Genomic DNA, 55,908 nt, shown 5'->3' on the forward strand with positions numbered 1-55,908 from the left:
CACGGCGTCGTGGACGGCGAGGTGCACCATGGCCATCGCCCGCGCGGTCCGGATCGGACCCGGCTGTTGGTTGTTGACGTACCCCCTGCTGAAGTCCCGCCTGGAGGCTTCCAGCAGCACAGAATTCCAGTACAACACGCTGTTCATGAGTGTCCTCCCCGTTGAGTCACGCGACGCAGACAGCGCCACAACTCGGAGGTTAGGGAGGTTCAGAAACGCCGCAGCGCGTAGTGCGCTACCTCTTTCGAGGCGCGCACCACGCGCTGCGACGGTACTACCGGGAGACCGCTCAGCCCTTCTGGGCCGACAGCTTGCGGTACTCCAGGACCGTGTCGATGATCCCGTATTCCTTGGCCGCCGCGGCGGTCAGGATCTTGTCGCGATCGGTGTCCTTGCGGATGACGCCCGGATCCTTACCGGTGTGCCGCGCGAGGGTCTCCTCCATCAGCGTGCGCATCCGCTCGATCTCGGCGGCCTGGATCTCCAGGTCGGAGAACTGACCCTGGATGACGCCGCCGAGCGCGGGCTGATGGATCAGCACACGCGCGTTGGGCAGGGCCATCCGCTTGCCGGGGGTCCCGGCGGCCAGCAGCACCGCAGCGGCCGAGGCGGCCTGACCGAGGCACACGGTCTGGATGTCGGCACGCACGTACTGCATGGTGTCGTAGATCGCCATCAGGCTGGTGAACGAACCACCGGGCGAGTTGATGTACATCGTGATGTCGCGGTCGGGATCCAGCGACTCCAGGACCAGCAGCTGGGCCATGATGTCGTTGGCCGACGCGTCGTCGACCTGCACGCCGAGGAAGATGATGCGTTCCTCGAAGAGCTTGTTGTACGGGTTGGACTCCTTGACGCCGAAGCTCGAGTGCTCGATGAACGACGGCAGGATGTAGCGGGCCTGCGGCTGCACGCGGGGGTCCAGGGACGGGTGGATGTTGTCGGTCATTTGTCGATTCCTGCTCCCGGTCCGTCGCCGTTGATGGTCACGCTGGTGATGATGTGATCGACGAATCCGTACTCCAGGGCTTCCTGCGCGGTGAACCAGCGGTCGCGGTCGGAGTCGGCTTCGATCCGTTCGATGCTCTGCCCGGTGAACTCGGCGTTCAGCCGGAACATCTCCTTCTTGATCGACGCGAACTGCTCGGCCTGGATGGCGATGTCCGCGGCGCCGCCGGTGATGCCACCCAGGGGCTGGTGCATCAGGATCCGCGCGTGCGGCAGCGCGTAGCGCTTGCCCTTGGTGCCCGCGGCGAGCAGGAACTCGCCCATCGAGGCGGCCATGCCCATTGCGTAGGTGGCCACGTCGCACGGCGCGAGCACCATGGTGTCGTAGATCGCCATGCCGGCGCTGATCGAGCCGCCGGGCGAGTTGATGTAGAGGTGGATGTCCTTGGTCGGATCCTCGGCCGACAGCAGAAGGATCTGAGCGCAGAGCCGATTCGCGATGTCGTCGTCGACCTGGGAGCCCAGGAAGATGATGCGCTCGGCCAGCAACCGCTCATACACCGAGTCGACAAGGTTGAGGCCCGATGAGGCGCCACGCATGTCAGTCACGACTGGATACCTGCTTTCTTTGTGTACTTCCGACGCGGTGACCGGTCTTACGAATGACACTAACGAACCCGCGCCGCCGGGGAGTCCCCAGACGGCGCGCGTTCGCTTACAGCATCACTTGGTGTCGTCGGCCTGCTCGTCGGAATCGGCCTGCTCCTCGGAAGCGTCGGCCGCGTCGGCCTCGGCGTCCGCGCTGTCCGCTTCGCCCGCCCCGGCCTGCTCACCGGAGGGCCCGAAGAACTCGGTGGTGTCGATCTCGGTGCCCTCGGTGTCGGTGACGGTCGCGCCGTGCACGACCGCGGCGACGGTCAGGCCGCGGCGGACGTCGGCGAACATCGCGGGCAGCTGGTTGTTCTGCTGCAGCATCTGCAGCAGCTGCTGAGGCTCCAAGCCGTACTGGCGCGACATCAGCACCAGGCGCTCGGTCAGGTCGTTCTGACCGACCTGGACGTCGAGCTTGTCGGCGATGGCGTCCATCAGCAGCTGGGTCTTGATCGCCTTCTCCGCGTTGGCGCGGTTGTCGGCGTCGAACTCCTCGCGGCTGCTGCCCTGCTCTTTGAGGGTCTCGGCGAACTTGTCCTCGTCGTGGTCGAGGCCGTGGATCGCGTTGTGCAGCGTGTCGTCGATCTGGGCCTGCACGACGGCCTCGGGCAGCGGGATCTCGGTCTGCTCGAGCAGCACCTCGATGGCCTTGTCGCGGATCTCCTCGGCCTGCTGGACCCGCTTGATCCGGCTGACCTTCTCCTTCAGATCGGCGCGCAGCTCGTCGACGGTGTCGAATTCGCTTGCCAGCTGGGCGAAGTCGTCGTCGACCTCGGGCAGCTCGCGCACCTTCACCGACTTGACGGTGACGGTGACCTCGGCCTCCTGGCCGGCGTGCTCACCGGCGACCAGCGTGGTGGTGAAGGTCTTGGACTCGTCGACGTTGAGCCCGATGATCGCCTCGTCGAGGCCCTCGATCAGCTGTCCGGAGCCGACCTCGTGGGACAGCCCCTCGGTCTGGGCCTCGGGCACGTCGGTGCCGTCGACGGTGGCCGACAGGTCGATGGAGACGAAGTCGCCGTTCTCGGCGGGCCGGTCGACACCGGTGAGGGTGCCGAAGCGCTGCCGCAGCGACTCGATCTCGGCGTCGACGTCCTCGTCGGCGACCTGGATCGGGTCGACGGTGATCTTCAGGGCTGCCAGGTCGGGCAGCTCGATCTCGGGACGGATGTCGACCTCGGCGGTGAAGACCAGCTCCTCGTTGTCCTCGAGCTTGGTCACCTCGATCTCGGGCTGGCCGATCGGCTGCAGCGACTCGGCGGTGATCGCCTCGCTGTAGCGGGCCGGCAGTGCGTCGTTGACGACCTGCTCGAGTACGGCGCCGCGACCGACGCGGGCCTCCAGCAGCTTGCGCGGGGCCTTGCCGGGACGGAACCCGGGAAGCCGAACCTGCTGGGCCAGCTGCTTGAACGCGCGGTCGATGTCCGGCTCGAGCTCAGTGAAGGGCACCTCCACGTTGATGCGAACCCGGGTGGGGCTCAACTTCTCGACGGTGCTCTTCACGATTGGTGCTCCTCTATTGCGTCTGACTCGGTGGACGGGTGTTGCCGGTCGGGGTGACAGGATTTGAACCTGCGGCCTTCCGCTCCCAAAGCGGATGCGCTACCAAGCTGCGCTACACCCCGGTCGCTGCTGCGCACGCTCGCGCGCAGCATCAGACCACCGGCGATCCTACGTCCTGGCCACACCGAAGCCTCAATTGGATTTGAGTTAGGCGGACCCGTTACCATCTGCCGGTACTGTCACGAAGTGCAGCACACGCGGGCGTAGCTCAATGGTAGAGCCCTAGTCTTCCAAACTAGCTACGCGGGTTCGATTCCCGTCGCCCGCTCCAGCAGGACCATCGTGAAGCCCGTCGAACACAGCGTTCGGCGGGCTTTTGCGTATCCACGCTTGCGGCGCGACCGCCCAGTCAGGGGCACCGGAAATGCACGTCAGCAGACGCGACGGGTGGGCGACGCGTCGGTGAAGTTGGCGACGTCGGCCATCACGGCCGCACTGTCGGGCGATCCGAGCGCTGCGTCGACGGCGGCGTCGTCGGCGAACTCGCACACCGCCAGCGCGATGGTGCCCTCGACAGTGCCTGCCGGAAAGAACGCCGTCGCGCTGCGCAGACCGTGGGGTTCCCACGCGGCCCGCACCAGCGGCAGGTGGGTGTCGACGTAGTAGTCGCGGTCGAACCGCGTCGATGCGTCTCCGGCGTACGTCACGAACATGGTCGTCATTGCGGTCCGTCCACGGTGTCGAGGAAATTCAGTACGAGGCGCCGGAACGCGGCCGGCTGGTCGAGCGGGACCAGGTGCGCCGCACCCGGCACCACGACGAGCGGCCCGGCGCCGAGTTCACGCGCCAACGCCTCACCGCCTTCGAAGAAGTCCGGCATGTCGAGGGCGCCGGGGCGCTGCAGTGGATCGGCACCGGCGGCAGGGGCACCGTGCTGTCCGCGACGCTCCAACTGGTCGCACAGCATGCGCGTCACCGACGCCTTGGTGGCCTCAGGTGTCGCGGGCGCCGTCCAGGCGGTCACCCCGGCCCGTACCGCCTCGTCGATGTCCCCGCGGGCCAGCGCCGTCCGTTCCTCGTCCCAGGCCGCCTGCAGCACAGCCGACGGCGGCTGGTCGTGGGGACGGTAACCGATCGCCCGCATCCCGGCGGCCGCGAACTCCGGCAGGTGCGCACGCCACATCGAACGGTCGGTGGGCCGCGCGTGCAGCAGCACCACCGTGTGGCCTGCCGCCGGACCCGTGTCGTCGGCAGGCAGGACACCCGGAGATTCTCGTACCTCAGACCGCGTTGGTGAGCTCATCGAGTTCCTCCTCGGTCAGGTGCACATCGACGGACTTGACGTTCTCCTCGAGATGGGCGACCTTGGCGGTTCCGGGTATCGGAAGGACCGTCTCGGACTGCGCCAGCATCCAGGCCAACGCGACTTGCGACGCGGATACGTTGTGCACCTGTGCGATACGGTCGACGGGTCCGCCGGGCCGTGCCAGCGCACCGGCAGCGACCGGCGCCCACGGGATGAAGCCGATGCCCTCCCGGTGGCAGTACTCGAGGACATCTGCCGACGCGCGGTCGGTCAGATTGAAGCGGTTCTGCACCGTGGCGATCTCGGCGATCTGTCGTGCCTGCACGATCTGCTCGACGGAGACCTGCGACAGCCCGATGGCGACGACCTTGCCCTCGTCCCGGAGCTTCTTCAGCTCCCCCACTTGGTCTTCCAGCGGCACCGCAGGGTCGACCCGGTGCAACTGGAACAGGTCGAGGTGGTCCAGACCGAGACGCCGCATACTGAGCAGGGCCTGCTGACGCAGGTATTCCGGCCGCCCACCGGCGGCCAGGCTTTGGGGCCGAGACGGACGACGCCGCCGTCGGTGTCGATGACGTCGGGCGCGTTACGGTGAGACCGGCCTTGGTGGCGATCAGCACATGCTCGGGATACGGGTGCAGCGCGTCGTGAATGATCTCCTCGCTGACGTGCGGGCCGTACGAGTCGGCGGTGTCGATCAGCGACACTCCGAGTTCCACGGCGCGGCGCACCACCCGCACACACTCGTCCCGGTCCTCCGGTTGCCCCCAGATGCTGCGCCCCGTCAACCGCATCGAACCGAAACCCAGTCGGGCCACGGTCTTTCCGGCGATCTCGAAAGTCCCGGCCTGGCTGGCCAACGCTGTGATCGTCATTCGAAGCCTCCGTTCCACGCGAGATCGCGTTGCGGTGAGTGCGGGTGTTCTTCAGCCAAGCGCTGCTCGGAAAGTCTTCGCAGGAGGACCAGCGCGTCCGCGCTGGAACTCCCGGGTTCGGCACCGTAGACCGAAAGATTCTGTCCCGGCGCACTTTCCACCGCCATGGATTCGAAGCTGAGTCGCAAAGATCCGACCTCGGGATGCCGGAACTCCTTGACCTCCCGGGTTCGCGGACGCACGTCGTAGTGCATCCAATGGGCCGTGAAGGCCTCGCTGCGCACCGTGAGGGCCCCGGTGATGCGCTCGATCCGCTCGTCATCGGGAAATCGCGCTGCCGAGGCCCGCAGATTTCCCACCGCGATGCGCGCCACCTGATCCCAGTCCGCGTAGAACTCGCGGGCAAACGGGTCCAGGAAGATCATCCGGAGCAGGTTGTCGAACCGCTGAAATCCGGAGTACAACTCCTCGGCGATTGCGTTGGCCGCCAGGATGTCCTGGGCCCGTCCCACGACGAAGGCGGGCAGGTCGTGCAGGCTGTCCATCATCCGCAGCAGTTCGGGGGTGACCACGCTGTCCGGCGCGGCGGTTGCCTGCGGCGCGTAGCCACCCAACCGGAACATGTGCGCTGCGGCCGGCCCATCCAACCGAAGCACCCTGGCGATGGCCTGCAGCACCTGTGGGGACGGGATTCGTTCACGGCCCTGCTCGATCCGCGTGTAGTAGTCGGTGCTCACGCCGGCCAGCAGCGCAACCTCTTCGCGGCGCAGACCCGGCACCCGGCGGGACGGTCCTGGTGCCAGCCCGACGTCCTTGGGCGTAACCGCGTCGCGGCGGGCTCTCAGATAGCTGCCCAGATCGTTGTCCGCGTTCATGATTTCGACGGTAACCACGACTACGGGCAAATGGGTGGGTGCACCGCACCCCCGTGCATGGGCCGCAACGCCCTTCTCGGGCAGTTTGTTTGCGTTTTCAGCGGGTTGCGGTCAGGGGTGTGACGTCCTGCTTACCCGAGCCCTTCGGGGGCTATCGGTGCGGGTTCCGGAGTGACACTCTGGACCTATCAGGACCCCGCTAGTCGGGCCAAGTTCTCACTGAGGAGTTTCGAATGACCGACCACCGTCTGAGCGAAAAGTTCGACGAACTCTCCGACAAGGCGAAGGAGTCGGCGAGCAAGCTCAAAGCCTCCACCGAGCACGAGAAAGACCAGTTGAAGGCCGATGCCGCCGCGGCACACAAGCGTGCCGAGTCGACCACCGAGCAATTCAAGAAGCACGTCGACGACGCCTCGGACAAGATGGCCGCCCAGTGGGACGAGGTCCGCGACAAGTGGAAGGCCCACGTGGCCAAGATGCGCTCGGAGATCGAGGAGAAGAAGGAAGAGCACGACATCAAGGTCGCCGAACGCAATGCCGACCGGGCGGAGGCCTACGCCGAGGACGCCATCTGGTTCGCCGAGAGCGCCATCGAGGAGGCCGCGGCCGCTTGCATGGACGCCGTCTACGCGCGCGCGAACGCCGCAGCGCTGAAGTCCTGAGCACGCCGCACCAAGCGCAGCAGCCCATCAGCCCCTTCCGAGCAGGAGGGGGCTGATGTGTGTTCACCGAGCACCTCGGACCGGACACATTGGGCACCCGCCCGCCGCAGCCACCGTCTCCGATGCGAAGCGATCGGCCCCACGCGACTAATTCGCCGCCCGGCGGGTAGGAGGAGCTCTGATCAGCGCCGCCGATCGGAGGGAGACCGATGGATCTCGCTGAGCGCCATTTCCGGCTCGAATCGCTTTTCCCTGGGCTGAGCCTGCCCGACCTGCTGGCCGCAGAGGATGTCAGCACACTCGATGTCGGCGCGGGCGAGGTGATCTATACCGCGGGCGACCCCGGCACGTGCTTGTTCCTGCTCGGGTACGGCCGGGTCCAACTAGGGCGCAGCGGCTACGACGGCCGGGAATGCACGTTCACCGTGCTGGGTCCGGGCGAGCTGTTCGGTGAGGAGTCGGTGTTCGATCCAGGACGCCGCGGTTCGACCGCCACCGCGCTGACCGATGCCTGCGCGTTGTCCTTGGGACGTCGGACGGTGATGTCGATGCTGGCCACAGATCCGCGGATCGCGCAAGGATTTCTGCGCGTGCTCGCCCGCCGCATCCGCAGGACCGACAGCAACATCACCGATGCGGTGTACGCCGACGTCGCCGCCAGGGTCGCCAAGCAGTTGCTCGGGCTCGCCCAACGGTTCGGCGTCCAGGAAGACGGGGCGATGCGCGTTCCGATGGACCTCACCCAGCAGCAGTTCGCCCACCTGGTGGGCACCTCCAGGGAGTCGGTGAACAAGGCCCTGTGCCACTTCGCCCAGCAGGGCTGGATCGTCCTCGGCGCCGACAGCATCGTGATCCGGGAATCCGAGCCCCTGGCCGTGCGGATGAACGGCTCCCGTCGTCCGGGCCGGGGCACGGACCGCGTTTCTTCGACAGACAGGTGAGAGATGCAGATCGACGTCACGTTCATCGGGACCGCGACCACGCTGATCCGCTGCGGCGCGATCACGGTCCTGACGGACCCGAATTTCCTGCACCAGGGCCAGCACGCCTACCTCGGCTACGGTCTCTGGTCCAAGCGCCGCCGGCCCCGGCACTGAAGGTCGACGAGTTGCCGCCCCTCGACGCGGTGGTGCTCTCTCACTTGCACGGCGACCACTGGGACCGCGTCGCCGAACGGGGGCTGGATCACCAACTGCCGGTCATCACCACCCACGCCGCGGCGAAAAGCCTGCGGCGCCGTGGCTTCGGCAACGCCGTGGGCTTGTCCACCTGGGACAACACGGTCCTTGCGAAGGGATCCGAGCGGCTCACGTTCACCGCGCTGCCGGGCCGGCACGCACCGACGCCGGTGGACCGTCTGCTGCCGCCGGTGATGGGCACGATGCTCACCTTTGACACCGATTCCGGTGGGGCCAGACACCTGTACCTGTCCGGTGACACCTTGCTGATCGACGAACTCGACGAAATCCCGGTGCGGTTCCGGTCGATCGATGCCGGGGTTCTGCACCTGGGCGGCACCCGCCTGCCTGCGGGCAACCGGCTGCCGTTCGGGCTGACCGTGACGATGGACGGCCGGCAGGGCACTGAGATGGTGCGACGGCTCGACCTGCCCCGGGTGATCCCGGTGCATTTCGACGACTACGGTGTATTCGCCTGTCCCCTTGCCGATTTCACCGCGGCGATGGCAAACGGGGGCATGGCCGACCGGATTGTGGAGATCGAGCGCGGCCAGACGGTGTCGCTCTGACCGCGCCCGATCTCGTCGGATTTCAGCGAGGGTCAGCGAGCGGTGGTTCCCGGCGCGGCAGTGGCCCGGGCGACGTTGCGGCCCAGAATCACGCCGAGACCGATCATCCCGACCGCGAGCCCGAAGTGCAGCCAGTCATCGGCGGCGTTGACCGGGATGAAGTTCGCACTGGAGTCGCGGTCGATGAGCATGCCGTACAACCACAGCACGGCGTAGATCGCGCCGCCGCCGATCAGGTACCAGCGCGCCGCGGGAGCGCTGCGGGCCAGCGCCACCCCGGCCACGCCGAACAAGAGATGGACGATGTTGTGCAGGATCGACACCGCGAACACACCGAGCAGCATGGCGCCGGAATGGTGCCCGGCGAAGCTCAGTTCGCTGTAGTTCGTCGTGATTCCGGGGATGAAGCCGGCGATGCCGACCAGCAGGAACACGATTCCCACGACGAGCGCGGCGAGCTGAACGGGGCTACGGGTTGTCGCTGTACGGTTCTCTGAAGCTGTCATGCCGCGCAACTACCCGGCAGATCTCGAAGAAAACACGAATCGGCGCCGAAATCGACCTACTCACGCGGTGGCATCACGCGAGCACCTGTAATCGGTTCCATGGCACCCCGGACATGGGGTCGTAGTCGCCGGTGAATCCGGCCTGCCGGTAGGTCGCCCCGATTCCGTTTCCGCTGGGGTCGACCTCGAAGGCAACGTTCAGCGCTGCGCCGCTGACGTCGACGACGTAGGCACCGTAGACTTGCATGGCACGTGCGACCGCGCGAACGCCCGGCGGGAGATCGAGGGCGTCGAGGTCGACGCCGGGGTCGAGACGAATCCTGGCGCCTTCGGGGATGCAGTTGGCACGATTCGATTTCCCGTCGGTGGAAGTCGCCGGCGGGCGGAACGTACCGGCGCACACGTTGTTCGTCGCGACCGCCAGCGCGTGCGGAATCACACCTTCCTGAATCTCCGCCACCTGGATGACACCGCCCAACCTCGACGCACCGGAGCCGGTGGCTCCGCCACCCCACCCGGATCCGTTGAGGTTGGTGATCGAACCCCATCCCGCAGTCCACCCGCCACCCGACTGACGCGCTCGCCACAGCTCAAAGATCTGGCCGCTCGACGCGTCGACCACCACCATCGCGGCATCCGATCCCGAACTCGGCCGCGCACCTGCGGGAATCGGAACCTGAACCCCTTCGAATGGGCACCGACCCCAATCCTCGGTACAGCCGACGCTGTGGCTGGGAGTGCTGGGGTCCGCTTGGTAAATCGGGATACCGTAGGCGACCAAGTTCGCGGACATGGCGCCGTCGCTGGAGAGATGCGCGACCATCACGTCACTCTTCGGGTCGATCGCGGCACCGTCCGGAATCGGGGTGCGGAACGGACTGCCCGGCGAGAACGGTTGCATCGCCGCGTGGGCAAGTGGAGCGGGGCCGGCGAGTGCCACGACCGTAACGATAATCGAAATGAGTGCGGCTATTCGCGCGGCGGCGACACTCCCATTAAATCCCGACATAAAACTTGCATTCGGAAAGAAATTGCTGTGGTTCGCCATGTACGCTCATTTCATCCGCAAATAACAAATCCGGCGCAGACGAATCGCGTCGGTCCTGATGTCGGCTCTGCAACCGCTGGCTACCTGACAGCGTACGTACGTTACCGTCCTGGCACAGGGGATCGTCCGAAACGGAGATCCACAGCGATCATGCATCTTCCCTCACAGATTTGGCTTTGCGGCAATCCGCGGGCGCCAGGTGGGAGACACTCGACCGCATGATCGACAGTTTTTCGGCAACCGCCCGTGACGCGAGAACACGCTTGATTTACCCGGCTCTAATTGTTCTCGGGGCCGTAGATCTCGCCACTCTTTCAGAAAATCACGGCGAGGCCGAAGACTCCGTGCAATACATCATGAACGTCACAAAAGGCGAGAGTCTATTTCTTCCCAATCACCTGTTGTTCAACGCGATCAACTGGCTGCACTATCGGCTCTGGACGGCTTTCGGCTACTCCGCCGACGCCACGGTGCCTATGGAGGTCTTGTCGGTCGCCGCCAGCCTGGCCACGCTGTACCTGGTCCATCGGATCGCGCTTCGAGTAGGCGCCCCGCCGCTGATGGCGCTGGCTGCTGCGGGTTGGACCGCGTTCTCCTATGGCTTCTGGGTCTACAGCGTCGAGGCCGACACCTACCTGCTGCCGTTACCGGCAGTGCTTGTCGCCGTGTTGGTGCTGTTCGACATTCGGCCGAAGGAGTGGAGCGGGATCCGGGGGCCGGCAGTGCCCCAACTGATTGCCCTCGGAGCGCTCAGCGCCTTCGCCGCCTTGCTCCACCAGCAGTACCTCTTCTTGATCCCGATTTTCGGGATGAGTTTAATAATCATCTGGCGGGCGACGCCTGGGCGCACCACCGGATCCCTGATCACCACGACTTCGGTCTACGGTCTGGTAGTAGTGGGCGTGGTCTCCGTGGTGTACTGCGCAGTTGGTTTCGTTGCGCTCGGCCAGAGCGACATTGCGGAGACCCTCGCATGGGCACGTGGCCACGCCAGTCAGGGCACCTGGGTGGGCTTCTCTCTGATGTCGTTTCCGATGATGCTGGTCGGCCTCGTTCGGGTGATTCTCGGCATCAACTTCCTGGCCTCCCCACACGCGGCCGATGCGATGGCGATGATCTTCCCTGGCAAGGTGCTGCTCGAAGAGCACTACGTCGCCGAGCATTACATCGGGACAATACTGTTCTGGGTGATCACCGCCGCCACGCTAGTGGCCGTTGGCACGATCGTCTGGTTGACGTTCCAGGCAACGCGCGGCACGGGCGCCGCCGAGCCGTTGTCGCCGCGGTGGACGTTCACACGTTTCGGGGTCATCTACCTGGCGGTGTACGCCGTCCTCATTCTGATCTGGGAGCCCTACAACTTGGAATTCTGGATAGGACTCGTTCCGATACTCGCCATCTTGCTGGTGAGTCGCCTGATCGGGAAAGACGGTGTGGCCCCGGCAAGCATCGCGCTGGCGCTCGCCCTCGCGGTTGCGAACTTCTTCGGCGGCGTCTGGCCCTATTCCCATGCGGACTCCGACTACTGGACATATCAGAACGCTGGTCTCATGGCCATCGCCGGCACCACAGACGTGATCGTCACCGAATGCGTGTACGTGTGCCAGGGAAACCTCGTGCTAAGCACCGGTGCCCGCTTGATCCCGGCATCATCGGATGACACCGCAGAGCTTTCGGCCGCGCTCGCCAACCCGTCGAAGGGGCGGCTACTCGTGTCGTCCTGGGCGTTCGCCGCACCTGAAGGCGTCGCCGAACCGGAAACCGCGGGCCCCAGCGAAGTCAGATCGATGTTGGAGGGGCTTCGTGACCGCTTCATCGAGGTCGCCCGTTCCGGCTCGCAGACCATCTGGCAGGTGATGCCCGCCGACCGGCCGTGATGCCTACCGTCGATCAGGCGCGGACCTCGCTGCGCGCTCACCGCCCACCACTATTGGATGCGCAACGAGCGCACTGAAAATCCGGGCCCGCGCTTCGCCGACGACCTGGGGTGTTCGCTTTCTGTCGGTACGCTGTGAGCCATGAATGCCGCACTTCTCGTCCTCATCGTCTTGGTGGTCGCGGCGATCGGTCTCGCCGTCTACGCGACGTCGAAGTCGACGCAGAAGCGCAACGCCGCGACGCTCGCCGACGCCAAGGCCGACGCCCGCCGCGTGATCGAGCGACTGGGCGGGCAGGTGTTCGCACTGACCGCGACCGACGAGGCCGCCATGCAGGCGCTGGCCGACGCGTCCGAGCGCTACACCGCGGCGTCGTCGCAGATCGACCAGGCCACCACCGCCAAACAGGCCGAACTGGCCAAGGAGAGCGCGATGGAGGGCCTGTACTACGTGCGCGCGGCGCGCACGGCGATGGGCATGGATCCCGGTCCGGAGCTGGAGTCGCTGGCCGGGCAGCGCGCCGCGGGCACCGTCACCGAGGACCGTCGAGTCGAGTTCGAGGGACGCGAGATCGAGGCCTCGCCGACGCCGTCGCAGCGCACCCCGAACTACTACCCCGGCGGGCGCGTCGCGGGCCGGCCGGTGCCTGCCGGCTGGTACTCGGAGCCGTGGTGGAAGCCGGCGTTGGTCGCCGGCGCCTGGGGCCTGGGGTCGGCGCTGCTGTTCACCAGCCTGTTCTCCGGCATGTCCGGCGTCGGTTACGACGCGCAGGCGTTCGAGAACGGCTACGGGGACGGTTTCCAGGACGGGATGGACCAGGGCCAACTCGAAGGCGGTGACGCCGGCGGCGGTGACTGGGGCGGTGACTCCGGCGGCGGCGACTGGGGCGGCGGCGACTGGGGTGGTGGCGGCGACTTCGGTGGCGGCGACTTCGGCGGGTTCGACTTCTAGAACCGGCTCTCCAGCCGCGCCGACACCCCGGCCTCCTGCAGGTCGAGCCGCTCGAGCATGGCCCGCACCGCCTCCTCGTCGATGCGCCCGGCGTCGCGCTCGCCGATGAGCGCGGCGCGCTGTGCGGCCAGGACGTCGCGGTAGAGCTGGGCGAACACCTCGGCCCGCAGCGTGTTGGCGGCGGGGTCGGGCATCTCGTCGGCGTCCTGGGAGTGCCGTGCCACGACGGCACGGATCTCGGCGAGCACCCGCGGGTCGAGCCCGGCGGGCGGGTGGGCGCGGAACTCGGCCAGCACTTCCGCGGACGCGTCGTGCACCACCTTCTCGGCCTTCTCCGTCTCGGCGAGGGTGTCGGCCCGGTCCGCGGTGGAGGACAGGTCGAGCCGGCGGATCAGCGGCGGCAGCGTCCATCCCTGCAGCAGCAGCGTGCCGACACTGACCACGAACGCGATGGCCTGGATCGTCGCGCGCTCGGGGAACGGGTCTCCCGCGGCGGTCGTCACCGGGATCGCCGCGGCCGCGGCCAGAGTCACCACGCCGCGCATACCGGTCCAGGACACCACGACGCTCTCCTGCCAGCTGAGCCTGCGGTTGTCGATGCGGGACGGCCGCCGGTCCGCCGGCCGCTCCCTGCGGCGGGTGCCGAGGGCCCCGCGCGCGCCGTCGGGGATCGGCACGCTCAGCCGCTGTTCGACCTGCCGCGCCAGCACTCCCCTGCCGAACATCACGAATACCGACAGCGGCCGGATCACCAGCACGATGAGCAGCACGACCGCCGAGGCGACCGCCACCTGGCCCAGCGACTCGTGGGCGGTCCGCAGGTCGTCGAGAACGAAACGAAGATGCAGCCCGATGTAGGCGAACACGAACGCTTCGAGCAACACATCGACCGAGTTCCACACGTACCGTTCCTGCAGCCGGGTCTGGTAGCCGGCGTCCACCGTCCCGCCGCCCACCACGAAGCCGGCCACCACGACGGCCAGCACGCCGGAGGCGTGCATCTCCTCGGCGACGATGAACGCCGCAAACGGCACCATCAGCCCCTGGACGGTCTCCAGTGCCGGGTTGGCCAGCCGCCTGCGGATCCACAGGGTCACGTACCCCAGCGCCGCACCGACAGCGGGCCCCAGCACCGCGCTGTAGCCGAACAGCAGCAGCGGGTTCTCGATGAAGGTGTGCCGGCCGGCGACCTGCGCCACCGCGACGGAGAACAGCGCCAGCGCCGCCGCGTCGTTGATCAGGCTCTCCCCGGTCAGGATCGTCATCACCCGTTTGGGCAGCCCGAGCTTGCGGCCGACCGCGACAGCGGTGACGGCGTCCGGCGGGGCGACGATGGCGCCGAGCACCAGTGCGGTCGCGAACGTCAACGGCACCACCACCAGCCAGGAGGACACGGCCGCGACGGTGAACGCGGTGACCACGACGAGCACCACACCGAGACCCAGGATCGGCTTGATGTTGCGCAGGAAGCTGGGGAACGAGAAGTTCAGCGCCGCGGAGTACAGCAGCGGCGGCAGTACCACCGTCAGCAGGATGTGCGAGTCCAGTTCGGGCGCTTCGAATCCCGGCACGAACGACACCGCGATGCCGACCACGACGATGATCAGCGCGGGTTCGAGTCCACGCCGGTGCGCCATCGCCGTCACCACGATCGCGCCCACTACCACCAGGATCAGTTCCACCCGGAGATTGTCCCGGGTGGCTCAGCGCATGTCCCGCCGAGCCTCGCCGTGCCGGCGGATCAGGCCTGGCAGGTGGGACACCAGAACAGGTTGCGTCCCTCCAGTTCGACCGTCCGGACCGGTGTCGCGCACACCCGGCACGGCTCACCGGCGCGGCGGTAGACGTAGGTGCGCGGCCGGCCTTCCCGGTAGGACGGTGCGCCGTGGTCGTGCTCGGGCGCCACCACGACGATCTTGCCGCGCCGCACCCCGACCTTCATCAGCGCGACGAGATCGGTCCACAGCTCAGCGAACTCGTCGGCGGTGATCGTCGTCCCGGGCCGGAACGGGTCGATGCGGTGCCGGAACAGCAGCTCGCTGCGGTACACGTTGCCCACCCCGGCGATGACGGTCTGGTCCATCAGCAATGCCCCGATCGGCCTGCGAGACTTGGTGATTCGCCGCCACGCCAGCGAAGGGTCGGCATCGGCGCGCAGCGGGTCGGGGCCGAGCCGGGCCACCACGTCGGCGACCTCGGGCTCCTCGATCACCTCGCAGACGATCGGCCCGCGCAGATCGGTGCCGTACTCGGCGCCCAGCATCCGCATACGCACCTGCCCCACCGGCACCGGCATCGTCCCGTCCTCGGGCAGCGGCCACTCGGTGAACGCGCCGTACAGACCGAGGTGGACGTGTACGACGCGCCCGCCCTCGTAGTGGTGGAACAGATGCTTGCCCCAGGCGCCGGCCTTCTTGAACACCCGCCCGCTGACCGCCGCAGCACCGTCGTCGAACCGGCCCTGCGGACTGGACACGATTACCGGCGCGCGGCCGAACCGACGCTGGTGCTGCCGCGCCAGCCGGTGCAGCGTGTGTCCTTCCGGCATCGGCTACGCGCCGGGCACCGGCGGCGCGACGTGGGTCTTCTCGTAGTCGGCCAGGATGTCGATACGACGCTGATGCCGCGGGGCCTCCGACCAGGCCGTGGACAGGAACGTGTCGACGATGGCCAGCGCCTCCTCGGTGGAGTGCATGCGGCCACCGATCGCCATCAGCTGGGCGTTGTTGTGCTCACGGGCCAGCGCCGCGGTCTCGGTGCTCCACGCCAGCGCGCACCGCGCTCCGGGCACCTTGTTCGCCGCGATCTGCTCGCCGTTGCCGGAGCCGCCGAGCACGATGCCGAGGCTGCCCGGATCCGCCACAGTCTTCTGTGCGGCGGCGATGCAGAAGGCCGGGTAGTCGTCGTCGGCGTCGTAGGTGAACGCGCCGCAGTCGACGGGCTCGTGCCCGGTCGCCCCGAGGTGCTCGGCGATGGCCTGCTTGAGTTCGAATCCGGCGTGGTCGGCACCGAGGTAGACGCGCATGGCGGACACCCTACCTCCCGGTTCACCTGCCGCTTCGGGCACCGCGAACCGGTGGCGGGCCCTGCTCAACCGACGCTGATCGCGTCCAGTCGCTCCTTGATGAAGGCCGCCGAGGTCACCGGATCCAGCCCGGTCACCTTGCCGACGGGCGGCGCCAGCGGCGTGACGAGCGCGTCGTGATCTGCCTCGTAGAAATAGATCAACGACACCAGGTCCTCCTCGGGCGCGTCCGGCTGCGGGGGCAGCACCCGGTGCCGACCCGACGGCCACCGACGGCCACTCCAATACTCCAGCAGGTCACCGATGTTCACCGTCAACGCGTCCGGGTCGTACGGGGCGTCCTCCCACCCTGCCTCCTCCGAGTACACCTGCAGCCCGCCGGCGCCGGGCTCACGGTCCAGGATCGTGACGGTGCCGAAGTCGGTGTGCGGGCCGATGCGGAACTGGCCGGGTTCGGGTTCGCCGACGACGCTGACCGGTGGGTAGTGGTTGATGTTCATCGTCCACGTCGGCCTGGCGGCCAGCTCGGCGAACGGATTGACCTCCATGGAGAGCGCGTGGGCGCACAGCGCGAGCAGATCATCGGCGACCCGCCTCATCTGCGCGGTGTACTCGGTCACCAGGGATTGCAGAGCGGGCACCTCGCGCGGCCAGACGTTCGGTGCGAACCAGATCCGGTCGACCTCCGCGTCACCGGTCGCGGTGTCGGCGCCGAGGCTGAAGCTCTCCTTGAGGTCCGGCGGGGTCTCAGTGCCCTCGGCGAAGCCGTTGGCCTCCGCGCCCGGCCCGATCCAGCCGCGCCCGCCCACCGGCACCGAGTAGTGCTGCTTGACCGCTTCGGGCAGCGCGAAGAACTCGCGGGCCGCGGCACGCACGTCCCGCGCCAGCGCCGGGTCCACCCCGTGCCCGCGCACCAGCACGAAGCCGGCTCGCTGCAGACCTGCGTCGATCTGCTCGGCGACCTCGTCGGCAGCCGAACCGCCGGCGCGCCATGCCGAAAGGTCGACCGTCGCAATGACACTCATCTACTTGACACTCCTCACGTGCTCACTCGCCGATGTCCTCGGCCCACAGCTGCGGGTTGGCGGCGATGAACTCGCTCATCATCGTCACGCACCGTTCGTCGTCGAGGACCGTGACGTCGACGCCATGCTCGGCGAGCCAGTCGTGTCCACCGGTGAAGGTCCGGCTCTCCCCGATCACGACGGCGCCGATGTTGAACTGCCGCACCAGACCGCTGCAGTACCAGCAGGGCGAGAGCGTGGTCACCATGATCGTCGAGCGGTACCCACGCTGCCGCCCGGCGTTGCGGAACGCATCGGTCTCGGCATGGATGGACGGGTCGTCGAGCTGCACCCGCCGGTTGTGGCCGCTGCCCAGCAGCGTGCCGTCGGCCGCGAACAGCGCCGCGCCGATCGGAATACCGCCTTCGGCCAACCCTTTTCGCGCCTCCTCGACAGCGACGTCGAGCATCTGCTGAGGAGTCGGTATGGCTTCGCTGCGGTGATCCTGGTTCGACACAGCACCAATTATGCGGCCCCCGCTGGTCGTCTCGGCCGCAATCACCGCTACACCCTCATCCTGTTGCCTCCGGCTCGCAACCGGAGGCAACAGGATCGAAACATTCCGGTGAGGTCAGTCGAACTCGGGGCGCTCGGTGCGGGTCCGCTTGAGCTCCCAGAAGTGCGGATAGGACGCGAAGATCACCGACGCGTCCCACAGGCCCGCCTCCTCGCCGCGCGGGATGCGTGAGAGGACCGGACCGAAGAATGCGACACCGTTGACGTGGATGGTCGGCGTGCCGACGTCGGGACCGACGGCGTCCATGCCCTCGTGATGGCTCTTGCGCAACGCGTCGTCGTAGTCGGTCGACGTCGCGGCCTCGGCGAGTTCGGCGGGCAGTCCGACCTCGTCCAGGGACTCCGCGATCGCCCGGGCGAAGGTGGGGTCGGTCTCCCGGTAGCCGAGATTGTGGATGCGGGTGCCCAGCGCCGTGTAGAGCGGCCGCAGGATCTCCGGGCCCTTGGCCTGTTCGGCGGCGATCGCCACCCGCACCGGCCCCCAGGCCTTCTTCATCGCCTCCTGGTACTCCTCGGGCAGGTCGCGTCCCTCGTTGAGCACCGCCAGGCTCATCACGTGGAAGTTGACGTCGATGTCGCGCACCTTCTCGGCCTCAAGCACCCAGCGGGAGGTGATCCAGGCCCACGGGCACAGCGGGTCGAACCAGAAATCGGCGCGGGACTTCTCAGACATTTGCGTGGTCCTCTCGTATGCATGCAGCTGTGACAGACGTCGTTCGGCACAACCCGCGACACCCGTCCCGTCTTCCCGGGATGAGGCTAGTGTTGTCGAGCGTGGCACTTCCTAATCTGACCCGCGACCAAGCCGCCGAGCGCGCCGCACTGGTGACCGTCGACAGCTACCGGATCGACCTTGATCTGACCGACGGTGCGGGCAAACCCGGTGAGCGCACCTTCCGGTCCGTGACGACCGTCGAATTCGACGCTCTCGCCGGCGCCGACACCTACATCGACCTGGCCGCGGCGACCGTCCGCAAAGCCACTCTCAACGGCGTCGATATCGACGTTTCCGGTTACGACGAGGCCACCGGGATCCCGCTGGCCGGCGTCGAAGGGCACAACGTGCTGACCGTCGACGCGGACTGCCGCTACTCCAACACCGGCGAGGGACTGCACCGTTTCGTCGACCCCGTCGACGACGAGGTGTACCTGTACTCGCAATTCGAAACCGCCGACGCCAAACGGATGTTCGCGTGTTTCGATCAGCCTGATCTGAAAGCGGCGTTCGACGTCACCGTGGTGGCCCCCGCGCACTGGGAGGTGGTCTCCAACGGCGCCACCGTCTCCGTCGAGGACCTCGACTCGGGCGCCAAGCGGCACACCTTCAAAGCCACCCCACGGATGAGCACCTACCTGGTGGCGCTCATCGCCGGGCCCTACGCCCGCTGGGACGACCAGTACTCCGACGACCACGGGGACATCCCGCTGGGCATCTTCTGCCGCAAATCCCTGGCCGACTACATGGACGAGGAGCGGCTGTTCACCGAGACCAAGCAGGGCTTCGGTTTCTACCACCGCAACTTCGGCGTCCCCTACGCCTTCGGCAAGTACGACCAGCTGTTCGTGCCCGAGTTCAACGCAGGCGCGATGGAGAACGCCGGCGCGGTCACGTTCCTTGAGGATTACGTGTTCCGCAGCAAGGTCACCCGCGCGTCCTACGAGCGCCGCGCCGAGACCGTGCTGCACGAGATGGCCCACATGTGGTTCGGCGACCTGGTCACCATGCAGTGGTGGGATGACCTGTGGCTCAACGAATCCTTTGCGACGTTCGCGTCGGTGCTGTGCCAGGCCGAGGCCACCGAGTACACCCAGGCCTGGACCACGTTCGCCAATGTCGAGAAGTCCTGGGCCTACCGGCAGGACCAGCTGCCGTCGACCCACCCGGTGGCCGCCGACATCCCGGACCTGCACGCCGTGGAGGTCAACTTCGACGGCATCACCTACGCCAAGGGCGCCAGCGTGCTCAAGCAGCTGGTCGCCTACGTCGGGCTCGACGCGTTCCTGGCCGGACTGCGGGACTACTTCCGCGACCACGCGTTCGGCAACGCCACGTTCGGCGACCTGCTGGGGGCGCTGGAGAAGTCGTCCGGACGCGACCTGTCGGGCTGGGGCAGGCAGTGGCTCAAGACCACCGGCCTGAACACGCTGCGCCCCGAGTTCGACGTCGACGCCGACGGCACGTTCACCCGGTTCGCGATCGGGCAGGGCGGCGCCAAACCCGGTGAGGGCGAGACCCGCGTGCACCGGCTGGCGGTCGGCATCTACGACGAGGACAGCTCGGGCAAGCTGGTCCGGGTGCGCCGCGAGGAGCTCGACGTCGACGGTGAGACCACCGAAGTCCCTGCTCTGCAAGGCGTTCCGCGGGGCAAGCTGATCCTCGTCAACGACGACGACCTGACCTACTGCTCGCTGCGGCTCGACCCGGACTCGCTGCAGACGGTGCTGTCCCGCATCGCCGACATCGCCGAGCCGCTCCCCCGCACGCTGGCGTGGTCGGCGGCGTGGGAGATGACCCGCGACGCCGAGCTGCGTGCCCGGGATTTCGTCGCGCTGGTGATCAGCGGTCTGCACGCCGAGACGGAGGTCGGTGTGGCGCAGCGGCTGCTGCTGCAGGCGCAGACCGCACTGGGTTCCTACGCGGACCCGGCGTGGGCGGCGGAGAACGGCTGGCCCGCGTTCGGCGACGCCTTGCTGGACCTGGCCGCCGAGGCCGAGCCGGGATCGGACCATCAGCTCGCGTTCGTGAACGCGCTGTGCACCTCGGTGCTCTCGCCCAACCACATCGCGGTGCTGTCGACGCTGCTCGACAACGAGCCCGCCGAGGTCAATCTTCCGGGGCTGGTGCTCGACACCGATCTGCGCTGGCGCGTGGTCACCGCGCTGGCCCGCGCCGGGGTGATCGACGCCGACGGCCCGCAGACGCCGTTCATCGACGCCGAGGCCGCCAACGACCGCACGGCCGCCGGACGACGCCAGGCCGCCGCTGCGGCGGCGGCGCGGCCGCAGGCGGCGGTCAAGGACGCGGCATGGGAGCAGGTCGTCGAGGACGACACGCTGGCCAACATCACCGCCAGGGCGATCATCGGCGGCTTCGTGCAGCCTGGACAGGGGCAGCTGCTGGCGCCGTTCCGGGACCGCTACTTCAGCGCGATCTCGGGGGTCTGGGAGAGGCGCTCCAGCGAGGTCGCGCAGACCGTGGTCGTCGGGCTGTACCCGTCCTGGGAGATCACGCAGGAGGCCCTGGACGCGGCCGACCGGTTCCTGTCCGATCCCGAGGTACCGCCGGCGCTGCGCCGGCTGGTGGTGGAGGGCCGGGCCGGCGTCGAGCGCTCGCTGCGGGCCCGGCAGTTCGACGGCAGCTAACCCGGCACCCCCGTTCGCGCGAGCGTGCGCGGCGGCGGCCGACACGCCGATGTCGTAGCCGACTTCGCGCACGCTCGCACCCCATGCTCTTGGGGTGGCGGTGAACAACAGTCGGAGGGCGCGCGCGGCGCGCCGGCGCAAGCGTCGGGTGGCGGCCGTGGTCAACGACCTGACCGACGCGCAATGGACCTCGATCAAGGCCTCCTGGGACGGCTGCGCCTATTGCGGGCAGACCACCGGGACGATGCAGCGCGACTGCGTGATGGCGATCTCGCGCGGCGGCCGGTACACCATCGACAACGTGGTACCCGCCTGCGCGGCGTGCAATGCCAGCAAGTGCAACGACGAGGTCACCGGCTGGCTGCGGCGCAAGCGGCTCGACGAACGGCTGTTCCTGGAGCGCTACGTGCGGATCAGGGCCGAACTTCTGGCGCAGGAACGCCAAACCGCCGTCACGGTGGCTCCGGAGGTCCGGCCGCTACCGTGACGGCGGTTTCGCGAAAAAATCAGCGGGGCGAGACCCCGGCCGACAGCACGCGGATGCCGCTGAGCAGGCCGTCGATCAGGTTGCCCTCGCGGAATGACGCCGCCGCGGCGGAGACGCCGAGCGGGGCGGCCTCCTCGATGCCGCGGCCCTTGACGTCCGCGCCGTAGACGACCTCGATCGCGTGCTGGTCCGGCGACACCGCGAGCAGCACGGCGTTGTTCGGGGTGGGCACCTTCGCGAGGATCTCGCGGGCGGTCGCCGCAGGGTCGGCGCCGAGGCTGCCGATGTACACCGCGAAGCGCGCCTTGGCCGCGCGCGACCCGTACTTGAGCGCGTTGTCGAGAACCACCAGGTCCTTGGTCGGGAACGGGTAGTGCACCGACAGGGCGCCGGGCTCGGTGACCGCCGAGATCCGTCCGCTGGCGGTGATGGCCGATCCGTAGGGCAGTTCGGCGAGGTCGAGTCCGCCGGCCTTGGTCACTTCACCACTTGCCACTTGCGCCACCTCCGATGGTCAGGTGCGAATCATGACCGCCATGGCCGTGGTCCGCGGGTTCTTCGGCCGCCCACAAGATGGGCTCGTGCGTCCACTTCCCGGACATGTCGAACGTCTCGGGGTGCGGGCCCTTCTTGGTGAAGATGAACAGCGACAGAAGCCCGGCCAATGCCAGCGGGACTACTACGAAGCTTGCGTGTGCAAGAGCTGTTGAAGTCACCCGCAAACCGTATCCCACGGCCGTGTCAGGCCGCTCCCTCACCCAGGTATCGCACCCAGGCCGGGTCGAGTTCCTTGACGCTGGACAGCAGCCGCCAGTGCTGGCCCTTCGGTGGCAGCGGCGTGGTGTGCAGCGCCCAGCCCAGCTCGCCGAGCAGGCGGTCGGCCTTGCGGTGGTTGCACGACGAGCACGCCGCCACGCAGTTCTCCCAGGAATGGGCGCCACCGCGGCTACGCGGGACGACGTGGTCGACGGTGTCGGCCTTCGCGCCGCAGTACGCGCAGCGGAAGCGGTCCCGGTGCATGAGCGCGGCCCGGGTCATCGGGATGCGGGCCCGGTACGGCACCCGCACGAAGGTGCGCAGCCGGATGACGGTCGGGACGACGATCGCCCGGGTCGCCGAGTGGATGACCGGGCCGACCGGGTCGTCGTGGACCACGTCGGCCTTGCCGCACATCAGCATGATCACCGCCCGGCGCATCGGCAGCGCCGTGAGCGGTTCGAAGGTCGAGTTCAGCAGCAGTACCCGCCGGCGGCCCCAGATCGACGCGTCGTGGGCGGCGGGAAGTGCGCCGTCGGCCGTAGGGGCCACGCTGTGCAGGGCGCGCGAGGCAGTGACCGATGTCGACCCGGATGAGCCCGCCGCGGTCCGGTGATGCCGGTGGCCGCCGCGTCCGTTCTTACGCTGCGCCATACGTCCTCCGCACGACAGTTCACCACGGATTTCTGCCACTCGCACGGCAATTCCATACGTGTTCGCTGGTCAGTCCGATGAACAACGTGTGACGGAGGCCGCCGCCGCGCACACTCGGGCGATGACCACCGGGGGGGATACGGAGATGGCGGCCTGGCCGGCCGCCGAGGACGCGCTGATCGCCAGAATGAGCGCCGACCTGCGCAGAAACAACGAGTACCAGTTTGCCAAGAGCAGGAAGCGGCGCGCTGTGGCGCCACGGCAGCCGCACACGGTCCGCGACGCGCACGCCGAGAGCTGCGCGGAGAACTGACCGTCCGACATACCCGTCGAAGAGGACCGCGTTGAGCTGGCCAAGCTCGTCAGAAAGAAGAGCTGACGCGGCGAGGTTCGGGCGATGGCCCACAATGGAGACGATGGAAGCGCAGAACAAGCAGCAGTCGTTCTACGACGCGGTGGGCGGGCAGGACACGTTCCGCACCCTGGTGTCGCGGTTCTACGAACTCGTGCGTGAGGACGAGATCCTGCGTCCGCTCTACCCGGAGGACGACCTCGACGGCGCCGAGGAGCGGCTGCGCATGTTCCTGGAGCAGTACTGGGGCGGGCCGCGCACGTACTCCGATCAGCGCGGGCACCCGCGGCTGCGGATGCGCCACGCGCCGTTCCGCATCGGCTACCTGGAGCGCGACGCCTGGCTGCGCTGCATGCACACCGCGGTGGCCGAGATCGACTCCGACACCCTCGACGAGCCGCACCGCCGGGCATTGCTCGGCTACCTGGAGATGGCCGCCGAGTCGATGGTCAACTCGCCGTTCTGACCGCGCGGTGTCAGCGCAGCACCACCGCGGGGTCGCCCCTGCGGCGGTACACGCTGCCGAACCGGGCGTCGACGCGCAGCCAGGTCGCGGTCGTTCGCACCCGCACCACCTCGTCGGGGCTGACCGACTCCGGGGCGAACCGGTCGCCGGTCGGGGACTGCGGCAGGAAGCCCATCGCCGTCAGCGCGAACACACACCGCATCGGCACGCCGACGCTGCCCTGCGGCGAGGACACCGCGACCACCTCCTGATCGAGCAGCGACGGCGGCGGCCCGTGGGCGCCGGAGTGCTCCTTGACCAGGCTGCTCCCCCGCTGCGCCAGGTCCAGCACCACGCGGGCGGGCACGTCGTCGAGATGGACGAACCCGGCGTCGGGGGGCAACACGCCGCGCCACGCCGAATCCATCGAGAAGCCGGGATCGACGTACCCGTCGCCCGTGACGTCGCGCAGTCCGTGCACCAGCGCATCCGCGCCGGCACACAGGTCGGCCGGCGCGATCCGGCCGGTCACCACGCGGCTGGCGAGCACATCGAATCCCGTTGCCGCCCAGGCGACCACAGATTCCTCGTCGCGGCGCCGCAGCCGCACGACGCCGGCCTGGTCGAGCCGCAGCACCCGCTCCGCGAACGTCGCGAGATCCTGCTGCGCGGTCCGCGACCCCGGTTCCAGCCACAATCCGCGCTCGCTGACGGTCATCGCTGCCAGCGCTGCAGATACTCGCGCTGCGCCTGCGAAAGCCGTTCCAGCCGTTGCTCTTCGATGTGCACTGCGGCGAGCTGCGTGTCGGCGATCACCGCCGGGCGCGAGTCGGGGGGCGCACCGACCGAGCGCACCTCGTAACCCACCGTGAAGTCCACCGCACGCACCCGCTTGGCGAACATCGTCACCTGCAACGGTGAGTCGATCAGCCGCAGCTGCGCCTTGTAGGAGATGTTCACCTCGGCGATCAGCAGACCGATCGTGGTGATGTTGTCACCGAAAGGCTCACGCAGAAAAGGGATCCGGGCCTCTTCGAGGATGGTCACCATGGTGGCGTGGTTGATGTGCTGGTACATGTCGATGTCCGACCAGCGCACATGCACCGGCGCCGTGAAGCCTTGTTGACCCGTCACCCGTTCGATCCCGTTCCGCTCGTCCTAGTCATGCTTCGAATCTGGCGGGCCGCGACCGACAGCGTGGCCAGGTCGTGCTCACCGCTCTCGTACAGTTCGGTCAGCGTGCGCCGCGCCCGGTCGATGCGGGAGCTGTTGGTCATCTCCCATTCGGCGATCTTCTCCACGCCGTTCTCGTCGGGCTCGCCCACCGCCAGCACGTCGAAGCACAGCGCCCGCAGCGATCCGTAGATGTCGTCCCGAATCGCCAACCGCGCCAACGAATGCCACCGGTCGTTGCGTGACAGCCGGGACACCGCGGTGAGCAGCCCGTCGGTGCCCAGATGATCCATCAGCGCGAAGTAAGCGTCAGCCACCTCGGCCGGATCGCGGTCGACGATGTCGGCGACGTCTATCACGTCCAGCAGGCTGAACTGGTAGAGCCCCGAGGCCACCATGTAGGCGAGGTCCTCGGGCACGCCCTGGGCGCTGAACTCGCCGGCCTCCTTGGCGACGATCGCGCGGTCGTCGCCACGCAGCCAGTCCGGCATGCGCGGCGTCAACGCCGCCACCTTCTCGGCGAACCGGTTGATCTCGGCGCCGACCGCCAACGGCTGCGGCCGGTAGTTCAGCAGCCACCGGGCGGCCCGGTCGACGAGCCGGCGCAGCTCCAGCGTCATCCGATCGGTGACCGCCACCGGCACGCCGTTGACCCCGGCCTCCCGAATCTGGCGCCACACCCGGCCCACCCCGAAGATCGCGTCGACGGCGACGAAGCTGCGGATCGCGTCGACCGGGGCGACCCCGACGTCCTCGGTGACCCGGTAGGCATAGGAGATGCCCGCGGTGTCGACGACGTCGTTGACCAGCATCGTGGTGACGATCTCCCGGCGCAGCTGATGGGCCCGGATCTCGGGGACGAACTGTTCCCGCAGGGTGGCCGGGAAGTAGGACGGCAGCCGGGAGGCGAACACCTCCTGGTCGGGCAGGTCCCCGTCGAGCAGGTCGGCCTTGAGCTCCAGCTTCACGTGAGCCATCAACGTCGCCAGTTCCGGTGAGGTCAGACCCATTCCGGCGTCGATGCGCCGCCGGATCTCCTTGTCCGACGGCAACGCCTCCAGCTCACGGTTCAGCCCGCGCTCGGCGACCAGGTCCTTGATCATCCGGGCGTGCACGTTGAGCAGGCTGGCCGCGTTGGCGCGGCTGGTCCCCATCAGGTCGTTCTGGCTCTCGTTGTCGGCCAACACGAGCCGGCCGACCTCGTCGGTCATCGACAGCAGCAGATCGGTGCGGTCCTCGGCCGCAACCTTGCCCGCGGTGACCAGTGAGTCGATCAGGATCTTGATGTTGACCTCGTGGTCGGAGCAGTCCACACCGGCGGAGTTGTCCAGTGCGTCGGTGTTGATGCGCCCGCCGCAGAGGTCGAACTCGGTGCGGCCCAGCGACGTCACGCCCAGGTTGCCGCCCTCACCGATGACCTTGGCGCGCACCTGGTTACCGTTGACGCGTATCGCGTCGTTGGCGCGGTCGCCGACGTCGATGTCGGCCTCGCTCTCGGCCTTGATGTAGGTGCCGATCCCGCCGTTCCACAGCAGATCGGCGGGCGCCTTGAGGATCGCCTTCATCAGCGCCGGCGGCGTCAGTTCGGCGGTCTCGTCGTCGAGGCCGAGCGCGGCCCGCGCCTCCGGGCTGACCGCGATGGACTTCTGTTGCCGGCTGAAGACTCCACCGCCCGCACTGATCAGCGACTTGTCGTAGTCGTCCCAGCTCGAGCGCGGCAGCTCGAACAGCCGCTTGCGTTCCTGCCACGACGCAGCGGCGTCGGGGTTCGGATCGATGAAGATGTGCCGGTGGTCGAACGCGGCGATCAACCGAATGTGCTTGGACAGCAACATCCCGTTGCCGAACACGTCGCCGCTCATGTCGCCGACGCCGACCACGGTGAAGTCCTCGGACTGGGTGTCCACGCCCATCTCGCGGAAATGTCGCTTGACCGACTCCCAGGCGCCCCTGGCGGTGATCGCCATCGCCTTGTGGTCGTAGCCGACCGAGCCGCCTGAGGCGAACGCGTCCCCGAGCCAGAACCCGTAGGACTTCGCGACGTCGTTGGCGATGTCGGAGAACGTCGCGGTGCCCTTGTCGGCGGCGACCACCAGATAGGCGTCGTTGCCGTCGCGCCGGACCACGCCGGCGGGGGCGACGATGTCGCCGCTGATCTTGTCGACGTTGTCGGTGATGTCGAGCAGGCCGGCGATGAACAGCCGGTAGCAGGCCACGCCCTCGTCGCGGGTGGCGTCGCGGTCGGCCGCGGCGTCCCCGGTGGGCGACGGCGGGTGCTTGACGACGAAGCCGCCCTTGGCCCCGACCGGCACGATCACCGCGTTCTTGACCGCCTGGGCCTTGACCAACCCGAGGATCTCGGTGCGGAAGTCCTCCCGGCGGTCCGACCAGCGCAGCCCGCCCCTGGCGACGTAGCCGAAACGCAGGTGCACGCCCTCGACCCGGGGTGAGTACACGAAGATCTCGAACTTCGGCCGCGGCAACGGCAACTCGTCGATCAGTTCGGGATTGAGCTTGAGCGACAACACGTTGCGCGCACGCGCCGAATCAGCGTCGGTGACGAAGTAGTTGGTCCGCAGCGTCGCCTGGATCATCGACGCGAACGCACGCAGCACCCGGTCGGTGTCGAGGCTGACCAGCGCGTCGATGTCGGCGGCGACCGCCACGGCGGCGGCCTGCGCGTCGTGGTTGGCGCTTCCGGCCTTCTGCTCGTCGGGCCGGAACAGGGCCTCGAAGAGCAGGACGAGCGAGCGTGCGGTGCCCGCGTTGTCGTTGAGCACCGATTCGACGTGGGACTGGCTGTAGGAGAACCCGGCCTGCTTGAGATACCGGGCGTACGCCCGCAGCACCGACACCTGCTGCCAGGTCAGCCCGGCCCGCAGAACCAGTTCGTTGAACCGGTCGACCTCCGCCTGACCGTGCCAGATGGCGGTGACGGCGTCGGCGAACCTGCGCGCGGAGTCCTCCCCCTCCGGGCCCGACTGTGCCTGAGGGACGCCGCGGTGCGGCCTGACCTTGAACTGGTAGATCCACACCGGCAGGCCGTCGGGTCGGGTCACCGTGAACGGCCGCTCTTCGAGCACCACCACGCCCATCGACTGCAGCATCGGCAACAGCTGACTCAGCGACGCCGACCGGCCACCGAGGTACCAGTTCAGGTGCGACACCCCTGGCTCGGCGCTGTCGTCGCCGTCGGTCAGCACCAGCTTCACCGAATTGTCTTGCAGCGCTTCGATGATCGCGATGTCGGCCAACGCGTGCGTCGGCTCGATCGCCTGCTTGTACACCTCGGGGAACGCCGCCGCGTAATGCTCGGCGGTGGCCTGGTCGACCCCGCCGTCCGCGGCGACGGCGCCCAGCAGCCGATCACCCCAGGTGCGCGCCGCCTCGGTCAGCAGGTCCTGGATCCGCGACTGGTTGGACTCGGAGACGTCGACATTCTGCCGGTGCGAGCCCGCAGGCAGCCGGACGGTGAAATGCACTACTGCCCAAGGCGATTCGCTCACTCGAGCGGCGTAGTCGATGCTCACGCCGCCGAGTTCGCGGACCAGGATGTCCTGCATCGCGAGGCGGACTGCGGTGGTGTAGCGGTCACGCGGCAGGTACACCAGGCACGACACGAAGTGCGCGAGCGGGTCCACCCGCATGAACAGCAGGGTGCGCCGGCGCGACCCCAGGTCGACCACCGCCATCGCCATGTCGAGCACGCCCCTGGCGCTGAGCGCGAACAGTTCGGCGCGCGGGATGGTCTGGATGATGTCCAGCAGCAGTTCGCCGGGGTGGCTGGGATCGCGGTGGGCCATCGCCAGCGCGTCGTTGACCCGCCGGGAGACCAGCGGGATCTCCAGCACGTTGGCGTTCATCGCCGCGACGGTGAACAGGCCGACGAAGCGGTGCTCGATCGCCGCGGTGTCGTCGGCGCCGGCCTCGGGCTGTTCGCGGACCACCACGATCTGCGGATATGCGCCGTACCGCAGGAAGCTCGGGATGGTGGCCTGCGCCAGCGTGAGCAGTTCGTCCTTGTCGGTCAGCTGGGGCAGCACGTCCTGGCGCAGCCGCAGCACGCCCAGCCGGCTGGCGAGGTCGACGGTGGCCTCGCCGTCGCGGACCGCGCAGCGTTGATAGCCCAGCAGGACGAAATGTCCGTCGGCCAGCCACCGCAGCAGGGCCGCGACGTCCTTGCGGTCCGGGCTCGGGAACCGCCGCCCGGAGTCGCCGTCGAGTTCAGCGGCCAGGATCCGCAGTGCGGCGGCCATATCCGTACCGTCCAGGGCCACCTGCCGGGCGTCGGCCAGCACCCGCGGCAGCAGTCTCTCCACCTCGGCGAGCGCGCGCCGGTCCACCGAACCGGCCAGCTGCACGTGCACCCAGGTCTCGTCGATGCCGTCACCGAACGTCGCTTCCGAGGCGGGCACGATGTCCAGCAGCTCACCGCCGGCGCCACGGCGCACCCGGAACACCGGGTTCATGATCGCGCTGTAGGCGACGCCGGTGCGGTGCAGCAGCACCGTGATCGAGTCCATCAGCATGGACGCGTTGTCGGTGACCACTTGCAGCGCGGGCCCGAAACCGCCCTCCGCGTCGGCCCCGTGCACCGCGACCAGGGTGGCGCCCGGCGACCGCTGGGCACCGAGCCGGTACTCCGCGGCGACCAGGGCCGGACCGTCTACCGTGTCGGTCCCCGGCCGGCGCAGCGGACCCGTGACGGCCCCCTCGGCGCCGGGGGCGCCCGCGTGCGGACCGCGGTAGGTCGCCAGGTACGCGGGAAGCAGTCGGTCGATGACCTCGGTGGGCACCTGGGGATCCGCCGGGCCCTTTGCGGGCCCCGTGTTCAACGACATTCGCCGCTCCTGACTCGCACGCGCACCGGCCGCCGTTGGCCGTAACCCGAGCGCGGTCCGCGCCGGTTACCTGGTCCGCACGACGAGACTAGTCCCGCGTCAGCTTCCGGTGGGTGACCCGGTGTGGACGCGCAGCATCCGCGCCGAGCCGTTCGACCTTGTTCTCCTCGTAGCCACCGAAGTTGCCTTCGAACCAGAACCATTTGGCCTCGTTGTCGCTGTCGCCCTCCCACGCCAGGATGTGCGTGCAGGTGCGGTCCAGGAACCAGCGGTCGTGGCTGATCACCACCGCGCATCCCGGGAAGTTCTGCAGCGCGTTCTCCAGCGAGCTCAGGGTCTCCACGTCGAGGTCGTTGGTCGGCTCGTCGAGCAGGATCAGGTTGCCGCCCTGTTTGAGGGTCAGCGCGAGGTTGAGCCGGTTGCGCTCGCCGCCGGAGAGCACGCCGGCCGGCTTCTGTTGATCGGGGCCCTTGAAGCCGAACGCCGACACGTAGGCGCGGGACGGGACTTCGTTCTGACCGACCTCGATGTAGTCCAGTCCGTCGGAGACGACCTCCCACACCGTCTTCTTCGGGTCGATGCCCGCACGGGTCTGATCGACGTAGCTCAGCTTGACGGTCTCGCCGACCTTCACGGTGCCGCTGTCGGGCTCCTCGAGGCCGACGATGGTCTTGAACAGGGTGGTCTTGCCGACGCCGTTGGGTCCGATGACGCCGACGATGCCGTTACGCGGCAACGTGAACGACAGGTCCTTGATCAGCTGCCGGCCGTCGAAGCCCTTGTCGAGGTGTTCGACCTCGACCACCACGTTGCCCAGCCGGGGTCCGACCGGGATCTGGATCTCCTCGAAGTCGAGCTTGCGCGTCTTCTCGGCCTCCGCAGCCATCTCTTCGTAGCGCTGCAGGCGGGCCTTGTTCTTGGCCTGGCGCGCCTTGGCGCCCGAGCGGACCCACTCCAGTTCGTCCTTGAGCCGCTTCTGCAGCTTGGCGTCTTTGCGACCGGTGACCGCGATGCGTTCGGCCTTCTTCTCCAGGTACGTCGAGTAGTTGCCCTCGTACGGGTAGGCGCGGCCGCGGTCGAGCTCGAGGATCCACTCCGCGACGTTGTCGAGGAAGTAGCGGTCGTGGGTGACCGCCAAGATCGCGCCCTTGTAGTCGGCGAGATGCTGTTCGAGCCACAGCACGCTTTCGGCGTCGAGGTGGTTGGTGGGCTCGTCGAGCAGCAGCAGGTCCGGCTTGGACAGCAGCAGCTTGCAGAGCGCCACGCGGCGCTTCTCACCACCGGACAGGTGTGTCACCGGCTCGTCGGGCGGCGGGCAACGCAGTGCGTCCATCGCCTGCTCGAGCTGGCTGTCGATGTCCCAGGCGTCGGCAGCGTCGAGCTCCTCCTGGAGCTTGCCCATCTCGTCCATCAGCTCGTCGGTGTAGTCGGTGGCCATCAGTTCGGCCACCTCGTTGTACCGGTTGAGCTTCGCCTTGATGGCCACGCCGTCCTCGACGTTCTCGCGGACCGTCTTGGTCTCGTCGAGCTGGGGCTCCTGCATCAGGATGCCGACCGAGGCGCCGGGCTGGAGGAACGCGTCGCCGTTGTTGGGCTGGTCCAAGCCGGCCATGATCCGCAAGACGCTCGACTTACCGGCCCCGTTGGGTCCGACGACGCCGATCTTCGCGCCCGGAAGGAAGTTCAGCGTGACGTCGTCAAGGATGACCTTGTCGCCGTGCGCCTTGCGGACCTTCCGCATCGTGTAGATGAATTCGGCCATTTGCCTTCGATGTGCCTTTCTCGATCACGCCACTGGATATGCGCGATCATCTCGGACTGCGCGATAGTCGGGCCCCATCCTAGGCGCGGCCGCATCGGAGGCGTTGGCCGCTAGGCGGTGAGCTTCAGCGCCTCGGCGTCCGCCCCGGGCCGGCCTCGGGCCCGTCCCCGCCGGGGACGTCCTCGCGGCTGCCAGCGCCGGCTCCAGCCGCAGGGTCTGCGGTGGGCTCTACGGCAGGCACAGCCTGCTCGGGGTGTCTGCGACTCTCGATGCGGACGATGCACCGTGCGAGATCGGGTCCGACCGAGGTGGCCCGGATCTCCAGGGAGGACCGACGGTTACCGTCGCGGTCTTCGTATTCGTTGGTGTACAGGTATCCAACAACGATCACCGGGTCTCCCTTCCCGAGGCCGGCCCCGACTCCGGTGACCAGGCGGCCCCAGCAGTTCACCGTCGCGTACAGCGAGTTGCCCGGCTCCCAGGAGCCGTCGGCCGTGCGGCGCCGCGAATTGCTGGCCACCCGGAACTTGAACAACTCCTGGTCGCCGACCCAGCGGCGATCCGGGGCGGTGACGATGGTGCCGACGACGGTGATGGGTGTCTCGAACATGACGGTGCCTCCTGGCGATTCTCTGCTGCGGATCGCGCACCTGCCCGATCCGTTGATGACACCGCCATTGAGCGCTCGGCCGCCGACACCTGGTCGCGGACAGGCGGCGCGCAGGCCACCGGCTGTGCATGAATCACGGATTGGGGATGGATCACGGCTCGGGGATGACGACCCCGGAGACGCCGAAGCGGGCCGGCCACAACGTCGATGTGCTGCATCGGTGCGCCCAGGCCAGGCCCGCTACCGCGACGCTAACACAACACCTGAATATCTGAACAGCTGAAAATATGACGTCCTGCGCGGATCAGCCGCGCTCACGTTCGCGCCGGGCGAACTCGGCCAGCATCGCGTTGTAGGCCGCCAGATCGGCGTCGTCGTCCCGGTCGGCGGCGCGGTCGAGCCGTTTGGCGGTGCGTTCGTCGGTGCGGCGCCACTGCACGAACAGCGCGATGAGCACCACGACCAGCGGCACCTCACCCGCGGCCCAGGCGATCCCGCCGCCGAGCTTCTGGTCACCGAGCAGGTCGGTGTGCCAGCTCAGGTTCAGCGAGCGGTAGAAGCTCTCGGCGATCACCGTCTGCGTGCTCATCAGGACCACCCCGAAGAACGCGTGCAGCGGCAGCGACGCGAACACCATCGCGAGCTTGGCCAGCGGCGGCAGCGGTCGCGGTGTCGGGTCGATGCCGATGACCACCCAGTAGAAGAGGTAGCCGCTGAGCAGGAAGTGCAGGTTCATCGCCAGGTGCGCGAAGTGACTGCCCGCCACCGCGTCGAAGATGCCGCCGAAGTACAGGCCGTAGAACCCGACGATGAACAGCGCGGTCGCGACGAACGGGTTGGTCAGCACCTGGGAGACGCGTGAGTGCAGCGCGGCCAGCAGCCATTCCCGCGGTCCGGGTGGGTCGTTACGTCCGGAGGCGGGCAGCGCGCGCAGCGCCAGCGTGACGGGCGCCCCCAACACCAGCAGGATCGGCGCGAGCATCGACAGCATCATGTGCGCGACCATGTGGATGCTGAACATCGCCGGCATGTACCGCCCGATGCCCGAGGACGTCGCGAGCAGCAGCACCAGGCAGCCGAGCAGCCAGGCCGCGGTCCGGCCGGCCAGGCGTCGCCGCGGCGGCGCAACCGGACCACCCCGGCGATGTACACCAGGGCGAACACGATCGCCGCGGTGCCGAAGACCAGGTCGAAGCGCCAGTCGAAGAGCATCCGGCTGAACGTGGGCGGGCCCGCGAGGTCGTAGCCGAGCTCGACCTCCGGGATCGACAGGTTGAGGTTCAGCGGGGGCGGAGGCGGGGTGCGGCCCAGCGCGACGGCGACGCCGAACGTGAGGCCGAAGATGACCGCTTCCACGAGCGCGAACCGCACGAGGGGCCCGCGCGCGTCCGGATCCTGCTGCAGCGCGGCCACTCCCCTGCGGCGCTGTTGCCAGCCGAGCACGCCGAGGGCCGCCAGCGCGACGATCTTGGCCAGGATCAACCGGCCGTAGTCGGTGCTCACCAGGTCCGCGGGCTGGATGCGGACCAGGGCGTTGATCACCCCGCTGAGCGCCATCGCGACGAAGCACCACAACGCGACCGCCGAGAAGCGGCGCGCGGCCAGTGGGCCGTGGTCACCCTGCCGCAGCGCGTGCACGAGCAGCGCCAGCAGCCCGCCGGCCCAGATCGCTCCGGCGACGAGGTGGATGAGCAGGCTGTTCGTCGCGAGGTCGTGGGCGCCGCCGGACGACGAGTGACCGGTCAGACCCAGCGGAAGCAGGGTGAGCAGGGAGCCGGCGAACAGCACCGGCGTCCAGGACCAGCGCAGCACCGGCGCGCTGATCACGGTGACCAGCACGGCCAGCAGGGCCGTCCATCGCCATGCCCCGGCGATGTCGACGAGGTCGGCCACCGCCCAGATGTCGGCCGGGCTCAACCGGGCGGTCAGCGGTTGGCCGCTGATGTCGGAGACCGTCAGCGGCACCATCAGCACCGCGCACACGGCCCAGATCCCCGAGGCCACGGTGCCGGTGCGCAGCGCGCGGTAGCCGTCCGCGTCGAGCACCCCGTTGCGTTGCGGCGGCACCATGAACGCCGCGAACAGGAACGAACCCGTGGCGGTCACGGCGGCGATCTCACCGGCGGCCCTGACGAACGGCAGTCCGAGGTTGGTCACCGGCCCGGGATCGGGCAGTCCGGTGGCGGTCAGCGCCGCGGCCAGCGACAGCGCCGACAGCGTCGCGGCGGTGACACCGGCCAGTACCGCGACCCCGTAGAGCACCGTCCATACCGGCGCGCGTCGCACACCGACGGGTTCGGCGTGGGCGACAGACGTCATGTGTCCAGCGTATGACCTCTGCGAACGCGATCTACGACACAGGGTCGTTGCGCAGCGCCAGGCGGTCGCGCTCGCGCGCGAAGAACTGCCGGCGCGCGCACCGGTCGACGGTGTTCATGTCCTTGAGGATGCCGCGAAGTTCGGCGCGGAAGTCTCTCCTGCGGTCGGCCAGGTCGGGTGCCGGCGCCAGCAGATGCTGGTCCGCGGCGACCTGGCGGGCCGTCGCGAACAGTAGCGCCGACACCGACTCGGTGCTCTGCAGCCGTCCCTGCGCGACGTACTGCTGCCCGAGTCCGAGCGCCTTGGCCGTCAGGTCCTTCTCCGAGATCTCCGCCGGTGCGTCGATCAGCGCGTCGGCGACGATCTGATAGGCCTCGAAGAACGGGCGCAGCAGCGGCCCCGCGATCGCCGGCCGCTTCTCGCGCAGCAGCTCGTCGAGCCGGTTCCCGCCCGCGGCGATGTCGCTCTCCCAGGTCCCGTGCCACGACATCTCTTCGGTGACGTGGTCGCGGTAGGCGGCCGAGTCGGCGAAGTAGAACTCGAACTTGAGCAGGTCGCGCAGCCGCATCACCTGGTGCCAGAAGGCGTCCAGCCGGTCGGTTTCGGTGCGCGCGGCGCAGGCCAGCGCGAGTTGGACCAGTGAGGTCTCCAGGAACGCGTCGATCAGCGAGTTGCGGTAGAACGCAGCCTCCAGCTCGTCGCCCGGGGCGATGTTCCAGACGGTGACCCGGCCGCTGTCGGTCCGGGTGATCGGGTGCCCGCCCGACAGCGCGTCGAGCGCGGAACGCACCCCTTCGGGGGTGCGCAACCGCAACGCGCTGTTGCTCATCGGCGTCTGTCTGCGCTCCAGATAGTCCAGGGAGTCCTGCAGTGTGTGGTGCAACTGATCGAGTGTCAGCGCGATGCCGCGGGTACTGAGCAGCAGCGCCGAGACCAGCGCCGTCGCGTTCACCGGGGTGACCTGCAGGATGCGCCAGGCCACCTCGAAGGCCATCTTCTGCATGGCCAGGCGTTTGGCCGGCTCGTCGGCCGCCATCGGCCCGTGCGGCTCGCCGAGGTACTCGCGCATGGACACCGCGTCCGGGAAGCGGACGTAGATCTTGCCGTAGTTGCGTTCGCCCTGCGCCCGGATGTAGTTGACCAGCCAGGACAACCCCTCGGCGGTCTTCTCCCCGCCCCTGGCGTAGGACGCGTACTCGGCGGTCTCGTGCAGTTGGTCGAAGCTGATCGACACCGGCTGAAGCAGGATGTCGTCGCTGCGACCGTCCAGGTAGGCGTCGGCGACGTAGGCGAGCAGACCGAGCTTGGGCGGCAACATCTTTCCGGTGCGGGACCGGGTGCCCTCGATCGCCCAGGACAGATTGAAGCGCTTCTCGACGATGTAGCCGACGAACTGGCGCAGCACGAACTTGTACAGCGGGTCGTCGAGCTTGCGGCGCAGGAAGATCACCCCGGAGCGGCGCATCAGCGGACCCATGAACCCGAACGACAGGTTGATGCCCGCGAAGGTGTGCACCGGCGGTAACCGGTTCTCCTGCATGGCGACCGGGACGATGACGCCGTCGAGGTAGGACCGGTGGGAGAACAGCAGTACGGCCGGATGGGATTCCAGCGACTGCCGCATCGCCTCGACCTCGCCGCGGTCGTAGTCGATGTTCGGGTCGAACCCGCGGCTGAAGATCGCGCGGCCCAGTGCCGGGATCAGGTCGACCGAGAAGCGGCTCCAGCCGGTGCCGAGCTCGTCGAGCATCTCCCCGGCCTGTTCGACGGTGGCGCCCGGGATCTCGGCCAGCCCGTCGCGGAACCGGGCCGAGGCCAGCACCTCCGGCTTGATCAGCCGCGGTGACTTGTATTCGGGACCGAGCAGGCGCAACTCGACCCGTTCGATCGCCAGGATCGCCCGCCGGAGCACGAATCGGGCGAATTCCCTGGGGTTCTCGGCGACGGTGGTCTCACTCCAGCGTTGCCGCAGTTCCGAGACCTTGGCGGGTTCGCCCGCGACCACCCGCGCCCGCGAGGGATCCCTTTTCAGGATCGCGTGCTGCAGCACCTTCGGCGGGCGGTAGGTGTCGCGGCCCGACACCACCGCGACAACTTTGGAGCGGGTGGGTAGGCCGCCCGGCACCCAGAACACGCGCACCGGGACCACCGAGCGGTCCTCGTCGGCCTCGAGCAACTCGACCAGTTGAGCCATCACCGGCGGTGGTGGATCGTCGTCGGCGGGCAGCTTGAGCACCTCGATCCTGGACTCGGGGTGCGCGCGACGTTGACGTTCCAGCCAGTCGCTGAGCAGCGCCTCCTCGGCGGGCGAGGACACCGAGGCCAGGACGAAGGTGTCGTCGACGGCGTTGTAGGACGCGAAGTCGTCGGCCCGGGTCTTCACTGGCGCCCCTTGGGATCCCGCTGCGCCGCCTTCTTCGCCGGCGCCTTCTTCGCCGCTGTCGTCTTCGCTGCTGTCGCCTTCTTGGTCGCGGCTTTCTTGGCGGGCGCCTTCTTGGCCGCGGCCTTCTTGGCGGGCGCCTTCTTGGCGGCTGCCTTCTTCGCCGGCTTCAGCCCGCGTGGTACGTGTGTACAGATCCGGCACCGGCAGTTCGTCGTGCGGCCAGTCCGCGAGCGTGTCGAGGTAGAGCTGCCGCACCTCCTCGATGCGCTCGGTCATGTTCTCGTGGGTCCAGTCGTCGACCGGAATCGGCGGGTACACCACCACGTCGACGGTGCCGGGGTTGAAGGTGCTCGAATCACGGGCGGCGATCACCTCGGCGTTGCGGATCACGATCGGCACGATCGGGATGCCCACCGACATCGCGATACGGAACGGGCCCTTCTTGAAAGGGCCGACCTCGTTGGTGTCCAACCGGGTGCCCTCGGGCGCGATGAGTATCGAAAGACCTTTGCGGGCAAGATCTTCGACCTTGCGCAGACCTTCGACAGCCTTCTTCGGGTCGTCGCGGTCGATGAACGCCGCGTCCAGGATCCTGCCGATCGTTCCGACGACGGGGTCGTTTTCGAGTTCCTTCTTGCCGACCGTGGTGAAGTTGTCGTTGACCAGACGTCCGGCGATCAACGGATCTGCCTGGTTGCGGTGGTTGAAGATGAACACCGCGGGCCGCTGCGCGGTCAGGTTGTCCTTGCCGAGCACCTGCAGACGGATGCCGACCGTGTCGAGCACGGTGCGGCCGAACATCGAGGTGAAGAAGTTCACGCCGGTGCGCTTGTTGCGCGTCAGCAGTCCAAGCCCGAGCGCTCCGGCCGCGATCGGCACCATCGACGCGATGCCGGCCGCGGTGCGCACCTGCGATACCGGGCTGGCACCGCTGCGGCTGCTGAAGCGCAGGATCGGCCACCCGCGCTTGGCGGCGACGGCGGCCATCTTGCCCTCCGGGTTGGTCGGACGCGGGTTGCCGACCAGGTACATCAGCGCGACGTCCTCGTCACCGTCGGCGTAGAAGTAGCTCTCCGACAGGTCGATGTCGTTGGCGGCGGCGAATTCCTGTACCGCCCTTGCCTTGCCGGGTCCCCAGATGATCGGGCGCTGCACCTCACCGGTGATCAACCCGTCCTCGTCGGTCTCGAACTTGTTGCTCAGCACTTTGTCGATGCCCAGGAAGCGGGCGACCGGCTCCACCTGCACCGTCAGCGCCGACGAGGACAGCACCACGGTGTGACCGCGCGCCATGTGGGCGCGGACGATATCGCGCATCTCCGGATAGATCCGGCCGACGATCTTCTGGACGAACAACCGCTCGGCGAGTTCGTCGATGTCGTCCACCGAGTTGCCGCGCATCATCCGTGCGCCCTTGCCGATGAGATCCTCGAACTCCGAGCGGCCGAGCCGGTGGTTCAGTCCGGCCTGGACCATGCCGATGAACTCTCCCATCGACATCTTCCTGCGGCGCAACCGATCCTGGGTCATCACCACACCGGTGAAGCCGGCCACGAGGGTCCCGTCGAGGTCGAAGAACGCGCCGATCTGAGGGCCCTCGGGGCTGGCCCGGATCTCGGCGACCGAGCCAGGCAGACGCAGTTGACGGTTGACCGGTGTCGCCGATGTCACTGGGGGCCACGTCCGTTCTGTCGGGTCGAAGGGTGAACAGGGGCAGTCTGGGCGGCGAAGGTCACCGGCACGGCACGGCCGTCGCCGCCGAGGGCCAGCACCTCGTCGAACCCGGCGAGCAGGCAGTGCGCGAAGAGGTCCGGCTCGGTGATCGAGGCCCGGTCGTAGCGGGCGGTGATGGTGCAGTACCCCGAACGCGACACCAGCACCACCATCATCGCCACACCGGGCAACGGCCCGATGCCGTACTGACGCAGCACCTTTGCCCCGGCGACGAAGGTCTCCCCGGCGTAGACGGGCACGTTGCTGGCCTGGACGTCGGAGTTCACTATGGAGCCGGCCATCGATTCGAGTACTGCGTCGGGGAGCAGGCCGGCGATCGGGGCGATCGCGCCGACCAGGTCGATGGCCCGCTCTTCGCGCTTGCGCATCATCTGCGCCCGGACCTCCCTGATGCGCACCGCGGGGTCGGAGAGCCCGAGCGGCGCTGCCAGGTTGACCCCGGCGAACCGGTTGCCCCCGGCAGGGTCGGCGTCCGAACGCAGGTTCACCGGCACCGCCATCGGCAGTGTGTCGACGGGCACGCCTTTGGCGTCGTGGTATCGCCGCAACGCCCCGCACACCCCAGCCAGGTAGGCGTCGTTGATGGAGCCGCCGGCGGCTTTGGCGGCCCGGTGCAAGTCGCCGAACTCGATGTCGATGGCCTCGGTGCGCGAGGACAGGCTGCGCCGCCGCAGGATCGGCGACGGGTCGGCGACCGGACCCATGACACGGGCCCCGGACATCGCGTAGTCGAACGCACCACCGAGCCGCGCCAACGGATCGCGCACCACGTGGCCGGCCGCCCGGACGGCGCCGAACACCGCGTCCCGCACCCCACCTGCCACCGTGCCGGGCAGACGGTTCAGACCGGCCCGCATCAGGTCGTTCGGGGACAGGTCGGACGGGATCGGCAACGGCGGCGTGGGTCGCGGCGGTGGTTCCCGCTCGAAATCGTAGAGGTTGGCGAACATCTCGACGCCGCCGACCGCGTCGGTGACGGCGTGGCTGAGATGAACCATCAGCGCCGCCTGCCCGTTCTCGACACCCTCGATCAGGGTGGCCGTCCACAGGGGCCGGGAGATGTCCAGCGGCGACTGCGCGGCGACCTCGGCGAAGTCGATCAGCTGGCGCACCGTGCCGGGCTCGGGAAGCCGCACCCGGCGCAGGTGGAAGTCGAGGTTGAAGTCGGGGTCGATCACCCAGCGCGGGGCGGCGGTCGGAAACGTCGGGGTGACGACCTTCTGGCGCAGCCGAAGCACCTTGCGGGAGGCATGCTCGAAACGGGTGTAGAACGTGTCCCAGTCCGGTGCGGCGTCGAGCAGTTCGACGGTCATGATGCCCGAGCGGGTACGCGGATTGGCTTCGCCACGATGCAGGATCTGATCGAGCGGGCTGAGTTCCTCCGGGAGGGTGGCCGCACCCACCTCCGGCTCGTTGCTCATGCGCACCACGCTAGTCGGCGCCCGTGCCGCACGAGGCGGCTTTAGTCTCGGTCGCCGGGCCCGTCACCGGCGGCCCGCGAGATACACTGCTCGGCGTTGCCTCCGTAGCTCAGTTGGATAGAGCAAGAGCCTTCTAATCTCTAGGTCGCAGGTTCGATTCCTGCCGGGGGCGCAAACTCCTCGCCGAGGAACTTGAGCAGCACCTCGTTGAACTCGTCGGCGTGGCTGATCGGGATCGCGTGTGGTCCCCCGGCGATCACGTGCAGCCGGCTGTCGGGCAGTGCCTCGTGCGTACGCCGTCCCGACCCCTCGAACGGGACGGTCGCATCGCTGTCGCCGTGCACGACCAGCGCCGGCACGGTCACCTTCGGCAGGTCCTCGCGGAAGTCGGTGCCACCGAACGCCGCCATGCAGGCCAGCGCCGCCGGCTTGCTCGCCTCGCCGCACATCTCCAGCGCCCATTGCCGCTGCTCTTCGCTGACCGCCGGCCTGCCGTCGGCGGAGAACACCTCGGTCATCATCTGCTCGTAGAACGAGTCCTGGTTGGCGGTCAGGGACGCGGCCATCTTCGCGGCCTGCGTGGCGGTGAGCGGCCCGTCGGGGTTGTCCTTGCGGTGCGACATGAAGGGCGTCACCGAGGAGGCGAAAACCACGCTGCGCAGCCGCCCCACCCCCTTGCGGGCGCAGTAACTGGCCACCTCTCCCCCACCCATGGAGAACCCGACCAGCGTGGCGTCGCGCAGGTCGAGTTCTTCCATCAGCGCGGACAGGTCGTCGGACAGACTCTCGTAGGTGTAACCGATCAGCGGCTTGTCGCTGCGGCCGAAACCCCGGCGGTCGTAGGTGATCACGCGGTATCCGGCGGCGCGCAGCGCGTCCACCTGGGGCGCCCACGAGTCCGCGTTCCAGGGCCAGCCGTGGATGAGCACGATTGGTCGCCCAGAACCTCCGGTGTCGTCGACGTACAACTCGGTGGTGCGAAGCGGGCCACGGTAGGCGGTGATCGCGGTCATCACGACGTGTCCTCTCGGCTCGGGGTCGACTGTGCTTGTACCCCCGCGGCGCACAATCGCTACCTCGCTGTGGCCTCGATCACCGGAGCCAGTCCGTCGAGCACGCGCGCCAGTCCGAACGCGTAAGCGTGCTCGGCGCTGTAGGCGCCGGCGTGCGCCGCCCCGGCCGCCGCGCCGACTCGCGCGGCCAACGGGAACCGGTCGGCGTCGAACACCTTCGCCAACAGTGGCTCGGCACGTTCCCACCACGCCTGGTCGTCCACGCCGCTGTCGGCGCCGGCGTCCCGGGTGTCGTTGGCGATCCGCGCCACCGAGGTCACGAACCCCAGCAGGAAGGTCAGCGCGGCGTCCATCTGCACGTCGTCGAGACCGAGACCGTCGAACGCGCCCAGTTCGTGCTCGTACTTCGCGATCATCCCGGGCCCCAACGGCGGACGGGTGGTGGCCAGCTGGGCCGCCCACCGATGTCGCTCGAGTAGTTCGCGGTTGGCCGCGGCGACTGCGGAAAGCCGGTCCCGCCAAGGCATCCCACTGAGGTCGGGCCGATCCATCCGGGCGTAGACGGTGTCGAGCATCAGGTCGAGGAGCTCGGCCTTGCCGGGGACGTAGGTGTAGGTGGCCATGGTCGCGATGCCCAGCCTGGTCGCGACCGCGCGCATGGTGACCGCGCCGAGTCCGTCCGCGTCGGCGATCTCGATCGCGGCGTCGACGACCGCGTCGACCGTCGTGCGCTGGCGGGGCCCGCGATTGCTCCGGGGCTCCCCGGGGGTGCGCCACAGCAGTTCCAGGGTGCGCACCGGATCCCCCGAACTGGTCCGGTCCGGGGCCGCTCCGCGCTTGTCCATCCGGCTGATCGTAGCCGGGACGGGACACCGCCGGAGCGTTCCTGTACGTTGTACTTTGTACGTTGTACGGAAAGAGTAAGGGGATGCAGGATGACCGATCGCAGTGGTTACGCGCCGACGCAGGCCGACGTCGACGAGGTGCTGGCGTGGTTCACCCACTACGACGCACTGGCCGTCGCCGGTGACGTCGAGGCCATGGCCGACCAGGCGATGTTCCCGCTCAACGAGGTCACCGACGGCCAGGCCGAATCGTGCGACCGGGACAGGTTCGTCGCCCAGATGGCCCGGGAAGTGGGCGGATCCGGGGACCTCACGATGGAGTCGGTACGCACTCCGCATTTCATCAACCAGAACCTGGTCTTCGTGCTCACCGATGCGACCATCACCGCGGGCGGACACCGCCAGCAGGTCCGCTACGGCGATCTCCTGGTTAAGACGGCCGGCGGGTGGAAGTTCCAGACGATGGTGCAGGGCGGCTGGGGCGACTCCTAGCCGGGCCGGGTTATGCGGGCAGCGAACGCCACCTGCGGCGAAGTCCCCAGGTGGCATTCTCTGCCACATGACCGTGCACCGAACATCCCTGCGCCACGCCGTCGACGGCAGGCACTTCGACGCCGTGCTGGTCCGCGACGACGCGGTCTCCGCCGGTCCCACCGTCCTGGTCTTCCACGGGATGGAGGGCCGCAGCGACGTCCAGCTCGACATCGCGACGCGGCTGGCGCAGTCGGGGTATCAGGCCATCGCGGTGGATCTGTTCGGCGAGGACGTCAGTGCGGGCGGTCTCGAGGCCACCACGGCCGCCATGACCGACTTTCTCGGCGACCGGGAGGCACTGGGCCGTCGCCTGGACGCGGTGTTCGAGAACCTGGTCGCCACACCCGGGGTGGACGCCGAACGGGTCGCGGCGATCGGCTTCTGCTTCGGCGGACTGTGCGTGCTCGATCTGGCCCGCGCCGGGCATCCCCTGGCCGCGGTCGCGAGCTTCCACGGACTGCTGACCCCGCCCCCGCACATCGGACAGCGACCCGTGACGGCCAGGATCATCGTGTTCCACGGCTGGGACGATCCGTTCGCCACGCCCGAGGACGTCGTCGCGCTCGGCAGCGAGCTTTCCGGACGCGGCATCGACTGGCAGCTGCACGCCTACGGCGACACCCTGCATGCGTTCATGGCGCCGTTCGCCGACGATCCGACGCGCGGTGTGCTTTACAGCGAATCCGCGGCACGCCGTGCATGGGCGTCGCTCGAGGCCTTCCTCGCCGAGTGCTTCGCCGACGACTCCGCTGTGCACTGACCTGAACCGGTCGCGTGGAACCGTCCCGGCGGGATACCGTGTCGCGGGGAGGACACAGGTATGAGCAAATTTCGCAGCAGGGTCGGCCGGACGGCTACCTGCGCCGCCGCGCTCGGTGTGGCGGTCACGGTCGGCGGGGTCGCGGCCACGCATCCGTCGTCGATCTCGGGTTCCCCGATCGATCTGACCGCGTTGATCGTGGTCGGCAGCTCCACCCATCCCGACCCGACCGGCAACGAGGACTTCTTCGGCGGCAAGTTCAACCAGTCCCCCTACAACCCGGGCGGCCTACCGGGCCCAGCCCTGGTCGGGGTCGATTTCCGCGGCGGCACGGCCGCGATCAACGAAGCACTGCAAGCCAATTCGGGCGCCGACAACGCCGTGCTGTCCTCCGGGTGGGGCGCCGCCAACGCCAGCCTGCTGCTGCAGCGACTCGACCGGGCGGCCGACCCCGCGCTGCCCGGCACGCTGTTCGTGCTGGACAACAACGTCTCCCGGCCCGACGGCGGATTCGGCACGCGCTACCCGCTCTTCGCGCTGATCGGGGTCAATCCGTTCCCGTCGCGCACCGACACCCTCGCCAAGGCGGTGGTGGACATCGCCTACCAGTACAACTACAACTCGAACGCGCCCGCGGACCTGTTCAACCTCGTCGCGCACGTGAACTCACTGGTGGCCTACCTCTACGACTACCGGGACCAGCCCCAGATCGACCTGCCCGTCGACGTCGACGGCAGGCCGACAGTGTCCTGCGGCACGGCCAACACGTGCGCGGTGCTCGCCTCCGGCGACGCCGTGCCGTGCGAGGACGCCCGCTGCGCCACCCCAGACGGCGAGCGGGCGCTCGCCTACGTGACGACCCGCGGCAACACCACCTACGTCACCTACACCGCCGACGAACTCCCGCTGGCACGGCTGATCCGGGACCTGCTGGGCGACGCGGTCGCCGACGCGGCGGCTCCGCTGCTCAAGGTGATCGTCGACTCCGCCTATTACGGCGGCAACCCGATCCCGTCGGATCCGAGCCGCTACCGGCCCGCGCGGCTGATGCCGTCGCTGGGCGAGCTTGTCAGTACTGCCGCGAAGGTCCCGGGTGCGATCCGGGAAGGCCTGGAGTCGTTGGCTGCCAACCATTCTCCGCAGCAGTCCGACGAGCCGGAACCGCTGTCCCGGCGGGAGAAGGACTCCGCTGACGTGTCGGAACCGGGCGATGCGCACGATCCCGCCGACACCGGCATCCCGGCAGCGGACGAGGAACCGGACACCGAGGACCTCGCGGACTACGCCGACACCGTCTTCGATACCGACGCCGACGCCGAGACCAAGACCGAGACCGACGCCGAAGCCGAGACCGAGACCGACGAGTCCGCGGCCGCCGACAGCGCCGCGAGCCGGGCCGGGGACGACGCCAACGCCGGCCAGCGCGCCGACGCCGCGGATTCGTCGCAGCCGGCGAATCCGTAGGCTCGCAGGCGATGCCTGTGAACCCCGTCGAGCACCGACTGACCGCGCGGCCGGACTCCGGCTACGTCTACCGCACCGCGTGGCGGGTGGCCACCGGCGACGTCGGCGACGATCTCAACCTGCGCATGGACGGCGTGGCCCGCTACATCCAGGAGGTCGGCGCCGAGAACCTCGTCGACGCCGGGGAAGCCGAGGCGCATCCGCACTGGCTGGTGCAGCGCACCGTGATCGACGTGATCGAGCCGGTCGGATTTCCCAACGAGGTGTCGTTCAGCAGATGGTGCTCGGCGCTGTCGCTACGCTGGTGCACGATGCGGGTCGACCTCGTCGGCAGCGACGGCGGCCGCATCGAGACCGAAGGCTTCTGGATCGCGATGAACGCGAAAACGCTGACACCGCAACGGGCCACCGACTCGCTGATCGAGAAGTTCTCCACCACCACCGACGAGCACCGCCTCAAGTGGCGCCCGTGGCTGCAGAATCCCGCCGCACCCGACCGGGAGATGCCGTTCGCGCTGCGCCGCACCGATATCGACCTGTTCGAACACGTCACCAATACCGCCTACTGGCACGCGGTGCACGAGGTGATGGCGGTCGAGACCGACATCTGCACCGCGCCGTACCGGACCGTGATGGAGTACCGCAAGCCGATCAAGTACGGCGAGGAGGTGACGGTGCGCTGGCAGCGCCGCACGGACACGCCGACCCCGGAGGTGCACTTCGCGCTGACCGTCGGCGACGACGTCCGGGCCGCGGGGCTGCTGCGGGGGCTGTCGCTAGGCTGACCGGGTGTCCGAACTCGTACTGACGCAGGTCGAGGACCGCGTCGCGCTGATCACCGTCAACGATCCCGACCGCCGCAACGCGGTGACCGCCGAGATCTCCGCGGCGCTGCGCGCCGCGGTCGAGGGCGCCGAGGCGGATCCCGATGTGCACGCGGTGATCGTGACCGGTGCGGGCAAGGCGTTCTGCGCCGGTGCCGACCTGACCGCGCTCGGCGCGGCGACCGAGGAGGGGTTGCGGGTGATCTACGACGGTTTCCTGGCCGTCGCGAACTGCACGCTGCCCACGATCGCCGCGGTCAACGGCGCAGCCGTCGGCGCCGGGCTCAACCTGGCGCTGGCCGCCGACGTCCGGATCGCCGGGCCGGCAGCGATGTTCGATCCGCGCTTCCAGAAGCTCGGCATCCATCCCGGCGGCGGCGCCACCTGGATGCTGCAGCGCATCGTCGGACCGCAGGCCGCCCGCGCCGCGCTGTTGTTCGGCATGCGGTTCGACGCCGACGCCGCGGTGCGCCACGGCCTGGCACTCGATGTCGCCGAGGACCCGGTCGCCGCGGCGCGCGCGCTGGCCGCAGGCCCGGCCGCCGCGCCGCGGGAGGTGGTTCTGGCCACCAAGGCGTCCATGCGGGCCACCGCGAACCCGGGCAGCGTCGACGTCGATCAGCACCGGCTCGCGGTCGACATCGAGATCGTCCCGCAGGCGCGCTCGATCGAGTCGCCCGAGTTCGCTGCCCGGTTGGCCGCGGCAAAGCGCAGGTAGCTCACAGGTCCAGCAGCGCCCGCTCCGGCTCCTCGATCAGCGACCGCAGGTCGCCGAGAAACGCCGCCACCTGGGCGCCGTCGGCGATCCGGTGGTCGAACGCGCACGTCAGCCTCATCGTGGGCCGCGCCGTCACCGTGCCGTCGACCACCACCGCACGCGGCTTCAGCGCGCCCATACCGAGGATCGCCGCCTCGGGGTGGTTGATGACGGGAATCCCGTCGTCGAGGCCGAGCGCGCCGAAGTTCGACACGGTGAAGGTCGACCCTTGCAGCTCAACGGGTTTGACGGTGCCGTCCCGGGCGGCGGTGATCAGCCGGTCGACCTCACCGGCGAGCTGCCGAGTGGTCCGGTTCTGCGCGTCGACGACGATCGGCACCAGCAGGCCGCGCGGTGCGGCGACACCGACGCCGAGATGGACCGCGTCGTGGACGTGGATACGCGGACCGTCGACGGTGTCCATCCAGGTCGAGTTCAGCACCGGGTGGCGGCGCAGCGCGACGACCAGCAGGCGAAGCACGAGCACGAACGGTGTGACGGTGTCCGCCCCTGCCTCGGTGAGCCGCTCGCGCAGCCGCAGCAGCCCGGTGCCGTCGACCTCGACGGACGCGGTCGCATCGGGAATTTCCTGGCGGGACAATGCCATTCGCCGGGCCATCTCCAGCCGGACGCCGGTGACCGCAACGGGCTCCTGCTGTCGGGTGTCGACCGCGGCCAGGACGTCGTCGGGTGTGACGATGCCGTCCGGTCCCGAGCCGTCGATCCGGGTCAGGTCCACCTGGTGCTCGGCGGCCAGTTTGCGCACGGGGGGTTTGGCCCTGGCTCGGCGCCGGCTGCCGTCCATCGTGTCGTCGGCGCCGTAACCGACGAGCACCGGTGTGCGCCGCGGCGACGTCGACGTCGTCGGGCAGGCCACCGGGGCGTCTGTCCGGATGCGTACCAGCACCGAGCCGACGGGCAGTGTCTGCCCTTCTGCACCACCGAGTTCGGTGACGTGGCCGGCATACGGGCTGGGGATCTCCACCTCGGCCTTGTTGGTCTCCACGGTGCACAGCGTCTGGTTCAGCGCGACCTCGTCGCCGACCGCGACGTTCCACTGCGTGACCGTCGCTTCCTCCAGCCCTTCACCGAGGTCGGGGACCAGGAAATCCTGCACGGTGCTCATGGCCGGCTCATCGCGTTCTCGACGCAGTCGAGGAGCCGGTCCACCCCGGGCAGCCACAGCTTCTCCAGCCGCGCCGGTGGATAGGGCGTGTCGAATCCGGTGGCCCGCAGTACCGGCGCCTCCAGGTCGTAGAAGCACTCCTCCTGGATCCGGGCCGCCAGTTCCGCGCCGAATCCCAGTGTGCGCGAACCCTCGTGCATCACCACCGCCCGGCCGGTCCTGCGGACCGACGCTGCGACGGTGTCGAAGTCCAGCGGGTTCAACGAGCGCAGGTCGATCACTTCCAGACTCGACGGGCACACGTCGGCGGCGTGCAGCGCCGTGGCCACCAACGGTCCGTAGGTGATCACGGTGACGTCGTCACCAGGACGCCTGATCTCGGCCCGCCCGATCGGCGGTGCGGGATTTCCGGTGTCCACCACTTCTTTGGCCCAGTAGCGGCGCTTGGGTTCCAGATAGATCACCGGGTCGCGACTCGCGATGGCGTACCGCAGCAACCAGTAGGCATCGGTGGGGGTCGACGGGACCACCACTTTCAGGCCCGCGGTGTGCAGCCAGTGCGTCTCGGTCGACTCCGAATGATGCTCCACCGCACCGATTCCCCCGAACGATGGGATCCGCACCGTCACCGGCATGTCGATGTCGCCGCGCGTGCGCATACGGTACTTCGCCAAATGGCTGACCATCTGGTCGAACGCCGGGGCGGCGAAGCCGTCGAACTGGATCTCCGGCACCGGGACCAGGCCGCGGATCGCCATGCCGACCGCGATGCCGATGATCGCCGACTCGGCCAGCGGGGTATCGAAACACCGTTGCGCTCCGAAGGTCTCGGCCAGGCCTTCGGTGACCCGGAAGACACCGCCGAGGGTGGCGACGTCCTCACCGAAGACCAGCACCCGCGCGTCGGCCCGCATCGCGTCGTGCAGCGCGCGGTTGACGGCCTGCGCCATGGATATCGACGCGATCGGCTCCGGATGCGGCTCCGGCGCGTCGTCGTTGTCGTCGAAATCCACAGGCCGGTCGATCAATTGCGTCATTCTCAGGCCTCCTTCGCCAGCTCGGCCAGCAGCTCGTCGCGTTGCCGCGCCAGATCGGGCGTGATGTCGTGATAGACGGTGTCGAACACCTCGCCGACGTCGATGTCGGGTTCGTGGATCACCGCGTCGCGCAACTCGGACCGGAGCCGCTGCGCGCGGTGCGCGACCCGGTCTTCCAGCCGCTGGGTCCACACCCCGTCACGCTGCAGGTAGGCGCGGTAGCGGGTGATCGGATCGCGTGCGCGCCAGCGTTCCACGTCTTCGGCGGATCGGTACCTGGTCGGGTCGTCGGAGGTGGTGTGTGGCCCCATCCGATAGGTCACCGCCTCGATGAAGGTGGGACCACCACCCTCACGGGCCTGCGCGGCGGCCTGTTCCATCACCACGTAGCAGGCCAGCACGTCGTTGCCGTCGACCCGCACCCCGGGCATGCCGTACCCGATGGCCCGGTGCGCCAGTGTCGGGCCCGCGTGTTGCCGGTCGACCGGCACCGAGATGGCCCACTGGTTGTTCTGCACGAAGAACACGCACGGCGCCCGGAACACCGCGGCCAGATTCAACGCCTCGTGGGCGTCGCCCTCGGAGGTGGCGCCGTCGCCCAGGAACGCCACAGTCACCGAGTCCTCGCCCAGCCGCTCGGCCGCCATCGCCGCACCGACGGCGTGCAGGCCGTGGGTGCCGATCGGGATGGCCACCGGTGCCACACACTTGTCGGTGAAGCCGAGGCCACCGTGCCAACGGCCGCGCCACAGCGCCCCCAGCTGGGCCGGCGCGATCCCGCGCAGCAGGAATGCGCCGAGCTCGCGGTACTGCGGAAACAGCCAGTCGGTCTTGCGCAGGCAGGCCGCGGCGCCGACCTGCGCCGCTTCCTGCCCGCGGCAGGACGCGAACAGCGCCAGTTCGCCCTGTCGTTGCAGGTTGACGAACTCGGAGTCGAGTTCGCGGGTGACGACCATGGACTCGTAGAGCCAGGCCAGGGTCTCGGGTGGGAGGTCTCGTCGGTATCTGGACTCGGTGGTCGGGGCGCCGTCGGGCGCCACCAGTTGAACCGGCTCGCCGTACTCAGAGAGCACCGACCGTCCCGCCATACCGCCTCCTAGGGTCACTGGCGGCGGATCGCGCCGTCAGACGACTGAGGTGCTCAGAGCAGCGGCGGAGAGCTGACCCCTGGTGTGGGGCTGCCTGCTGGGCGCCGGGGTGTGGCGCCCGTTCGACGACGCGGTGCACGCCGTTGCGCTGGGGCACCCCTATTATGCCGACGAACTGTGAACCGGACCACACAAGTCCCTGCGCGCGTCGCGACGCCGCGCCAATCCAGAGGAAACGCCTGATGTCCGACGCCACCACACCAGCCCGTCACCGGCGGGGTCTGCGCACTTCGGTGATGCGGAAATCCGCCGCGGCTTACGCCGTGGCGCTGCTGTTCGCGATCGGCGCGGCGACTCCGGCCGCGGCGACCGGCGCGATGTGCGTGACGTTCATCCGCCACGCCGAGTCCGCCGGCAACGCCTCAGGGCTGATCGACACCTCCACCCCGGGGCCGGCCCTGACTCGGGCCGGCGAACAGCAGGCGCAGAACGTGGCGTCCACGTGGGGCGACGCACACTTCGCCGGCCTCTACGCCTCGACCATGGTGCGGACACAACTGACCGCGGCACCCCTGTCGGAAAAGCTCGGGCTGCCCGTCCAGGTCGTCGACGGTCTGCAGGAGATCGAAGCCGGGGTGTTCGAGCACACCCCGGAGCGCGACGCGGCGCAGGGCTACGGCCTGTACCCGTTCGCGTGGGCCGTACAGAACCGGCGCGACCTGCGCATCCCCGGGTCGATCAACGGTGAGGAGTTCGACGCCCGGATGGACTCGGCACTGCAGACGATCTGGGACAACGGCGACCGCGACCCCGCCGTGTTCTCCCACGGCGCCGCGATCATGTTCTGGACCATGATGAACACCGACACCCTGACACCCGAAGCGGAGATCGACCTGCTCACCACCGCGCCGCTGGCCAACACCGACTACGTCGTCGTCGAGGGCACCCCGGCAACCGGGTGGGCATTGGTGAACTGGAACGGGCGGCTGTTCGGTCCCGAATCGGGCTGCGGCCGGACGGGCTAGGGGGCGAGCGCCATGATGCGTTCGGCGCGCCGCAACACCGGCATGTCGACCATCTGGCCCTCGAACTGAAACACCCCGCGCTGCGTGCGCGCCGCGTCGAGGACGCGGCGGGCCCAGTCGACCTCGCCGTCGGTCGGGGCGTACCCGGCGCGGATCACCGCCACCTGCGACGGGTGGATGGCGACCTTGACGTCGAACCCGACCGCGACGGCGTCGTCGACCTCGCCGCGCAGCCCGTCGAGGTTCTTGATGTCCAGGTACACCGAGTCCAGCGCCAGCCGGCCGTAGGCCTTGGCGGCCAGCAGCGTCTGGGAGCGCACGTGGCGGGCCACCTCGCGGTAGGAACCGTCGGGATAGCGGTTGGCCGTGCCGCCGAGCACCGCGAAAAGGTCCTCGGCACCCCACATCAGCGCGTACGCGTTGTCCACCCGGGCCAGATCGACGACGTTGAGCGCGCCGAGCGGGGTCTCGATCAGCACGATGACCTCGTGCGGCGCCAGCGCGGCGACCTGTTCGGGCGCCTCGGTCTTGGCCAGCATCACCGTCGTGTACGGCGTGCGGGCCAGCGCCGCCAGGTCGAGTTGGTGGTCGGGGGTGTCGGCCGGGTTGACCCGCACCACGGTGCGGGACGGATCCATCTGCGTCGCCACCAGCGCCTCGCGGGCGGCCTCGCGGTCCTTGGCCGCGACGCCGTCCTCCAGATCGAGGATCACCACATCGGCTGCCGCCGCGGCCTTTTCGAAGCGTTCCGGCCGGTCGGCCGGGCAGAACAACCAGGCGGGACCTGCTGCCAGCGCCATCGTCACTCCCCCTCGGGGCGCTTGCGCACCATCGTCTTGCGCGAAGCCGTGGCCACGACGTCGCCGTGCTGGTTGCGTCCGGTGTGGGCGAAGGTCACGATGCCCTCACCGGGGCGGCTCTTGGACTCCCGCTTGTCGACGACCTCGGTCTCGGCGTACAGCGTGTCGCCGTGGAACAGCGGCTTCGGAAAGGCGACCTCGCTGAAACCGAGGTTCCCGACGATGGTGCCCTGCGTCAGCTGCGCGACCGACAGCCCGACCAGCGTCGAGAGGGTGAACATCGAGTTCACCAGGCGCTGGTGGAACGGCGGCAGCGCATCGGAGAACGCCGCGTCCAGATGTAGCGCCTGGGTGTTCATCGTCAGCGTGGTGAACAGCACGTTGTCGGCCTCGGTGATGGTGCGCCCGGGACGGTGCTGGTAGAGCACACCGGTCTCGAACTCCTCGAACCACAGCCCGCGCTGGACGACGATCTTCTTGTCGCTCACAGCCCTAGCTCCCGCCCGATCAGCATCAACTGGACTTCCGTTGTGCCCTCGCCGATTTCGAGGATCTTGCTGTCGCGGTAGTGCCGGGCGACGGGATATTCGTTCATGAACCCGTAGCCACCGAAGATCTGTGTGGCGTCGCGGGCGTTGTCCATCGCGGCCTCGCTGGAGACCAGCTTGGCCACCGCGGCGGCCTTCTTGAACGGCTTGCCCGCCAGCATCAGCGCCGCCGCGTCGTAGTAGGCCGCACGCGCGGCGTGCGCCCTGGCCTCCATCCGCGCGATCTTGAACGCGATCGCCTGGTTCGCGCCGATCGCCCGGCCGAAGGCCTGACGTTCCTTGGCGTACTTGACACTTTCGTCCACACATCCCTGCGCGGCGCCGACCGACAGCGCGGCGATCGCGATCCGTCCCTCGTCGAGGATCCGCAGGAAGTTGGCGTAGCCGCGGCCGCGCTCGCCGAGCAGGTTCTCGTGCGGCACACGTACGTCGTCGAAGCTCAGCGGATGGGTGTCCGAGGCGTTCCAGCCGACCTTGTTGTAGGCAGGCTCGGCGGTGAACCCCGGCGTCGGCACCGGCACCAGGATCGCCGAGATCTCCTTCTTCCCATCGGTTTCTCCGGTGACGGCGGTGACGGTGACCAGTTTGGTGATGTCGGTGCCGGAGTTGGTGATGAACTGCTTGGTGCCGTTGATGACCCAGGTTGACCCATCCGTCCGGGCCGTGGTCTTGGTCGCGCCGGCGTCACTGCCGCCGCCGGCTTCGGTCAAGCCGAACGCGCCCAAGGCTTTTCCGCTGGCCAGCAGCGGCAGCCACTCCTGCTTCTGGGATTCGTTGCCGAAGCGGTAGACCGGCATCGCGCCCAGCGACACCCCGGCTTCGAGGGTGATCGCCACGCTCTGGTCGACCTTGCCGAGTTCTTCGAGCGCCAGGCACAGCGCGAAGTAGTCGCCGCCCATGCCGCCGTACTCCTCGGGGAACGGCAGCCCGAACAGGCCCATGTCGGCCATCCCGGACACCACTTCGTACGGGAACGAGTGCTCCTCGTCGTGCTTGGCCGCCACCGGCGCCACCACGCTCTGCGCGAAGTCCCGCACGGTCTTGGCCAACTGCGCGTAATGATCGGGAAGGGTCCCGGTGGCCAGGAAATCTGTCATGACTGCGGCTCCTCGATTGCCGTTATCCGGGCCAGCACCTGACCCACTTTCACCTGTTCACCCGCACCGACCAGCAGGTCGACCACCCCGTCGACGGGGGCGGACAGCGCGTGCTCCATCTTCATCGCCTCGACGGTGACCACCACGGTGCCCGCCGACACGGTCGCTCCGTCCTCGACTCCGACGGCCACCACGGCCCCCGGCATCGGGCTGGTCAGTTCGGCGTCACCGCTGTGGGCGTCGTCCGCCCGCACCGGGGCTTCCCGCACCTCTTCGATCAGCTGCACCCGGCCGGCGCGGGCCAGCCAGATCTGTCCGCCGGTCTGGGCGGCCAGGTACTCGGTGCGCAATCCGTCGACGGTGACGACGAGCCGGTCCCCGGTCACCGTGGCGCGCAGGGTTCGGCTCTCGCTTCCCTCGACGGTGGCCGTCGCGTCGTCCGGGGAACCGGTGAGCCAGACGTGGTCGGTCCGCTCCCCCGCGCGCAGCCGGATCGGTGTCGGGGCGCGACCGGCGATCCGCCACCCCGAGGGCAGCTCCCACGGACTCGACGGCGCGTCCGGCCACGACCGGAGCCAGCGGTAGGCGGCCGCGGCGATCAGCTCGTCGTCAGAGGCGGGCGCGACCACGAAATCGGGCAGCCGCCGGTCCAGCAGCCCGGTGTCGAGATCACCCGCGACCACGTCGGGGTCGGCGAGAAGGAAGCGCAGGAACTCGACGTTGGTGGTCAGCCCCAGCACCGCGGTGTCGGCGAGCGCCTTGTCGAGCGCGTGCAGCGCGTCCGCGCGGTCGTCTGCGTGGGTGATCACCTTGGCCAGCATCGGGTCGTAGTCGCTGCCGACGACCGTGCCGCGGGTGATGCCGGAATCGACCCGCACGCCGGGGCCCGACGGCTCGCGCAGTCCGATGACGTCACCGCCGGTGGGCAGGAAGCCGCGGGCCGGGTCTTCGGCGTACACGCGGGCCTCGATGGCGTGACCGTCGAGCCGGATGTCGTCCTGGGCGACCGGCAGCTTCTCGCCCGCGGCGACACGCACCTGCAGCTCGACCAGGTCCAGGCCGGTGACCATCTCGGTGACCGGATGTTCCACCTGCAGCCGGGTGTTCATCTCCATGAAGAAGAACTCGTCGGGCCGGTCGGCGGAGACGATGAACTCGACGGTGCCTGCGCCGGTGTAGTCGACGCTGCGCGCGGTGTCGCAGGCGGCGGCGCCGATGCGGGCCCGGGTCTGCGGGTCCAGCAGCGGTGACGGCGCCTCCTCGATGACCTTCTGGTGCCGGCGTTGCAGGCTGCACTCACGCTCGCCGAGGTGGACCACGTTGCCGTGGGTGTCGGCGAGCACCTGCACCTCGATGTGGCGCGGATTGAGCACGAACCGCTCGAGGAACAGGGTGTCATCGCCGAACGCCGAGGCGGCCTCGCGGCGCGCGCTGGCCAGTGCGGCAGGTAGTTCGGAGGCGTCGTGCACGACGCGCATGCCCTTGCCGCCGCCCCCCGCGGACGGTTTGACCAGCACCGGGAAGCCCACCTCGGCCGCTCCGGTGATCAGGTCGTCGTCGGTGAGTCCGGGACGGGACACCCCGGGAACCACAGGTACGCCGAAGGCCGAGACGGCCGCCTTCGCCGAGATCTTGTCGCCCATCGTCTGGATCGCGGACACCGGCGGACCCATGAACACGATCCCGGCGGCGCCCAGCGCGTCGGCGAATTGCGCATTCTCCGAGAGGAATCCGTACCCGGGATGCACCGCCTGAGCGCCTGTGCGGCGGGCCGCGTCCAGCAGCGCGTCGATCGACAGGTAACTCTGGCGGGCCGGTGCGGGCCCGATGCGCACAGCCACGTCGGCCTCGGCGACGTGGCGAGCGCCGGCATCGGCGTCGCTGAACACCGCCACCGAACGAATCCCCATGGCGCGTAACGTGCGGATCACCCGTACCGCGATCTCGCCGCGGTTGGCGACCAGGACAGTGTCGAAAAGGTTGTCGGTCATGGGGCTCACATCCTGAAGACGCCGTAGGACACCGGCTCCAGGGGCGCCTGGGCGGTCACCGAAAGTGCGAGTCCGACAACGGTTCTGGTGTCCGCGGGGTCGATGACGCCGTCGTCCCAGAGCCGCGCGGTGGAGTAGTAGGGGTTGCCCTGGTCCTCGTACTGGGCACGGATCGGCGCCTTGAACGCCTCTTCCTCCTCGGGCGTCATGTCACCGCGGACGGTGGCCAGCACCGAGGCCGCCTGCTCGCCCCCCATCACCGAGATCCGGGCGTTGGGCCACATCCACAGGAAGCGCGGCGAGTACGCCCGCCCGCACATGGAGTAGTTCCCTGCGCCGTAGGAGCCCCCGATCACCACCGTCAGCTTCGGCACCCGCGCGCAGGCCACCGCGGTGACCATCTTGGCACCGTGCTTGGCGATTCCGCCCGCCTCGTAATCGCGGCCGACCATGAACCCGGAGATGTTCTGCAGGAACAACAACGGAACCATTCGCTTGTCGCACAGCTCGATGAAGTGCGCACCCTTGACCGCGGACTCCCCGAACAGCACGCCGTTGTTGGCGACGATGCCGACGGGATGGCCGTGGATACGCGCGAACCCGGTGACCAGCGTGGTGCCGTACTCGGCCTTGAACTCGGCGAACTCACCACCTTGGGCAAGCGAAGCGCCGGGGGAAGGTCCGTCGACGATGCGGGTGATCACCTCGTGCACGTCGTAGGGCACCCGGGAGTCGACCGGGACGACGTCGTAGAGCTCGGTCTGGTCGGCGACCGGCGGCACCGTCGGTGCGATCTCCCACGGGGCGGGCGCCTTCGGGGCCAGCGTGCCGACGATCTTGCGCACGATGCGCAGCGCGTCGCGGTCGTCGTGGGCCAGATGATCGGTCACCCCGGACACCTTGGAGTGCAGATCTCCGCCGCCGAGCTCTTCGGCGGTGACGACCTCGCCGGTGGCGGCCTTCACCAGCGGCGGGCCGCCGAGGAAGATGGTGCCCTGGTTGCGGACGATCACGGCCTCGTCGCTCATCGCCGGCACGTAGGCGCCACCGGCGGTGCACGAACCGAGCACCGCGGCGATCTGCGCGATTCCGTTGGCGCTCATGGTCGCCTGGTTGTAGAAGATGCGGCCGAAGTGTTCGCGGTC

49 protein-coding genes, 3 tRNA genes and 4 pseudogenes (2 of these 56 only partly in view) are annotated in these 55,908 nt (G+C 68.7%); 17 read left to right on the forward strand and 39 right to left on the reverse strand.

Features of this window, described 5'->3' with window-relative positions:
* From C6A87_RS18465 to C6A87_RS18485, 5 genes are all read right to left on the reverse strand, one after another.
* Nucleotides 1-147, reverse strand: partial view of a phosphatase PAP2 family protein gene (locus tag C6A87_RS18465; RefSeq protein WP_311113617.1) — the beginning only. It extends 1,233 nt beyond the left edge of the window; the window shows 147 of its 1,380 coding nt (coding positions 1-147); the start codon lies at nucleotides 145-147; its stop codon lies off the left edge, out of view.
* 142 nt (nucleotides 148-289) lie between these two features.
* Complete coding sequence (locus tag C6A87_RS18470) at nucleotides 290-949, reverse strand: ATP-dependent Clp protease proteolytic subunit (RefSeq protein WP_311113618.1); 660 nt, start codon at nucleotides 947-949, stop codon at nucleotides 290-292.
* On the reverse strand, nucleotides 946-1,548 hold the full coding sequence (locus C6A87_RS18475; RefSeq protein ID WP_003928368.1) for an ATP-dependent Clp protease proteolytic subunit: 603 nt from the start codon (nucleotides 1,546-1,548) through the stop codon (nucleotides 946-948). Before C6A87_RS18475 ends, C6A87_RS18470 begins: the two co-directional genes overlap by 4 nt.
* Nucleotides 1,549-1,671: 123 nt before the next feature.
* Nucleotides 1,672-3,102 carry a trigger factor gene (tig, locus tag C6A87_RS18480; protein WP_311113619.1) on the reverse strand — a complete coding sequence of 477 codons (1,431 nt, stop codon included), beginning with the start codon at nucleotides 3,100-3,102 and terminating at the stop codon, nucleotides 1,672-1,674.
* A gap of 48 nt (nucleotides 3,103-3,150) precedes the next feature.
* Nucleotides 3,151-3,224 (reverse strand) — tRNA-Pro (locus tag C6A87_RS18485).
* A 135-nt stretch (nucleotides 3,225-3,359) separates the two neighbouring features.
* On the opposite strand from C6A87_RS18485, the gene C6A87_RS18490 reads away from it, so the two are divergent.
* Nucleotides 3,360-3,433: transfer RNA gene (locus tag C6A87_RS18490), tRNA-Gly, on the forward strand.
* Between the two features lie 100 nt (nucleotides 3,434-3,533).
* Here C6A87_RS18490 and C6A87_RS18495 read toward each other — a convergent pair.
* The 4 genes and pseudogenes from C6A87_RS18495 to C6A87_RS18510 all read right to left on the reverse strand — a co-directional run bounded on the left by C6A87_RS18495 (nucleotide 3,534) and on the right by C6A87_RS18510 (nucleotide 6,158).
* A complete protein-coding gene (locus tag C6A87_RS18495) occupies nucleotides 3,534-3,824 on the reverse strand; it encodes an EthD family reductase (RefSeq protein ID WP_311113620.1) in 291 nt (96 codons plus the stop codon).
* On the reverse strand, nucleotides 3,821-4,405 hold the full coding sequence (locus C6A87_RS18500) for an alpha/beta hydrolase (protein WP_311113621.1): 585 nt from the start codon (nucleotides 4,403-4,405) through the stop codon (nucleotides 3,821-3,823). The genes C6A87_RS18495 and C6A87_RS18500 overlap by 4 nt, the downstream gene beginning before the upstream one ends.
* Nucleotides 4,383-5,283: pseudogene (locus C6A87_RS18505) on the reverse strand (aldo/keto reductase). The gene C6A87_RS18500 and the pseudogene C6A87_RS18505 overlap by 23 nt, the downstream one beginning before the upstream one ends.
* On the reverse strand, nucleotides 5,280-6,158 hold the full coding sequence (locus tag C6A87_RS18510) for a helix-turn-helix transcriptional regulator (protein WP_311113622.1): 879 nt from the start codon (nucleotides 6,156-6,158) through the stop codon (nucleotides 5,280-5,282). Before C6A87_RS18510 ends, C6A87_RS18505 begins: the two are co-directional and overlap by 4 nt.
* A 233-nt stretch (nucleotides 6,159-6,391) precedes the next feature.
* On the opposite strand from C6A87_RS18510, the gene C6A87_RS18515 reads away from it, so the two are divergent.
* The 3 genes and pseudogenes from C6A87_RS18515 to C6A87_RS18525 all read left to right on the forward strand — a co-directional run bounded on the left by C6A87_RS18515 (nucleotide 6,392) and on the right by C6A87_RS18525 (nucleotide 8,567).
* Nucleotides 6,392-6,820 (forward strand): hypothetical protein, encoded by a 429-nt coding sequence (locus C6A87_RS18515; protein ID WP_311113623.1) that lies wholly within the window; start codon nucleotides 6,392-6,394, stop codon nucleotides 6,818-6,820.
* A 209-nt stretch (nucleotides 6,821-7,029) separates the two neighbouring features.
* Nucleotides 7,030-7,761, forward strand: a complete 732-nt coding sequence (locus C6A87_RS18520) for a Crp/Fnr family transcriptional regulator (RefSeq protein ID WP_311113624.1) — start codon at nucleotides 7,030-7,032, stop codon at nucleotides 7,759-7,761.
* A gap of 3 nt (nucleotides 7,762-7,764) precedes the next feature.
* Nucleotides 7,765-8,567, forward strand: a pseudogene (locus C6A87_RS18525) (MBL fold metallo-hydrolase).
* Between the two features lie 32 nt (nucleotides 8,568-8,599).
* Here the strand turns inward: C6A87_RS18525 and C6A87_RS18530 are convergent.
* Both C6A87_RS18530 and C6A87_RS18535 read right to left on the reverse strand, forming a co-directional pair.
* On the reverse strand, nucleotides 8,600-9,073 hold the full coding sequence (locus C6A87_RS18530; protein ID WP_311113625.1) for a DUF4383 domain-containing protein: 474 nt from the start codon (nucleotides 9,071-9,073) through the stop codon (nucleotides 8,600-8,602).
* A gap of 73 nt (nucleotides 9,074-9,146) precedes the next feature.
* Nucleotides 9,147-10,121, reverse strand: a complete 975-nt coding sequence (locus tag C6A87_RS18535) for a hypothetical protein (protein ID WP_311113626.1) — start codon at nucleotides 10,119-10,121, stop codon at nucleotides 9,147-9,149.
* A gap of 218 nt (nucleotides 10,122-10,339) precedes the next feature.
* Here C6A87_RS18535 and C6A87_RS18540 point away from each other — a divergent pair, with 218 nt between their 5' ends.
* Both C6A87_RS18540 and C6A87_RS18545 read left to right on the forward strand, forming a co-directional pair.
* Nucleotides 10,340-11,998, forward strand: coding sequence for a hypothetical protein (locus C6A87_RS18540; RefSeq protein ID WP_311113627.1), 1,659 nt, complete (start codon nucleotides 10,340-10,342; stop codon nucleotides 11,996-11,998).
* A gap of 141 nt (nucleotides 11,999-12,139) precedes the next feature.
* A complete protein-coding gene (locus tag C6A87_RS18545) occupies nucleotides 12,140-12,949 on the forward strand; it encodes a DUF1542 domain-containing protein (RefSeq protein ID WP_311113628.1) in 810 nt (269 codons plus the stop codon).
* On the opposite strand, the gene C6A87_RS18550 is transcribed toward C6A87_RS18545, so the two are convergent.
* From C6A87_RS18550 to C6A87_RS18575, 6 genes are all read right to left on the reverse strand, one after another.
* Nucleotides 12,946-14,631: a sodium:proton antiporter gene (locus C6A87_RS18550; protein WP_311113629.1), complete on the reverse strand. Its 1,686-nt coding sequence runs from the start codon at nucleotides 14,629-14,631 to the stop codon at nucleotides 12,946-12,948. The two genes, C6A87_RS18545 and C6A87_RS18550, sit on opposite strands and share 4 nt — an antisense overlap.
* 59 nt (nucleotides 14,632-14,690) lie before the next feature.
* On the reverse strand, nucleotides 14,691-15,497 hold the full coding sequence (locus C6A87_RS18555) for a zinc finger domain-containing protein (RefSeq protein WP_311113630.1): 807 nt from the start codon (nucleotides 15,495-15,497) through the stop codon (nucleotides 14,691-14,693).
* Nucleotides 15,498-15,500: 3 nt separating this feature from the next.
* Complete coding sequence (locus C6A87_RS18560) at nucleotides 15,501-15,974, reverse strand: ribose-5-phosphate isomerase (protein WP_311113631.1); 474 nt, start codon at nucleotides 15,972-15,974, stop codon at nucleotides 15,501-15,503.
* 65 nt (nucleotides 15,975-16,039) lie between these two features.
* Nucleotides 16,040-16,999, reverse strand: a complete 960-nt coding sequence (locus C6A87_RS18565; protein WP_311113632.1) for a 2-oxoglutarate and iron-dependent oxygenase domain-containing protein — start codon at nucleotides 16,997-16,999, stop codon at nucleotides 16,040-16,042.
* Nucleotides 17,000-17,021: 22 nt separating this feature from the next.
* Nucleotides 17,022-17,447 (reverse strand): nucleoside deaminase, encoded by a 426-nt coding sequence (locus C6A87_RS18570; RefSeq protein WP_311117985.1) that lies wholly within the window; start codon nucleotides 17,445-17,447, stop codon nucleotides 17,022-17,024.
* 162 nt (nucleotides 17,448-17,609) lie between these two features.
* Nucleotides 17,610-18,227, reverse strand: coding sequence for a DsbA family protein (locus C6A87_RS18575; protein ID WP_311113633.1), 618 nt, complete (start codon nucleotides 18,225-18,227; stop codon nucleotides 17,610-17,612).
* Nucleotides 18,228-18,328: 101 nt separating this feature from the next.
* Here C6A87_RS18575 and pepN point away from each other — a divergent pair, with 101 nt between their 5' ends.
* Nucleotides 18,329-20,917, forward strand: a complete 2,589-nt coding sequence (pepN, locus tag C6A87_RS18580; protein WP_311113634.1) for an aminopeptidase N — start codon at nucleotides 18,329-18,331, stop codon at nucleotides 20,915-20,917.
* A gap of 94 nt (nucleotides 20,918-21,011) precedes the next feature.
* A complete protein-coding gene (locus tag C6A87_RS18585) occupies nucleotides 21,012-21,404 on the forward strand; it encodes an HNH endonuclease (protein ID WP_311113635.1) in 393 nt (130 codons plus the stop codon).
* 19 nt (nucleotides 21,405-21,423) lie between these two features.
* Here the strand turns inward: C6A87_RS18585 and C6A87_RS18590 are convergent, their stop codons facing one another.
* The 3 genes from C6A87_RS18590 to C6A87_RS18600 are packed head-to-tail and all read right to left on the reverse strand — an operon-like array spanning nucleotide 21,424 to nucleotide 22,814.
* Entirely contained in the window at nucleotides 21,424-21,900 is a 477-nt protein-coding gene (locus C6A87_RS18590) for a DUF5130 domain-containing protein (protein WP_311113636.1), read from the reverse strand.
* The gene (locus tag C6A87_RS18595) at nucleotides 21,887-22,120 is read right to left on the reverse strand and encodes a hypothetical protein (RefSeq protein ID WP_311113637.1); all 234 of its coding nucleotides are present in this window, start codon (nucleotides 22,118-22,120) and stop codon (nucleotides 21,887-21,889) included. The genes C6A87_RS18590 and C6A87_RS18595 overlap by 14 nt, the downstream gene beginning before the upstream one ends.
* Before the next feature lie 25 nt (nucleotides 22,121-22,145).
* A complete protein-coding gene (locus tag C6A87_RS18600; protein WP_311113638.1) occupies nucleotides 22,146-22,814 on the reverse strand; it encodes an HNH endonuclease in 669 nt (222 codons plus the stop codon).
* Nucleotides 22,815-22,935: 121 nt separating this feature from the next.
* Between C6A87_RS18600 and C6A87_RS18605 the strand changes: the two genes are divergently transcribed.
* Together C6A87_RS18605 and C6A87_RS18610 are read left to right on the forward strand one after the other, a co-directional pair.
* Nucleotides 22,936-23,127 (forward strand): hypothetical protein, encoded by a 192-nt coding sequence (locus C6A87_RS18605; protein WP_311113639.1) that lies wholly within the window; start codon nucleotides 22,936-22,938, stop codon nucleotides 23,125-23,127.
* A 103-nt stretch (nucleotides 23,128-23,230) separates the two neighbouring features.
* Nucleotides 23,231-23,632: a globin gene (locus C6A87_RS18610; RefSeq protein WP_311113640.1), complete on the forward strand. Its 402-nt coding sequence runs from the start codon at nucleotides 23,231-23,233 to the stop codon at nucleotides 23,630-23,632.
* Nucleotides 23,633-23,642: 10 nt separating this feature from the next.
* Here the strand turns inward: C6A87_RS18610 and C6A87_RS18615 are convergent, their stop codons facing one another.
* The 9 genes and pseudogenes from C6A87_RS18615 to C6A87_RS18655 all read right to left on the reverse strand — a co-directional run bounded on the left by C6A87_RS18615 (nucleotide 23,643) and on the right by C6A87_RS18655 (nucleotide 39,854).
* Nucleotides 23,643-24,329, reverse strand: a complete 687-nt coding sequence (locus C6A87_RS18615) for a hypothetical protein (RefSeq protein WP_311113641.1) — start codon at nucleotides 24,327-24,329, stop codon at nucleotides 23,643-23,645.
* Nucleotides 24,326-24,745 (reverse strand): thioesterase family protein, encoded by a 420-nt coding sequence (locus tag C6A87_RS18620; protein ID WP_311113642.1) that lies wholly within the window; start codon nucleotides 24,743-24,745, stop codon nucleotides 24,326-24,328. Before C6A87_RS18620 ends, C6A87_RS18615 begins: the two co-directional genes overlap by 4 nt.
* Nucleotides 24,742-29,625, reverse strand: coding sequence for an NAD-glutamate dehydrogenase (locus C6A87_RS18625; RefSeq protein ID WP_311113643.1), 4,884 nt, complete (start codon nucleotides 29,623-29,625; stop codon nucleotides 24,742-24,744). Before C6A87_RS18625 ends, C6A87_RS18620 begins: the two co-directional genes overlap by 4 nt.
* A gap of 88 nt (nucleotides 29,626-29,713) precedes the next feature.
* The gene (gene ettA / locus C6A87_RS18630; RefSeq protein WP_311113644.1) at nucleotides 29,714-31,387 is read right to left on the reverse strand and encodes an energy-dependent translational throttle protein EttA; all 1,674 of its coding nucleotides are present in this window, start codon (nucleotides 31,385-31,387) and stop codon (nucleotides 29,714-29,716) included.
* A 124-nt stretch (nucleotides 31,388-31,511) separates the two neighbouring features.
* Nucleotides 31,512-31,997: a single-stranded DNA-binding protein gene (locus tag C6A87_RS18635; RefSeq protein ID WP_311113645.1), complete on the reverse strand. Its 486-nt coding sequence runs from the start codon at nucleotides 31,995-31,997 to the stop codon at nucleotides 31,512-31,514.
* Nucleotides 31,998-32,301: 304 nt separating this feature from the next.
* A pseudogene (locus tag C6A87_RS18640) lies at nucleotides 32,302-34,316 on the reverse strand (cytochrome c oxidase assembly protein).
* A 31-nt stretch (nucleotides 34,317-34,347) separates the two neighbouring features.
* A complete protein-coding gene (locus tag C6A87_RS18645; RefSeq protein ID WP_311113646.1) occupies nucleotides 34,348-36,699 on the reverse strand; it encodes a glycerol-3-phosphate 1-O-acyltransferase in 2,352 nt (783 codons plus the stop codon).
* Nucleotides 36,696-38,370, reverse strand: a pseudogene (locus C6A87_RS18650) (HAD-IB family hydrolase). Before C6A87_RS18650 ends, C6A87_RS18645 begins: the two are co-directional and overlap by 4 nt.
* Nucleotides 38,367-39,854: a wax ester/triacylglycerol synthase family O-acyltransferase gene (locus C6A87_RS18655; protein WP_311113647.1), complete on the reverse strand. Its 1,488-nt coding sequence runs from the start codon at nucleotides 39,852-39,854 to the stop codon at nucleotides 38,367-38,369. Before C6A87_RS18655 ends, C6A87_RS18650 begins: the two are co-directional and overlap by 4 nt.
* A gap of 98 nt (nucleotides 39,855-39,952) precedes the next feature.
* Here C6A87_RS18655 and C6A87_RS18660 point away from each other — a divergent pair.
* Nucleotides 39,953-40,026: transfer RNA gene (locus C6A87_RS18660), tRNA-Arg, on the forward strand.
* Here C6A87_RS18660 and C6A87_RS18665 read toward each other — a convergent pair.
* Nucleotides 39,995-40,867, reverse strand: coding sequence for an alpha/beta fold hydrolase (locus tag C6A87_RS18665; RefSeq protein WP_311113648.1), 873 nt, complete (start codon nucleotides 40,865-40,867; stop codon nucleotides 39,995-39,997). The genes C6A87_RS18660 and C6A87_RS18665 overlap by 32 nt on opposite strands.
* Before the next feature lie 59 nt (nucleotides 40,868-40,926).
* On the reverse strand, nucleotides 40,927-41,712 hold the full coding sequence (locus tag C6A87_RS18670; protein WP_311113649.1) for a TetR/AcrR family transcriptional regulator C-terminal domain-containing protein: 786 nt from the start codon (nucleotides 41,710-41,712) through the stop codon (nucleotides 40,927-40,929).
* A gap of 90 nt (nucleotides 41,713-41,802) precedes the next feature.
* Between C6A87_RS18670 and C6A87_RS18675 the strand changes: the two genes are divergently transcribed.
* From C6A87_RS18675 to C6A87_RS18695, 5 genes are all read left to right on the forward strand, one after another.
* Nucleotides 41,803-42,204, forward strand: a complete 402-nt coding sequence (locus C6A87_RS18675) for a nuclear transport factor 2 family protein (RefSeq protein ID WP_311113650.1) — start codon at nucleotides 41,803-41,805, stop codon at nucleotides 42,202-42,204.
* Between the two features lie 67 nt (nucleotides 42,205-42,271).
* Nucleotides 42,272-43,006: a dienelactone hydrolase family protein gene (locus C6A87_RS18680; RefSeq protein WP_311113651.1), complete on the forward strand. Its 735-nt coding sequence runs from the start codon at nucleotides 42,272-42,274 to the stop codon at nucleotides 43,004-43,006.
* A 60-nt stretch (nucleotides 43,007-43,066) separates the two neighbouring features.
* Nucleotides 43,067-44,470: a PE-PPE domain-containing protein gene (locus tag C6A87_RS18685; RefSeq protein ID WP_311113652.1), complete on the forward strand. Its 1,404-nt coding sequence runs from the start codon at nucleotides 43,067-43,069 to the stop codon at nucleotides 44,468-44,470.
* An 11-nt stretch (nucleotides 44,471-44,481) separates the two neighbouring features.
* Nucleotides 44,482-45,255 (forward strand): acyl-ACP thioesterase domain-containing protein, encoded by a 774-nt coding sequence (locus tag C6A87_RS18690; RefSeq protein WP_311113653.1) that lies wholly within the window; start codon nucleotides 44,482-44,484, stop codon nucleotides 45,253-45,255.
* A gap of 4 nt (nucleotides 45,256-45,259) precedes the next feature.
* On the forward strand, nucleotides 45,260-46,012 hold the full coding sequence (locus C6A87_RS18695) for an enoyl-CoA hydratase (protein WP_311113654.1): 753 nt from the start codon (nucleotides 45,260-45,262) through the stop codon (nucleotides 46,010-46,012).
* Nucleotide 46,013: 1 nt separating this feature from the next.
* Here the strand turns inward: C6A87_RS18695 and C6A87_RS18700 are convergent, their stop codons facing one another.
* Genes C6A87_RS18700 through pdhA form a run of 3 tightly spaced genes read right to left on the reverse strand, consistent with a single transcriptional unit; the run spans nucleotide 46,014 to nucleotide 49,302 of the window.
* A complete protein-coding gene (locus C6A87_RS18700) occupies nucleotides 46,014-47,177 on the reverse strand; it encodes a dihydrolipoamide acetyltransferase family protein (RefSeq protein ID WP_311113655.1) in 1,164 nt (387 codons plus the stop codon).
* The gene (locus C6A87_RS18705) at nucleotides 47,174-48,214 is read right to left on the reverse strand and encodes an alpha-ketoacid dehydrogenase subunit beta (RefSeq protein WP_311113656.1); all 1,041 of its coding nucleotides are present in this window, start codon (nucleotides 48,212-48,214) and stop codon (nucleotides 47,174-47,176) included. The genes C6A87_RS18700 and C6A87_RS18705 overlap by 4 nt, the downstream gene beginning before the upstream one ends.
* A 2-nt stretch (nucleotides 48,215-48,216) precedes the next feature.
* A complete protein-coding gene (gene pdhA, locus C6A87_RS18710) occupies nucleotides 48,217-49,302 on the reverse strand; it encodes a pyruvate dehydrogenase (acetyl-transferring) E1 component subunit alpha (protein ID WP_311113657.1) in 1,086 nt (361 codons plus the stop codon).
* 242 nt (nucleotides 49,303-49,544) lie between these two features.
* Between pdhA and C6A87_RS18715 the strand changes: the two genes are divergently transcribed.
* Entirely contained in the window at nucleotides 49,545-50,327 is a 783-nt protein-coding gene (locus C6A87_RS18715; protein WP_311113658.1) for a histidine phosphatase family protein, read from the forward strand.
* Here the strand turns inward: C6A87_RS18715 and C6A87_RS18720 are convergent.
* The 5 genes in view from C6A87_RS18720 to C6A87_RS18740 are tightly spaced (at most 5 nt apart) and all read right to left on the reverse strand, a layout consistent with a single transcriptional unit that may run on beyond the window.
* Nucleotides 50,324-51,127, reverse strand: a complete 804-nt coding sequence (locus C6A87_RS18720; protein ID WP_311113659.1) for a CoA ester lyase — start codon at nucleotides 51,125-51,127, stop codon at nucleotides 50,324-50,326. The genes C6A87_RS18715 and C6A87_RS18720 overlap by 4 nt on opposite strands.
* A gap of 2 nt (nucleotides 51,128-51,129) precedes the next feature.
* On the reverse strand, nucleotides 51,130-51,615 hold the full coding sequence (locus C6A87_RS18725; RefSeq protein WP_311113660.1) for a MaoC family dehydratase: 486 nt from the start codon (nucleotides 51,613-51,615) through the stop codon (nucleotides 51,130-51,132).
* On the reverse strand, nucleotides 51,612-52,772 hold the full coding sequence (locus C6A87_RS18730) for an acyl-CoA dehydrogenase family protein (protein ID WP_311113661.1): 1,161 nt from the start codon (nucleotides 52,770-52,772) through the stop codon (nucleotides 51,612-51,614). The genes C6A87_RS18725 and C6A87_RS18730 overlap by 4 nt, the downstream gene beginning before the upstream one ends.
* Entirely contained in the window at nucleotides 52,769-54,763 is a 1,995-nt protein-coding gene (locus tag C6A87_RS18735) for an acetyl/propionyl/methylcrotonyl-CoA carboxylase subunit alpha (protein WP_311113662.1), read from the reverse strand. Before C6A87_RS18735 ends, C6A87_RS18730 begins: the two co-directional genes overlap by 4 nt.
* 5 nt (nucleotides 54,764-54,768) lie before the next feature.
* Nucleotides 54,769-55,908, reverse strand: partial view of a carboxyl transferase domain-containing protein gene (locus C6A87_RS18740; RefSeq protein WP_311113663.1) — the 3' portion only. It continues 441 nt past the right edge of the window; 1,140 of the gene's 1,581 nt are visible here — the last part of the coding sequence; its start codon lies off the right edge, out of view; the stop codon is at nucleotides 54,769-54,771.

The sequence above is a fragment of the Mycobacterium sp. ITM-2016-00317 genome, from assembly GCF_002968295.1.
GTDB lineage: Bacteria > Actinomycetota > Actinomycetes > Mycobacteriales > Mycobacteriaceae > Mycobacterium.

Excerpts from the sequence above, each read along its gene's own strand:
- C6A87_RS18470 (WP_311113618.1), bottom strand. The coding sequence starts at position 949 with ATGACCGACAACATCCACCCGTCCCTGGACCCCCGCGTGCAGCCGCAG.
- C6A87_RS18475 (WP_003928368.1), bottom strand. The coding sequence starts at position 1,548 with ATGCGTGGCGCCTCATCGGGCCTCAACCTTGTCGACTCGGTGTATGAG.
- C6A87_RS18495 (WP_311113620.1), bottom strand. The coding sequence starts at position 3,824 with ATGACGACCATGTTCGTGACGTACGCCGGAGACGCATCGACGCGGTTC.
- C6A87_RS18500 (WP_311113621.1), bottom strand. The coding sequence starts at position 4,405 with ATGAGCTCACCAACGCGGTCTGAGGTACGAGAATCTCCGGGTGTCCTG.
- C6A87_RS18510 (WP_311113622.1), bottom strand. The coding sequence starts at position 6,158 with ATGAACGCGGACAACGATCTGGGCAGCTATCTGAGAGCCCGCCGCGAC.
- C6A87_RS18515 (WP_311113623.1), top strand. The coding sequence starts at position 6,392 with ATGACCGACCACCGTCTGAGCGAAAAGTTCGACGAACTCTCCGACAAG.
- C6A87_RS18520 (WP_311113624.1), top strand. The coding sequence starts at position 7,030 with ATGGATCTCGCTGAGCGCCATTTCCGGCTCGAATCGCTTTTCCCTGGG.
- C6A87_RS18530 (WP_311113625.1), bottom strand. The coding sequence starts at position 9,073 with ATGACAGCTTCAGAGAACCGTACAGCGACAACCCGTAGCCCCGTTCAG.
- C6A87_RS18535 (WP_311113626.1), bottom strand. The coding sequence starts at position 10,121 with ATGGCGAACCACAGCAATTTCTTTCCGAATGCAAGTTTTATGTCGGGA.
- C6A87_RS18540 (WP_311113627.1), top strand. The coding sequence starts at position 10,340 with ATGATCGACAGTTTTTCGGCAACCGCCCGTGACGCGAGAACACGCTTG.
- C6A87_RS18545 (WP_311113628.1), top strand. The coding sequence starts at position 12,140 with ATGAATGCCGCACTTCTCGTCCTCATCGTCTTGGTGGTCGCGGCGATC.
- C6A87_RS18555 (WP_311113630.1), bottom strand. The coding sequence starts at position 15,497 with ATGCCGGAAGGACACACGCTGCACCGGCTGGCGCGGCAGCACCAGCGT.
- C6A87_RS18560 (WP_311113631.1), bottom strand. The coding sequence starts at position 15,974 with ATGCGCGTCTACCTCGGTGCCGACCACGCCGGATTCGAACTCAAGCAG.
- C6A87_RS18565 (WP_311113632.1), bottom strand. The coding sequence starts at position 16,999 with ATGAGTGTCATTGCGACGGTCGACCTTTCGGCATGGCGCGCCGGCGGT.
- C6A87_RS18570 (WP_311117985.1), bottom strand. The coding sequence starts at position 17,447 with ATGCTCGACGTCGCTGTCGAGGAGGCGCGAAAAGGGTTGGCCGAAGGC.
- C6A87_RS18575 (WP_311113633.1), bottom strand. The coding sequence starts at position 18,227 with ATGTCTGAGAAGTCCCGCGCCGATTTCTGGTTCGACCCGCTGTGCCCG.
- C6A87_RS18600 (WP_311113638.1), bottom strand. The coding sequence starts at position 22,814 with ATGGCGCAGCGTAAGAACGGACGCGGCGGCCACCGGCATCACCGGACC.
- C6A87_RS18605 (WP_311113639.1), top strand. The coding sequence starts at position 22,936 with ATGACCACCGGGGGGGATACGGAGATGGCGGCCTGGCCGGCCGCCGAG.
- C6A87_RS18610 (WP_311113640.1), top strand. The coding sequence starts at position 23,231 with ATGGAAGCGCAGAACAAGCAGCAGTCGTTCTACGACGCGGTGGGCGGG.
- C6A87_RS18615 (WP_311113641.1), bottom strand. The coding sequence starts at position 24,329 with ATGACCGTCAGCGAGCGCGGATTGTGGCTGGAACCGGGGTCGCGGACC.
- C6A87_RS18625 (WP_311113643.1), bottom strand. The coding sequence starts at position 29,625 with ATGTCGTTGAACACGGGGCCCGCAAAGGGCCCGGCGGATCCCCAGGTG.
- ettA (WP_311113644.1), bottom strand. The coding sequence starts at position 31,387 with ATGGCCGAATTCATCTACACGATGCGGAAGGTCCGCAAGGCGCACGGC.
- C6A87_RS18635 (WP_311113645.1), bottom strand. The coding sequence starts at position 31,997 with ATGTTCGAGACACCCATCACCGTCGTCGGCACCATCGTCACCGCCCCG.
- C6A87_RS18655 (WP_311113647.1), bottom strand. The coding sequence starts at position 39,854 with ATGAGCAACGAGCCGGAGGTGGGTGCGGCCACCCTCCCGGAGGAACTC.
- C6A87_RS18665 (WP_311113648.1), bottom strand. The coding sequence starts at position 40,867 with ATGACCGCGATCACCGCCTACCGTGGCCCGCTTCGCACCACCGAGTTG.
- C6A87_RS18670 (WP_311113649.1), bottom strand. The coding sequence starts at position 41,712 with ATGGACAAGCGCGGAGCGGCCCCGGACCGGACCAGTTCGGGGGATCCG.
- C6A87_RS18675 (WP_311113650.1), top strand. The coding sequence starts at position 41,803 with ATGACCGATCGCAGTGGTTACGCGCCGACGCAGGCCGACGTCGACGAG.
- C6A87_RS18680 (WP_311113651.1), top strand. The coding sequence starts at position 42,272 with ATGACCGTGCACCGAACATCCCTGCGCCACGCCGTCGACGGCAGGCAC.
- C6A87_RS18685 (WP_311113652.1), top strand. The coding sequence starts at position 43,067 with ATGAGCAAATTTCGCAGCAGGGTCGGCCGGACGGCTACCTGCGCCGCC.
- C6A87_RS18690 (WP_311113653.1), top strand. The coding sequence starts at position 44,482 with ATGCCTGTGAACCCCGTCGAGCACCGACTGACCGCGCGGCCGGACTCC.
- C6A87_RS18700 (WP_311113655.1), bottom strand. The coding sequence starts at position 47,177 with ATGAGCACCGTGCAGGATTTCCTGGTCCCCGACCTCGGTGAAGGGCTG.
- C6A87_RS18705 (WP_311113656.1), bottom strand. The coding sequence starts at position 48,214 with ATGACGCAATTGATCGACCGGCCTGTGGATTTCGACGACAACGACGAC.
- pdhA (WP_311113657.1), bottom strand. The coding sequence starts at position 49,302 with ATGGCGGGACGGTCGGTGCTCTCTGAGTACGGCGAGCCGGTTCAACTG.
- C6A87_RS18715 (WP_311113658.1), top strand. The coding sequence starts at position 49,545 with ATGTCCGACGCCACCACACCAGCCCGTCACCGGCGGGGTCTGCGCACT.
- C6A87_RS18720 (WP_311113659.1), bottom strand. The coding sequence starts at position 51,127 with ATGGCGCTGGCAGCAGGTCCCGCCTGGTTGTTCTGCCCGGCCGACCGG.
- C6A87_RS18730 (WP_311113661.1), bottom strand. The coding sequence starts at position 52,772 with ATGACAGATTTCCTGGCCACCGGGACCCTTCCCGATCATTACGCGCAG.
- C6A87_RS18735 (WP_311113662.1), bottom strand. The coding sequence starts at position 54,763 with ATGACCGACAACCTTTTCGACACTGTCCTGGTCGCCAACCGCGGCGAG.